Origin of the sequence: Nocardia sp. 2TAF39 (assembly GCF_052114905.1) — a bacterium.
Lineage (GTDB): Bacteria > Actinomycetota > Actinomycetes > Mycobacteriales > Mycobacteriaceae > Nocardia.
Window position 1 is genome coordinate 1 of record NZ_JBFRFQ010000016.1, and the last position, 57,671, is coordinate 57,671.

Genomic DNA, 57,671 nt, shown 5'->3' on the forward strand with positions numbered 1-57,671 from the left:
GTGTTTGTGCGGGACACCCGCACCCGGTCGGGATCGCGAGCGCTGCGCCATGGTGGCTCACGATGCCCTCCTCCGTGTTTGTGCGGGACACCCGCACCCGGTCGGGATCGCGAGCGCTGCGCCATGGTGGCTCACGATGCCCTCCTAGTGGTGGTATTCGCCGGCGTTGACGTCCAGACACGCGCCGGTGATCGCGCGCGCCATGGCGGACGCGAAGAACACGACCGCGTCGGCGATCTCGTCGGGTTCGGGCAGCTTGCGCAGGTCGGTGGTCTTCGCGGTCTCGGTGTAGACCTCTTCGGAGGTGATACCGCGCTGCTCGGCCAGGTATTTGAAGTACCACTTGAGGTTGTCGGCCCAGATGTAGCCCGGCGCAACCGAATTCACCCGGATACCCTTGGGGCCGAGCTCGGTGGCCAGGCTCTGCGCCAGCGCCAGAAGGCTCGCCTTGGCCATTTTGTAGGGGCCGAAGGTGCGCCGCGAGTGCCGCAGGACCGCCGAGTTGATCATCACCACCGAGCCTTCGGTCTCGGTGAGCGCGGGCACGAACAGCCGGGTCAGCCGCAGCGCGGCCAGCACGTTGGTTTCGAAGCCGGCACGCACCTGATCCAGGTCGACATCGGCGAGATCGACGATGGGCGGGATCGCGAATGCGTTGTTCACCAGTGTGTCGACCTTGCCGAACGCACTCAGGGCGGCCTCCACCAGGTTCGCGGCCGCGGCCTCGTCGTTGATGTCGGTCGGCACGACAACAGCACGCCTGCCCAGTTCGGTGATCTCCTCGGCCACCTCGGTCAGCCGCGACTCGGTCCGCGAGGCGAGCACCACGTCGGCGCCCGCCTTCGCGCTCTGCACCGCGATGGCGCGGCCGAGTCCGGGCCCCACACCGGAGACCACGACTACCTTGTCCTGCAACAACATCAGCCGAGCATCCTTTCCGCGACGGCGACCTGCCGTGCCGCGATCCGTGCGCGCCATTGTTCCGGCGTGACGCGCGCCTGGTCGTAGAACGGCAATCTCTCCGGCAGGTCGGCGACCGGAACCACCTCCACGGTCGGGCCGTCGTCGGGCTTCATGTCCCTGGACAACCGCTGCCAGCGGAACTGCAGGTACCCGCGCGCGTGCCCGGTGCGTTCGATCCAGTTGGCCACGCCAGGGTCACGCTCGGCGACCACGAGGCGGATCATCCCGTCCGGGTCTACCTGCGCCTGGTCGGCGGTGAGGCTGGTCTGGTGGTTGATGTAGTCCAGCGACAGGTACCACATGCTGCCGAGTTGGAAGCCCTGGTACGGCGCGTCGGATTTCGGCACCGTGATGATCATCGCCTGGTCATCGTCCAACTCGTAGTGACCCACCGAGGAGAACTGCGTGGTGAGCCCGCCCGGGGTCGATCTCGGCTCGGTCAATGTGTTCACCGGCAGGTTCAGATAGAACCATTCCGGGAAGGCCAGGAAGGTCTTCAGCCGCGACACCAGCATCTTGCCCGCCACGCCGTACCGTTTGGTGAGCACGTCCTTGGTCAGCGGCGGCGGGGCGTCGCCGATCCGGTCGACCCGCTGGATGCGCAGGGTGCCCGCCTTCTCGGTGGCCCAGTCACTGTGCACCTCACGCACGACCAGCATCTCCGAGTCGGGACTCAGATGCACGTACCCGGGGCGCGGTGCACCGGGACCGAAACGGATCTCGAAGCTCCCGTCCGGGCCGATCTCCAGCTCACGGTCGTCGAAGGCGGTGACGCTGTCGGGGACATCGACCGGCGAGTAATTGCCGTTGAGCACCTGAAAGCTGAGGTCGCGGGTGGTCCCACGCTTGCCGGTCACCACATATTCCGCGTCCGACCGCAGGTAGGAGTGGAAATAGAGGGTGTCGGGGTTGTCCAGGCCCATCTTCGTGTACGGCCCGGTGGATTGCACGAAGAACGGGAAGTCTCGCTCGTAGGCCCACGCCATCTGCAGCGAGGCACGGATGCTGCCCGCGAGATAGTCGTATCCCTCCACGAGGTCCTGTTCGGTGCGGATGTGCGCGGCTCCGGTGATGATCTGCTCGGCGGCGGCGATGGCGTCCGCGAACGGCTGTGTCAACAAGAGGCTCTCCGTGTTCCAAATACGTACCACTCTGGTACATTTCGACAAGAGAAAGATTAGAACGTGTTCTAGGAGTGGTCAATGGTCTGCCGTCGGTCCGCGCCCACCGTGCGGGTGGTTCAGGTACTGGATTTCTTCGTCGAGCAGCGCGGCAAACGCTTCGGGCTCTCCGAGATCGCCCGCGCGCTCGACCTGGCCAAGCCGACCTGCCTCGGCATTTTGACCGAGCTGAGCGCGGCCGGGTACCTGGTGCGCGATGCCGACTCACTCACCTACGGCCTCGGACCCGCGCTGATCGCGGCGGGCCGAGTGGCGCAGGACAGCTTCGCCATTTCCGCGCTCGCCCGCGTCGAGTTGGAGAAACTCACCGCGCACTACCGCACGACCTGCACCGCGTCGGCCGTGGTCGGCGAGCAGATCATGGTGCTGGAAAGCACCGGCCCCGGTCTGGTCAAGGTCGGCGCGGCGTATCCCTTCGCACCGCCGGTCGGCCTGATGTACGTGCTCTGGGACACCGACGCGGCCTTCGACGCGTGGCTGGCCAAGCCGCCGACGGTGCCGTTGCGACAGGACGAGGCCCGGTTGCGTCAGGTCGTCGCCGAATGCCGCGAGCGCGGTTTCCTGGTGGAGAGCATGACCACCGCTGGTCGCAGGCTGTACTCGCTGCTGGCCGGCGTCGCCGACCGCGATCTACCCGACGGGCTGCGCGAACTGGTCGGCGAGCTGGTCACCAGCCTCGGCGAACGGGTCTACCTGGGATCGGATCTGCGTCCACGCAAGGAGCACGCGGTGAGCCTGCTCGCCGCACCGACCTACAGCGGTGACGGCAGACAGAACATGGTGCTCACCATGTACATCGGCGCCTCGATCACCGGTGCCGAGATCGCGAGACGGGGCGCGGCGCTGATTGCCGCCGCCGACGCCGTGACGGCGAGTTCGGCCGGACACAAACCATTGACCAACAACCGAAACGTGTTCTAATTTTGCGGGGTGAGCCAGTACACGAAGTCGACGGCGAGCACCTACGAGCTGCCTCATCTGGTCGCACTCGAGGCCGAGTCGGCGCATATATTCCGTGAAGTCGCAGCGACGTTCGAACGCCCGGTGTTGCTGTTCTCCGGCGGCAAGGATTCGGTGGTGATGCTGCATCTGGCGGCCAAGGCCTTCTGGCCTGCACCGCTGCCGTTTCCGGTGCTGCATATCGACACCGGCCACAACTTCGACGAGGTGATCACCTACCGCGACGAGACCGTGGCGCGGCTGGGACTGCGCGTGGTGGTCGGGCGAGTGCAGGACGACATCGACGCGGGACGGGTGGTCGAGGAGACCGGCCCGCGCGCCTCCCGCAATCGGCTGCAGACCACGACATTGCTGCGCTCGATCCAGGAGGGATCGTTCGACGCGGTGTTCGGCGGTGCGCGACGCGACGAGGAGAAAGCCCGCGCCAAGGAGCGGGTGTTCAGCTTCCGCGACGAATACGGCCAATGGGAACCACGCAGCCAGCGCCCCGAGCTGTGGAACCTGTACAACGGCAGGCACCGGACGGGCGAGCACATCCGGGTGTTCCCGCTGTCGAACTGGACCGAGCTGGACATCTGGAGCTACATCAGCGCCGAAGGCATCGGACTCCCTCCGCTCTACTACGCGCACCGCAGGCCGGTGGTGCAACGTGACGGAATGCTGTTGGCGCACACCCGTTTTCTCGAACTCCTCGACGGCGAGCAGCCCTACGACGCCACCGTTCGGTTCCGCACCCTCGGGGACGCGACGTGCACCGGCTGCGTCGAATCCACCGCGGTCACCCCTGAGGAGGTGGTGGCCGAGGTCGCCGCGGCACGCGTCACCGAGCGCGGCGCCACCCGCGCCGACGACCGCATTTCCGAAGCAGGCATGGAAGACCGCAAGCGAGAAGGCTACTTCTGATGACGACCACACTGTTGCGCCTGGCTACCGCGGGCAGCGTCGACGACGGCAAGTCCACCCTGATCGGTCGTCTGCTCTTCGACTCCAAGACCATCTTCACCGATCAGCTCGCTGCGGTGGAACGCACCAGCCGCGACCGCGGCGACGACTACCCGAACCTGGCCCTGCTCACCGACGGCCTGCGCGCCGAACGTGAACAGGGCATCACCATCGACGTGGCGCATCGCTATTTCGCCACGCCGAGACGGAAATTCATCATCGCCGACACCCCGGGGCACATCCAGTACACCCGCAACATGGTGACCGGCGCGTCCACAGCAGATCTGGCGTTGATCCTGGTGGATGCCCGCAAGGGCGTCGTCGAACAGACCCGCCGCCACGCGTTCCTCGCGAGCTTGCTCGGCATCCCGCACCTGGTGCTGTGCGTGAACAAGATGGATCTGGTCGACTGGTCGCAGGACCGGTACGAGGAGATCCGGGAGGAATTCGCGCGGTTCGCCTCCAAACTCGACGTTTCCGACCTGACTTTCGTGCCGGTGTCGGCGTTGCACGGCGACAACATCGTGCATCACGGCGCGAGCATGCCGTGGTACGAGGGCACTCCCCTGCTGCACCATCTCGAAGAGGTGCACATCGCCTCGGACCGCAACCTGATCGACGCCCGATTCCCGGTGCAGTACGTGACGCGCAGGCATGCCCAGGATTTTCGCGGTTATGCCGGAACCGTGGCCGGCGGAGTGTTCAAGCCGGGCGACGAAGTGGCGGTACTGCCTTCGGGATTCACCACCACCGTCGAGGCGATCTGGGGGCCGGGCGGCACACCGGTCGCGGAAGCCTTTCCGCCGCAGGCGGTCACTATCCAGCTCGCCGACGAACTCGACATCTCCCGCGGCGACTTGATCTGCCGCCCGAACAACCGGCCGCACGTCGGCCGCGACCTCGACGCCATGGTGTGCTGGTTCGCCGAGGACGCGCAGCTGACCCCGGGCGCGACCTACACGATCCGGCACACCACCCGTACGGCCACCGTCGAGATCCGCACCCTGGACTACCGGCTCGACGTCAACACGCTGCATCGCAACGAGGGTGCGGAGTCGTTGTCACTCAACGAGATCGGGCGCATCCAGCTGCGAATGCGTCAACCGCTGCTGTTCGACCCGTACCGCCGCAACCGCACCACCGGCAGCTTCATCCTGGTCGACGACGCCACCAACAACACTGTCGCCGCGGGCATGATCACCGGTCCGAGCCTGCCGTCTTCCCGGGTGGTCTGGCACTCCACGGCGGTCGAGCGCGACGAGCGCGCCACGCGGGGCCTCACGGTCTGGTTGACCGGCCTGTCGGGCTCCGGAAAGTCCACGGTTGCAGTGGAATTGGAGCGACGTTTGGTGGCGGCGGGCCGTCCGGCGTTCCTTCTCGACGGAGACAACCTGCGCCACGGGCTCAACTCGGATCTCGGGTTCAGCGCGGCCGATCGGATGGAAAACGTCCGGCGTGTCGGCGAAGTCGCCAGACTGTTCGCCGAAGCCGGTGTGGTGGCGGTAGTTTCGCTGATCAGCCCCTACCGGACTGATCGCGACCGCGCTCGGGCGGCGCATCAGGCAGCAGGCATCCCGTTCGTCGAGGTATTCGTCGACACCCCACTCGAGGTCTGTGAAGCCCGCGACCCCAAGGGCATGTACGCCAAGGCGCGTGCAGGCGAGATCCGTGGCTTCACCGGCATCGACGATCCCTATGAAGCGCCGACGGATGCCGAACTCGTCCTGCGTCCCGACCACGGCGATCCCGCGGCGATGGCCGCGACGATCCTCGCAAGGCTGGCCCGGCTGGATTGAACCTGCGCACGCCGAACGGGGCGGGCGATGCGGCTACGTCCTGGCGTTCATACTGGTGACCGCAAATCTCGTACCATAGCTGATGGTTCGCCACTCAGCCGCAATAGCTTGCCCGGCATTCCCACTATTGGAGTCGGTCGCTGCGGTGGTGGTGAGACAATCTGCCGGTGAACGAGGAACTCGACGCCGAAATGTCCGGCAGCACATTTGATTACGACGAGCAATTGCCGCGGCTCCCCATCCCGACGTTGGAGGAAACGTGCGAGCGGTTCCTCGAGCGATGTTCGCCGTTGCTGACCGACGAGGAACTGACTGCCACGGCAGCGACCGTGGAGCAGTTCCTCGCGCTGGACAGTCGGGCACGGACGTGGCAGGGCGAGATCGAGCGATTCGATCGGACACCCGGCGTCCACAGTTGGCTCGACGCATTCTGGACGTCTCGCCATCTCGGCTATCGGGACAGTATCGCGTTCAACGCGAATTCCTTCTTCTTGTTCACGGACTCGGAGCACGGGCAACTCGAACGTGCCGCCGAACTGATCGCGCGCACCGCCGCGTACAAACTCGAACTCGACGCCGAGATGGTATCGCCCGTGATGCTTCGCGGCCGGCGGGTGTCCATGCATCAGAACAGGTGCCTGTTCTCCACCACCAGGATCCCCGGCATCGAATGCGACGTTGTGCGCTCCGCCTACAGCGCCGCGGAACCCGGCCCGTCAACGGCCCGGCACATCGTCGTCCATTTCCGTCGTCATGCGTTCCGAATGGACATCCTCGCAGCTGACGGTACCCCGCATCCCGTCGAGGACCTGATCGCCGGGCTGGACGCGATCAGGGGAGCCGATCCGGCCGCGGAGCCGTCGTCGGGAGCGCTGACAACACAACCGCGCGCGGCATGGGCGACGGCCCGCCAGGCCCTCATCGAAGATCCGGACAACGCCACCGCACTCGAGACGATCGAAACGGCACTGTTTTGCGTCGCACTCGAGGACTTCGCGCCCCGAGACGAACTCTCGGCCTGTAACCAGCTCATGCATGGTGACGGCGGGAACCGCTGGTACGACAAAGCGTTGACATTCATCGTGTTCGCCGATGGTCGCGCAGGCGTCAACATCGAGGAGTCCGGCCTGGACGGAACCACCGTGGCCAGCTTCTGCGACGCAATTCTGGCGAGTGCGACAGCCATCTCGGCGGACAAGCCCGGCCGAGCGCCCGCGGTATCACCGATCGAATTCCGTCTCAACGGGGACCTGCAGCAGGAAATTCGGCAAGCCTCAGCCGACTTCGACAAGAAAGCGCGCGAGACCGCCACGGAGGTTGTGACGTTCGACGACTTCGGCTCGGACACAGCCAAACGTCTCGGAATATCCCCGGATGCGTTGGTGCAAGTGGCTTACCAACTGGCTCATCAACGGTCCAGGGGATTGCTCGGCACCAGTTACGAATCCGTTGCCGTGAGGCATTACCGCCACGGCCGCACAGAAGCCCTCCGAGCGGTCACCCCCGAAGTCGTTCGCTTCGTGGCGTTGATGAACGACTCGACCGCCACAGCTACCGCTCGGGCCGCCGCGCTACGTGCCGCGGCGGGGGCACACGTCGCTAACATCAGAGACTGCCAGGCGGGGCGTGCTCCCGAACGGCACCTCGTGGAGCTACAGCGAATCCAGCGGCACCACGGTGATCAGCCGCTGGCGATTTACGAATCTCCTGGCTGGAGGATTCTGCGTGATGACTATCTCAGCACCAGTTCCGTGTCATCGGTCAATGTTCGATTCTTCGGTTTCGGGCCGCCGACAGCCCAATGCATAGGGATCGGCTACATCCTGCAGCCTGGCGGCCTCAACATCTACCTCAGTGCATTCGGGGGCATTGAACAGCACATGCGACAATTCGCACACGCTATCTCTGTCGCCATCCCAGAGTTGCGCGACCTGCTCGAGACGACATCCGTCGCCTAGGATTGCGTGTCGATGAACGACTTGTCGAATAGATGTCACTATGAGATGCGCGATGAGCTACGTGAGCAAGCGCCCCATACAGCCTGGCACTCATAATACGGCGGTTTTCGCATGACAGTCGAAGAAGTCGTGCGGTACAGGTTACGAAGGCATGGTGGCGAACATGGGAAGAAAAAAAGTATGCCTGATCAAAACAGCGCAACTCACCTTCCAGGAGTAAAAGTTCCACCCGAAAGGTGAGTGGGGGGTGAAAGCCTACCGAAAGCTTTTGGCAAATCCGACGGTATGTAATATGATCTTGCTCAGTCTACTGTTCCGGATTGTTCTCAACTCCCAATCCCTGTTGCTGGTAATGCATGTGCGGCACACGTTGCACCTCTCCTACGGTGATGTGGGCCTATTGAGTGCCGTGGTCTACCTGTGCATGGCCGGCGGCGAGCTACAGCGCGGCCCGCGGCTCGATCGATCGGGCTTGCGGGCCACCATGGCGCCATCGATCCTGATAAACGGGATCTGTTGGCTGATCGCACCTTTCGCCCCGTTTCCGCTGTTGCTGTTTCTCGTGGCGCTGGCGGGATGGTTCGAAATACCAGTCATCAACGTCGCAAAACAGGCCATTGCGATCGCCACGACCAAGCGCGAGCGGCGACCGGCGCTCGCCGCGTACGAGGTCACCGCGGATGTGTCGCTTTTGGTCGGACCGCCGCTGGGTGTCGCAGCAATGCATATTTGGAACACGGCGGCCGTGCTGCTCGTGGTCCGATTGGTGGCCGTGGGTTGCGGGGTCGCATTATTGAGACAGAACCCACCGCTGCGAACCGACAAGAGCCAAGTGTCACGGCGTGCCCCACGGCGATTCTGGAAACAGACCGGGTTCATGACAGCATGTTTCGGATATGCCGCAGCCGTTGCCGTCCTTTCTGCGGAGGAACTGAGTGTCGTCACGGTCATGCACGATTTCCACGCCACGAAGGCAGTTGGACTGATGCTAGCCATTGGCGCAGCCGGTGCAGTGGCCGGCGGGTACGGTTATGGCGCAATCTCCACAACCATCTCGCCGTATCCTCTGCTGGTAGGACTCGGAATAAGCGTGTTGCCTTGCGCCTTCGCACCCGGTCCGTTTTCGCTGGCCATAGCAGTTTTCACAGTCGGCGCACTGGCTGGTGCTGTTTTCCCGGCCAGTTCCGATCGGATGAATGCTGCTGTATCCAAGCGTGCACTCAGTGAGGCCCTTGGCTTTCATTTCAGCCTGATGTGGGTTGGCGTAGCCATGGGAAGCATAGTGGCGAGTAAGGCCATCGACGTCGCCGGTTCGTCAGGAGGATTTCTATTCTCGGCTGCAATCGGTATCGGCGCGGGAGTCGGGCTGGGAGGGATTGCGGCGCGTGCCGCCCCCACACCCGGTGCGCCCGACCGAGTGAGTCGAGCACTTATTGTCACCGTGGCGAGGCGGATACTGGCCAAGTTCGCGACCAGCGCGAAGACTGCCCTTGCCACGCTCAATATCGATATTTCACTCGATGCCCGGCCCGGCGGAAATGATACCTCCGCGGAAAAGGCGATCCCGCCGGTCCCCGAACAGCACAACCGAACGGGCTTCTCAGCCGGATCATTAATGGATTCCGAAGCCGTCGACCCCGGTCAGACCGCGGTACGACGCTTCTCGACACCTTGGACCGAAACTTCGCCACCACACGAGCGAAAAGGCTCACCATAGAGCCGACCGACCGGTTCAACTCTGCGGTTTCGCTAACTGCTGTGGCTGTCCGGCTATCGCCGAGTGAACGTCCGATACACCAGCAAAGCCACACGCACCAGCCTGTAACTACCACCTTGAAGGTACACCAACCGTGACACCGATCCGTACGCACAGTTCAAATCTTCCCAATCCGCTCGGGCGCACAACGAGTACCACATATGAGAGACGTAGCCTCGATCGAGCCGTGAACCTATCGGATGCCCATTGTCGTCAGCCGCTGACGTCCTCGCAGATAGAAATTGTCGAGCGATTTCCAGAGCTGTTCTGCGAGGCGCGAAAGCAATCGCAGTCCGAGCTGGAGGAGGCGTTCCTCACCGCTTTTCTGCGCCTGGCCGGCGAGCCGATGCATCAGGATGTGTCCAGGTATATGCTTTCGTATTCCGCATCGTCCGCAATAACAATGATGGTAAGCCACTGCGCTCGTACAGGCAAGCGAGTTGCCTTGATCGAGCCGGTTTTCGACAATATTTCATCGATCTTGCGCCGAGAGAATGTCGAGCTCGTGCCGCTGACGGAACAGGATTGCACCGTCGAACACCTGCCTGTGGCGATGGCTCGGCTCGAACCTGCGGTAGTCTGGCTGGTCTCACCGAACAACCCCACCGGATGGACGCTGTCCGAACCGGAGTTCAGAACGCTGGTTCAGTGTTGCGCCGACCGTCGCTGCACTCTGGTTCTGGACTCGTCTTTTCGCTTTTTTTCACCTCTGCCGATCGGTTGGTCGCAATACGAGGTTCTGGAGGAATCGGGAATCTCATATATCGTGCTCGAAGACACGGGCAAGACCTGGTCCACCAGTGAAATAAAGGTCGGATTGACGGTATGCAGTCCGGATATGTACGCAGATATGTACCGACTGCACGACGATCTGTTGCAGAGTGTCTCTCCTTTCCACCTGCGGGTGCTGACGGAATTCATCGAGGACAGTTCGAGAAATGGTATAGAGTGTAGCATCCTGCCTTCTGTGCTACAGAACCGTTCCATCCTCCGGTCGATTCTGTCGGATGGGGAATTAGAATTCATTACCGAGTTACAATCGCCTGTTTCGGTGGACTGGCTGCTTCTCCGGGGGGGACTCGATTGCGAGGATTTCGTCCACGAGGCGATTCGGGAGGGAGTGCATGTTCTGCCCGGAACAAACTTCTTCTGGAATCAGCCGGAGCGCGGGCGAAACTTCGTTCGCGTTGCCTTGGCCCGCGATCCGCAGCTGATGCTGGAGGGTGCGCGGTTGCTGCGAGACACCGCAATCCGGCTCGCCGCGAAGAATGCATGACCATGAGCGCTCAATTGAGCCGTTATCGCGCCTTGCTCACCGGGGCCGACGTGACGCCAGCCGATATCGAATGGCTGCGGCAGCAGAATCTCGAGGTCGAAGTTTGTCGCTACGACCTATCCGAAATCGAGTTGGCGCGCGCTCTGGTGAACAAGGACGCATACATTCTCGGTGGTGTAGAGCGTGTGACCGCTGCCGCGTTGTCCACTGCCGACGACCTCAAAGTCATAGCGTTCATGGGTGTCGGATATCACGCATACATCGATACTGCGGCAGCGACTGCGGCGGGAATTGCGGTGACCAACGCGCCCGGAGCCAACGCACGTGCGGTCGCGGAATTCACGATCGGTCTCATGCTCGATGCCTGGCGCAGGATCACGGACCTGACGACGGAAACGAAGGCCGGTCGATGGCACGAGATCAAGGGACGCAACCTTTATGCGAAGACGCTGGGCATCGTTGGAATGGGGACCATCGGCACTATCGTCGCCCGGATAGCGGCCAACGGGTTCGGGATGCGAGTGGTCTACGTGAGCCGAACAGCCAAGCCGGAACTGGAACGAGACATCGCCGCTCGCCGGGTCGAGCTACCTGAGCTGCTTGCCGAGTCCGATGTCATCAGTCTCCATGCTTCGTACGGCCCACAGACAGACCGGATAATCGGTGAAGCGCAACTCGCCACCGTCAAGCCCGGCGCAATTCTGATCAACACTTCCGAAGCGGAGCTCGTGGATCCAGCGCCGTTGCGAACCGCGCTGCGCGACGGTCGCCTCGCGGCCGCTGCCATGGACGGCTACTACGTCGTGCCCGCGCCTTCCGACCAGAACGATCTCCTTGGGTTGATGGCATTGGGCAACAACAAGCTTCTCGTCACGCCGCACGCGGCTGGCGCTACCGAAGAGTCGTTCCGTGCGATGCTCACGGCCAATGTCGAGTCCATCAAGAATGTCCTTGAAACAGGAGAAGATCCACGAGTTGTCAACCCTGGCTTCCGTGATCATGCCCGTTGGCTGCCAGCGCGCCCCAGACCCACATGTCGATGATGTTGAATCCGTAGCACCCGACGGCGTGCGACGCTGCTGGTCGAGCCTGACAACGATGGCGCCTGCCGGACCGCCCCAGGAACGAGGTCGAGCTACTGATCGCTACAGACGCGAACACCACGACTGTACGGACGGGCCCGGCACGTGCGGGCAGGCACCATTGCCGCCTCCCAGATGCCGCACGGCGAAGGGCAGACGGTGACCGACCTCCTGCCCTTTCCGTTCCACCGCGTCAATCGCCGAGCGTGCGGAAGAACTCGCGGACGTCGCCGACGAGCAGCTCCGGCACCTCCAGCGCCGGGAAGTGGCCACCGGAATAGAACTCCGACCAGTGCGTGATGGTGTGTGCCTTCTCGGCGAAGCGGCGGATGGCGTAATCGCCGTCCTTGAATACCGCGACACCGGTCGGCACCGTGCCCTTCGGTTTCGGCGCGAACATGCTCGCGTCGTGAAAGCGCTCGTACCCCGCGGTGCACACCGTGCTGGTCGGCGGTGAGGCAGGGCTCGGCAAGTCCCGGCTGGTCGCGGAGTGCTGCGCGGCGAGGTGCTCGCTGAGCTCGCCGCGGTGCGCGTGTTCTGCGGGGATGCGGCCGGAGCCGAACGCGACGCGCGCGCCGCCATCGAGGTGGCCGAACAGCTGGGCGCCAGATCGCTGACCGCGCGCACGTACGCATATCTCGGATTGGCCACCGCGGACCGATCCGAGGTCGCGATGGCGCATTTCGCGAAGGCACGCGCCGCCGCGACGGCCGCAGCCGATCCGGGACGCTGCTCGCGGTGGTGCTGTGGGAGTCGGCGGTGCTGGTCGCGGCCGGCGACAACGACACGGCCATCGAGGTGATTCAGCAGGGGCTGTGGGCCGCGCACGAGACCTTCCGCTTCGTCGAGGCCGGGCCGATACTGCTGGTCAAATGGGCTCAGGCGCTGACCGCGCTCGGCCGCTGGAACGAGGCGCTCGGCCTCGTCGACGAGCCGCTGACCGAGCAGCTGCCACCGCTGAACACCGCCGCACTGCTGCTGTGTCACGCGAGAATCGTGCTGGCGCGCGGTGATGTGAACGCGGCGGCGGCCAGCGTAGAAACCGCCGAGCCGTTACTCGGCGACAGCCTTTGGGCCATGCAATACCAGATCCAGCTTCGCACCGTGAAGTTCGAGATCGCGCATGTGGCGGGCCGACCGCAGCGCGCCGTGGACTTCCCCGCGGAGGCCGTGGCCGCACATCCGCATGAGGCGTGGGCGCTGGTCACGGCGGTGGCCCGATCCGGAGGCGTTGCGGCGGAGCTCGACGCCGTCGCGGCAGCGCTGCCGGTGACCACAGCCGTCGACATTGCCCACCGGGCCGTGTTCCGCGCCGCGCGCAGCGGTCGTCCCGCCGACTGGACGGAAGCGGCGTCCGCCTGGCGAGCCCTCCGGCAACCGCATGAACTGGCGCGCAGCCTGCTCGAAGCGGCGGAGGCTGAACTGGCCGTCGGCAATCGCACGGCGGCCGGGGAGCTACTGCGCGCCGTCCTCGCGGCGGCAGAAGAGCTGGCGGCAACACCGCTCACCGAACACGCCAGGCGGCTGGCCGACCGGGCCGGGGTCACCCTCGACGAAGCCGCTGGTCGCCCCGCCCAGCAAGCAGCCCCGAGCCCCTCCGGCCTGACGCCCCGGGAACTGGACGTGCTCCGACTGGTCGCCAAAGAATTGAGCAATCGTCAGATCGCAGCCGAGCTTTTCATCAGCGGCAACACCGCGGGCGTGCATGTCTCGCGCATCCTCACCAAACTCGGCGCGACTACTCGCACCGAGGCCGCCGCGACCGCACGGGCGCGCGGCCTACTGGATCTCGTGGGGTGAGACCGCCGGCGGCGATCCGATCCGGACGCCCTAAGATACAGTGAGTAGAAGATGTCTCGAAAGGACGGGCTGATGCGGTCGACCTTGCTGTCCCGGCGCGATCTCGATTTCCTGCTCTACGAGTGGCTGGACGTCGAGGAGCTCACCAATCGCGAGCGGTACAACGAGCACTCGCGGGAGACCTTCGACGCTGTGCTCGACCTCAGCGAACAGCTCGCCACCAAGTACTTCGCGCCGCACAACAAACTCAACGACGCCAACGAGCCGACCTTCGACGGCGAACGCGTAACCATCATCCCCGAGGTGGGGCAGGCACTCGCCGCGTTCGCCAAGTCCGGGATGCCCTCGGCCACAATGGATTACGAGCTCGGCGGCGCGCAACTGCCCGCGACCGTCGCACAGGCGGGCTACGCCTGGTTCCAAGCGGCCAACCCGGGCACCGCGGGCTACCCCTTCCTTACCGCGGCCAACGCGAATCTGCTTGTCGCACATGGTGGTCCGGAGTATGTCGAGAAGTTCGTCCGCCCCATGTTGGCCGGACGGTTCTTCGGCACGATGTGCCTGTCGGAGCCGCAGGCGGGTTCGTCGCTTGCCGACATCGTCACCCGTGCCGAGCCGCAGGGCGACGGCACCTATCGGCTGTTCGGCACCAAGATGTGGATCTCCGGCGGTGATCACGAACTCGGCGAGAACATCGTGCACCTGGTGCTCGCGAAGATCCCCGGCGGGCCCGCGGGGACCAAGGGGATCTCACTGTTCGTGGTACCCCGGTTCCTGGTCGGTGACGACGGCGCGATCGGCGAGCGAAACGATGTCGCACTGGCCGGACTCAACCACAAGATGGGCTTCCGCGGCACGGTGAACACCGTGCTGAACTTCGGCGAGGGCCGCTGGACACCCGGCGACGCGCCCGGCGCGATCGGCTACCTGGTCGGCGAGCCGCATTGCGGGCTGAGCTACATGTTCCACATGATGAACGAGGCGCGGATCGGTGTCGGCCTGGTCGCCACCGCGCTCGGCTACACCGGCTACCTCGAGTCGCTCGACTACGCGCGCACCCGCACGCAGGGACGGGCCAAACTGCCCGCCGATCCGGCCGCGCCGCAGCGGCCGATCATCGAGCACGCCGATGTGAAGCGAATGCTCTTGGCACAGAAGGCGTACACGGAAGGTGCGTTGGCGCTGGTGCTCTACTGTGCGCGGCTGGTCGATGAACAGCACACCGCGCACACCGAGGAGGAACGCCGCGCGGTCTCCCTCCTGCTGGACATCCTGACGCCGATCGCCAAGAGCTGGCCCTCGCAGTGGTGCCTGGAGGCCAACAGTCTCGCCATCCAGGTGCTCGGCGGCTACGGCTACACCCGCGAGTACAACGTCGAGCAGCACTACCGGGACAACCGGCTCAACCCGATCCATGAGGGCACGCACGGCATCCAGGGCTTGGATCTACTGGGGCGCAAGGTAACCCAGCAGGGCGGTGCGAGCCTGCTCGCACTCGGCGGGCGGGTCGGCGCCACTGTCGAAGCCGCCCGTGCCGCGGGCGGAGAGGCGGCCGAGCTTGCCACCCAGCTGGATTCGACGTGGCAGCGGCTGGTCGAGGTGACCGCGGGACTGTTCGCCTCCGGCGACATCGAGGCCGCGCTGGCCAACAGTTCGGTGTACCTGGAGGCGTTCGGACACATCGTGCTGGCCTGGATCTGGCTCGAGCAGTTCCTCGCCGCCGCCGACCGTTCCGGCGACTTCTACGAGGGGAAGCGACACGCGGCGCGTTTCTTCTACAGTTTCGAATTGCCCAAGACCGCACCGGCACTGGATCTACTCGCCCGCCTGGACACGACCACCCTGCGGATGCGGGATGAATGGTTCTGAGCACCGGTTCGATACAGAATTCGTAAGATGTACCATTCCTCGGTGACCGATTCCAGCCAGCCGACCACCCGACCTCCCGGCCGACCGGCCTCGGCGACCAGGGAACAGGTCATCGAGCTCGCCCGGCAGGCATTCCTGTCCGGCGAACGCGTGGATATCCAGGCGATCGCCGGACAACTCGGGGTCAGCCGTGCCTCGATCTACCGTTGGTTCGGCTCCCGCGACGGGGTGCTCGGCACGGTCCTCGCCGGTGAATTCGAGGCGCTGCTCACTCGCGCGGACGCGCGCCGCCGCTCCACCGGCGCCCGGCGCATCCTGGACGTGCTGTATCGGGTCAACCGCTGGATGACCGACAACGAACCGTTCCGCCGTTACTTCGAGAACGAGCCGCTGTCGGGGCTGCGCATCCTGACCGCGAGCGACGGACCGGTGCAGCCGTTGGTCGTCACCACCGTCCAGGCACTGATCACCCGCGCCGAGCGGGAGGACGGCTACCTTCCGCCGATCGAACCGGCACTGTTGGCCTATGCACTGGTCCGGCTCGGCGAGGCGTTCCTCTACAACGACAATGTCGCTGGCATTCGCGGCGACACCGATCGACTGCACGAGGTGCAGGCGGCCCTGCTCGGCATCCCCGAGGCCACCGCACCATGACCCGGCGGCCGCAGAGCCAGGTACCGGTTCACACCACCTACGATTCCCCCTAGTAGATCAGCCCGCCGCGGTCGCCGAATGCCCGCATTCGAATCGGCGTGATCGAAATCCGCCCACCCGCTTGCGGGGTGGCGCATTACCGGGTGCGCCGCGCGGTCGAAGACTCCGATGCCGACGTCCGCGCGTATGCCCTGCGGGCGCCGGCGCAGCTCCCGGCCTAGCGCCGCGTGGTTGCCGCCGGTCGGATCCCTGGTTAGATTGGCGGCTTGACCGTCGCCGCACGCGCTAGCTGGGCTATAGCCGCCCGGTACCCAGCGGCGAAGGTGGCCACCGACGACGAGCACCTGTCGGTGTTCTCGATGAGCAGCGACAGGAGTGTGGCGTTGACCTTGCCGAACTGGCTGGATCTCGCCGTGTTCGTCGCCATGGTGGTCGCCGCGTCGTTCGGGTGGCGCCGTGGCGCAATCGTGGCGCTGCTCGGGTTCGCCGGTGTACTAGCGGGCGCGGGCCTCGGTGCGACGATCGGGGGGACGACACTCGCCCACCTCGCCCCCGGTGCCGTCCGGCTGCTGCTCGTGTTGGTTCTGATCATCGGGTTGGTCGCGGTCGGAGCAACCGTCGGGCACCGGGCCGGGCACGCCGCCCGGACGACCATTTCTGGACCTGCTGCCCGGCGCGCCGACGCCGTGGGCGGGATCGTCGCCCATTCGATCGCGGTGCCGCTGGTGGTGTGGCTGTTCGCCGCACCATTGGGATCGCTGGCGGCCGTGCGTGGTTCGACGATCGTGCGGACCGTGGACGACGTAGCACCGTTCTGGCTGACCGGCCTGTCCACCGCGCTCACCACGCCCATCGTCGACGCGGGCCTCGCCCGTCCGCCAGCGCCGCCCGATCCGAGCATCCTCGATGGACCGGCGCCCACCGATCTGCGCGAGAGCGTATTTCGCGTCCGTGATCTCGCACCCACCTGCGGGTTGCGCCAATCCGGTTCCGGATTCGTGGTCGCGCCGGAACGGGTCCTGACCAATGCCCACGTCGTGGCGGGCTCCACCAGGGTTTCCGTCGACGCCTCCGCGGGGCCGCTCACGGCGACCGTCGTGCAGTTCGATCCGACGATGGACATCGCCGTTCTGGCCGTCCCCGGTCTCACCGCGCCCACTGTCACCGTCGCGCCCGAACCCGCCGAACCCGGCGCCGACGCGATCGCCCTCGGCTACCCGAAGGGCGGACCATACACCGCGGCCGCGACCCGCGTGCGGAGCACGGCCGTACGCCAGGTTCGCGACATCTACCGCACCGGACTGGGTGAGCGCCGGATCTACACCGTGGACGGCTCGATCCAGCACGGCAATTCGGGCGGTCCGCTCATCGATACCCGCGGCCGCGTGCTCGGGATCATCTTCGGCGTCGACGAGAACGACGACAACGTCGGATTCGCCACCAATCTGCCGGAGGTGCTCGATCGTCTCGACAACGGCCTGCGCTCCGATCGCCCCGTCGACACCGGTCCCTGCGCCGCGTAGTCGGCGCTCGTCGGTGTTTTCAGGACGCGTCGGCGATGATCACGACGCCACTGGACGCGTCGAGCAGAGGGATCGTTCGTTCGGCGGCGTCGTCGACGTGCACACGCGGATGCACGGGCAACTCGGCCTCGTAATAGGTTCCCGGACCGTAGAATTGGCCGTACTTCACCACCACACCGTCGATATTCAGCACGGCCGCTTCGTGCGCCTGGATCACCTCACCTCGCCCCGCGGGCGGTTCCCAGGCAATGCTCTGGGCGAGAAACCGTTTCGCTCCGGCAGCCCGCGCCGCGGCGATCAGGTTGCGGGTGCCTTCGGTGCGGATCCGCGCGTTAGCACCTGCTCGTTCCGGCAGCAGCGCGGCGTCGTCGGGCAGATCGGTGAGCTGATGCATCACCATCTCGGGCCGGAACGCGACCACAGCGGCGGTCAATGCGTCCGAGTCGTACACATCGCAGACGACCGGCTCGACCCCGGCAGCACGCAGCTGATCCGCCTTCGCGGCCGACCGGGTCATGCCCGCGACCTCGTGCCCGGCCTCGATCAGCAGCGGGAGCAGGCGGACTCCGATAACGCCGGTCGCACCGGCCAAGAAGATGCGCACCGATCCACCATAATCCGCGTCGCGATCGGATACTCGACACGGACCTACTCGCGCCGTTTCCCGAAGTTCGGGCCGAGGTGCCGAGCAAAGACGACGCAACACTCTACTCGAAGCTATCGCTCAGGAGGCCCGCGCTGGCCGATGCCGAGCATCGACAAGGCATCCGTGGCGCCGTATCAGCTCACTCCGGCGTTCGCTCTGCTGTCCACCACGCCGGTACCGATGGACACAGATGGATCGAGCATGTCCGCACCGGTCCAGACCAGAGCGGGCAGCCATCAGGTCGGCCTGTGCCTCGAACTGGAGCCGTCACCGTTGGCATCCAGGCACCGGGCGGTCGTCTCGGCGTCCTTGGCCGCGACGTTCATCAGCGCCTTGATCCACCGCTCGTGTTCGGCGCGAGTCAACCGGCCGTCGACATCGGCGATGTCCATGATGGCGTCGAGGAACGGCACGTATCCCGCGTCGAACGACTCGGGCCCGCCCGTGCCGGCCGCGCGGGTTCTGGTGGCGGGTCAGGCCGGGAATAGATCCACTCGACCGCCAGTTGGTGGATATGGAAACCAAATGGGTCGCGTTAAGCGGCTCAGAACTCTTCGAGGAGGGCACTCCCATGAGCACCGTCCAACTGACCCCCGAAATCGATGTCCGCCGCGCCGAGGATCGGATGAAATCCACTTTCGGCTGGTTGGATTCCAAGCACTCCTTCTCCTTCGGCCACCACTACGACCGGTCCAACACCCATCATGGGCTGCTGCTGGTCAACAATGACGACATCGTCGATCCCGGAACGGGTTTCGAGACCCATCCGCATCGCGACATGGAGATCGTCACCTGGGTGCTGCAGGGCTCGCTGGTGCACCAGGACTCAACCGGGCACAGCGGAGTGATCTACCCGGGCCTGGCCCAGCGCATGAGCGCCGGAAGCGGCATCCTGCACTCGGAGAAGAACGACTCCTGGCGCCTGGGCGGCGATGCGCACCGGGACCCGGTGCACTTCGTGCAGATGTGGGTGGTGCCCGACGAGTCCGGGATCACCCCGGGTTACGAGCAGCTGGAGATCGAATCGGAGGTGCTGGCCGGGGGCTTGGTGCCGGTCGCCTCCGGGATGCGCGAGCACGAGGACGACGCCGCGATTCGAATCCGGAACAGGCATGCGGCCCTGCACGCCGCGCGGCTGGCGTCGGGTGAGTCGGTCTGCCTGCCGGACGCGCCGTTCCTGCACCTGTTCCTGCCCCGCGGTGCGGTGGTGCTCGAAGGCACCGGCGCGCTGCATACCGGCGACGCGGTGCGGTTCACCGCAACGGGTGGCCAGCGGGTCACGGCGACCGAGCCGGCCGAGATCCTGGTGTGGGAAATGCATGCCACCATCCGGCCGTGACCTCGGCTTGTCGGGCAGCGGCACGACGGCGGCACGCCCCTACCACGGGAGGCGGAGATGACCGACACCACTGATACGCCCGCGGACCGGTGGCGCCTACGGACGATCCGGTTCAATCAGGAGTTGCTCGGCTTCTCGATCACCGAGCTGATCGAGAACCGCGATCGATCCCACTACGGCCAACTCATCCGCAATCGGACCGACCTCCGCTGGTCGCCACACAATAGCGACACACCGGAACAAAACAGACCTGACAATCCGGCTGGCAGGCCTGGTCAACGGTGGCGGACATCGCGCGGGCTGGCGTCGAACCGGCGACGGAAAGCCGAGCTGAAGGCGCTGGACGAGCTGAAGCCCAGTTCCATAGCAACGTCTGCGATGCTCCAGTCGCGATAGGCGGGACTGCGCAGACGCGAATAGGCGAGTTGCAGGCGTTCCTCTCTGATCAGTTCGCTCGGTGTGGTGCCGGCATGCTGGAACGCGAGCTGGATTTGCCGGAGGGACCAGCCGAGGGCGCGGGCGATCGTCGCGCCTGTGAGGTCGGGGTCTCCAGCGTGGGTGCGGACGTAGTGGCGGACAGCAGCTTCCACGTCGGCGAGATGACCGGGGCCGGTGGGCTGGTCGCCGATGATGTGCATGCACAACAGTTCCACCAGGTGGGAAGAGATGGTGTCGAATTGATGTCGAGTGAGGTCGCCGCCTTCGGCGAACAGCCCGGCGGCGAGGTCGGCGACCACCCTACCGAGTCCTGACGTGAGGTCGGCGGGAGTGGCGGGCAACTCCGGCGTGCGGCCCAAGCGATGGTCGATCTCTCGTCGGGGAATGGTCATCAGCAGCCCCTTGCTGCCATCACCCAGCGAGAATGCGAACGGTCGGTCGATGGTCACAAGGCAACCGACACCCGATGGCAGCCGCGCGTGCTGACCGGACTGGAAGAGGTCCACCTGCCCGGCGGTGGGTAGCAGCAGTCGAAAATCGTCGTCGGAGTCGCCGCGCACGAGTCCGGCGCTACGGTAGTAGGTCACCGCGTCGGATTCCCAGCCGACGAGCTGGTAGTCGGGGGTGCGTCGCAACGTCGTGCGACCCTCGAAGTCGCTTCCACGTGGGAAGGCATAGCCCAGACGCCGGTGGTATGAGTTGATCAGCTCGGACCAGTAGTCCGCGCGCTCATGCGGGGCGGCAATGCGCGTCGTGGCGTTTTGGACGAAGACGGCTCTGTCGCTCACCGTCACCACTTCCCTACTTCGTGATCGGTTCCCACACCCGAGCACGCCAGGCATCCGACGAGTCGGTGTTGCCCAGAGTAGTCCGCAGCAAGGCGATGATGTCATCGGGCACTGTTCGCCGACCAACTGCCCCGCCGCTAGCCGACCCAGTAGCAGCGGCGATCAGGATGTGCGTGTAGGGGCCGCCGCCACACGTCCACCTCCTCGGTTCACCCGCACCGGAACGTCTCCAGGTCCACACCATTGTGAACTGCCGCCAACCCCGTTGTCGGCGCAGCGAGGGTGTCGGACACCCTCACCTGGAGACGAATCCATCCGGGCTCCGGTGACGACGCTGTCACTCGATCTACGGCCAGGTGATCCGACGGCCTGCCGTGGAAACTGCGATTTCAAGGCATGGATCGCGTGCCGCGGCAATCGGGTCGGTCCGAGTTACTCGGCTCATCGCTGTGGTTCAGGGCTCCAGATACAGGCGTTCATTGGGTAAGCGCGGGTACCTGTGGGTGTCACCAGGGATCACTGCGACATGCTTCGGATAGCGGCGGGCGCGGCAATCTTGGATGAACAACAAAGCCGCAGTGGCGCAGGCCGTGAAATCGAAGCGCACATTACCGAGTTGCACTGCAAGGTGCACATCCGATTCCTCGGGATACGGCGACATCTGGTTGCCCATGTCCGGCGCGAGCCTCGTCGAGCACCGGACAGAAATCCTCGTGGCCATCGATGGCGAAGACACCGTCGAGCTCCAATCAGTTCGTTCCGGCGCGGTGCGCTGTACAGACGGCTCGATGGGCGAGGCAGAATACAGCTCGACGTAATCGGCTACCCGGCAATTGGGGCGAACGCGTGTTTCGCCGCGTTGGGCACTCCATGACTCCTCCTTGTACACTCGCTAGAGCTGCGCATATGAGGCAGACTATGAGCCGAACCGCGGAGCGGACTATATTCTGCGCGAAGGAAAGTTTGCACGGAGCGCACACGCGGCACCGCACGAACAGATCGGGCACGCCCCGGCATCCGGCCGGGCACCAGCGCTGCGGCAAGCAGCAAGCCACAGCCCATCTATTTCGACAGCGGCGCCGCGGCGGGTACCTCACGACCTCCGGCAGTGCGGAGGGTGAGCCGACTATCCGGTGCCGCGATAATTGCCATGAGCACGTTCCCACTCATCGAGCAGGTGATCGGCCGAGCCGTCACGCCGGTCCGGCATTGTGCACACTGATCATCGAAGACCTGGTCTGCCAGATCGGGATTCGCCGTGAAGGCACCCCGCTGTTCCGAGTTCTCCGCCGAGCGACGACCGCGTTCCCGGTGATGTCGACGGTGGTCCCGAAGCCGCCGATGCCCATCGTGGCCGAGGCGCCGAGCCGGCTTGCCATGTCCCGCAGCAGTTCCGGGACGCCGACCTCCATCTCCAGGCGGAGCGCCGACAGATCGCGGCCGGCGAAATCGGGTTGATTGAGCACCGGCAGTCAGATCGTTTCGAAGCCGGGTAGCGCGATCGTGCTGCGCTGGGATTCGAGAGGGTCGAGGGCGGTGTCCGGCTGGAAGAAGCCGACATGGCAGTAGCAGCAACCTGCGTAGATACTCGCTGTCGCGAACGCGATACCGCCGGTATGAAACAGTCGCAGCGCGGTCGGAGATCCGTCCTGCTCGGTAAGGAAGAACCGCGTGTCCCTGGTTGCCGCCTCCCCACATCGTTTCCGTGGACATACGGCAATGCCGGTCATAACGTCGGATGTACCGACATACTATCGGGTATGTGACCGTGGTGCAGATTCCGGATCCCGGGGGGGCGGAATTCACGTCATCGTGTAGCAGGCATGACCCGGAGGAACCCCATGCTCGAGTCGGTCGTCAAGCAGTCCGGCATGCCACTCGGTCAGGTCGTCGACGGCGCCATCGAGTACTTTCAGCGATGTCAGCAGCCCGACGGCTCCATCGCGGAGGACCCTGATATCCAAGTGTTCCGGGAGTGGGACTCGGTCAACGCATTGAAGGCAATCGCACTGTGGCGGAACCAGTCCGCAGTCGACACCACGGCCACTGTCACTTCAATACTCGAATTTCTTTCCACCCGCGAGAAACCGACGGGAATGCTCAGCTGGGGCGCGATCGAGGTGGGCCCGGCCGAGTACTGCACGGAGACCAGTAGCGAGTACATCAGCGCTCTGACCCTGCTCGGCCGCGTCGAACTGGCGTACGAGAGAGCGGAATTCCTGCGTCGCAAGCAGCTGGCAAGCGGGCCGTGGGAGGAGGTGCACAGCCATGTCCCGAAGGCGTTCCAGACCGAGCCATCGGTCACCGGGTTCGCCCTCATGGCTCTGGTCGGCCTGGACTTGGAACCGATCCATCTCGATGCGGCACTGGACTTCCTTGCCGAAAAGCAGCGCGGCGAAGGTCATTTCGGCATCAACTGGTACTACTACTGCACCCACTACTACCTGATGCGACCCGCGGTCGCGGCCTTGGCGAGCTTCGGCGACTATCCCGCTGTCGCCGCGGCCCGCGATTTCGTTCTCGCCCAGCAGCGCACCGACGGGAGTTGGTTCAGCGAGGTCGATGGCTTCGGCAACGTGGCAGCGCCTGAACAGCACACCGCGCTCGCCCTGGCCACTCTCGGACACGCGGGCATGACCGCCGAGGATCCGCCGGTACGGCTCGCGATCGGATGGCTGCTCGAACGGCGGCGGCCGGACGGTTCCTGGTTCGGCGGTCGCTACCCCTATCCGGAAACCGAGAGCTATTCCGCCTTCCGGGCGCCCCAGGACGTGTTCACCACCGCCCAAGTGCTTGCCGCGTTCAAAGAGCTGGAGATGGCATGACGTATTCGGACGACGAACCCGTTGCCGTCATCGGAATCGGCTGCAGGCTGCCAGGAGGCATCACCGACCGGCAGACCCTGTGGCAGTTCCTGGAACAGGGGGGCGACGCGATCGGCCCGATTCCGGAGGACCGCTGGGACGTCGAGCACTATTACTCGCCGAAACCGCAGCAACCGGGCAGGCTGATTTCCCGCACGGGCGGATTCCTCAGCGAAGTCGACACGTTCGACGCCGCGTTTTTCGGGATTTCCGGACGCGTCGCCGAGCAAATGGACCCGCAGCAGCGGCTGTTGCTCGAAGTGACCTGGGAGTCCCTCGAGGACGCCGGCATCGTGCCCGCCGACCTGGCAGGCGGCCGGACCGGCGTGTTCATCGGCGCCTGTAGTCAGGACTACGGCGGACTCCAGTCGGCGCCGAGCGAACTGGAGGGCCTCGGCCCGCATTCGGCTACCGGCACCTTCATGAGCATCGTGTCCAACCGGTTGTCCTACACGTTGGATTTGCGCGGGCCGAGTATGACACTCGACACGGCGTGCTCCTCCTCTCTCGTCGCTGTGCACCTCGCCGTGCAGAGCCTGCGGCAAGGGGAAAGCGAGTTGGCGTTGGCCGGTGGGGTGAACCTCATGCTGACCCCCCAGTTCGGGATCGCCTTGAGCCAGGCCGCGATGCTGTCGCCCGACGGCCGATCTCGGGCGTTCGACTCCGCCGCAAACGGGTACGTGCGCGGCGAGGGCGCCGGGGTGGTCGTGCTCAAACCGCTGACTCGCGCACAGGCCGACAGCGATCGCATCTACGCGGTGATCCGGGGCACCGCCGTCAACCAGGACGGTCGCACCCAGGGCATCACCGTGCCCAGCGGGGAGGCGCAGGAAGCCAATTTCCGGGCCGCGCTGGCGGCAGCCGGGGTCGCGCCCGCCGACATCGGCTATGTCGAAGCACATGGCACCGGCACGCCGGTCGGTGACCCGATCGAGGCCAACGCCCTCGGCCGGGTTCTCGCCACCGGTCGCGACCGTGGTCGGGATGCGCTGCTCGGGTCGATCAAAACCAATATCGGTCACCTCGAGGCAGGCGCGGGCATCGCCGGACTGATCAAAGCCGCACTGTGTGTATGGCATCGACGAATTCCGCCGAGCCTGCACTTCCAGGAGCCCAACCCGGGCATCGACTTCGCCGAGCTGCCTATGGCCGTGGCCACGTCTGCACAGCCCTGGCCCACCGGCTACGCCTACGCCGCTGCCAGCGTCAACTCGTTCGGTTTCGGCGGCACCAACGCCAACGTGGTACTCACCGAGCCGCCGACCGCGGACGCGGCTCGCGGCCAAGACAACTCGACCGACACACAGCGGCACACCACCGATTCCGTTTCGTTCGCGACGAACTCACCCACCGGGACGCCGACCGTACTGACCTTCAGCGCGCGCAGTGAACCAGCCCTCGACGCACTCGCCGCGTCCTACGCGGACCTACTCGACACGCGGGCCCTCGACCTGGAGTCCTTGGGTGCCACGCTCGCTCTGCGGCGGAGCCGGCACGAGTACCTGCTCGCCGTGGTCGCCTCGGACGCATCGGACGCGGCCGCGAAACTCCGCGCGGGCCAGGTGATCCGCGGCCACACCCAGCCGGGTCGCGCAGGCAAGGTCGCGTTCCTGTTCAACGGGCAGGGACCGCAGTGGTTTGCCATGGGCAGGCAGTTGCTGGAAACCTCGCCGGTATACCGGGCGAAGATCCTTGAATGTGACACCCTGACGGGGCAGTACATCGACTGGTCGATCCACGAGGAACTCACCGCCGACGAGGCGTCCTCCCGGATCACCGAAACCCAGTGCCTGCAACCGGCTATGTTCGCGCTACAGGTGGCGCTGGTCGAAGTGTGGAAGTCCTGGGGCATCGAACCGGACGCCGTACTCGGCCACAGCATGGGCGAGATAGCCGCTGCCCATGTCTCCGGTGCGCTGACCCTTTCCGACGCGCTGAAGGTGATCTGTCACCGCGCCCGCATCCAGGAGAAGGCCGACGCCACCGGCGCGATGATGTTCGTCGCGCTGCCGGAATCGCAGGCACGCGAGTTGTGTGCGCACAATCCGGACGAGTTGTGGGTGTCCGCCGTGAACAGCCCACGTGCCTGCACGCTGTCCGGCCGCAGGCCTGTACTGCAGGCGCTGGCAGCGGAACTGGGCGGCGATGGCGTCTTCGCCAGGATGCTGCGGGTGAACTGTGCCTGCCATAGCCCGGACATGGATCCGTTGCGCGATGAACTGCTGGACGTCCTGGCCGGCGTCGCAGGCGGCCCGGCGCACATCCCGATGTACTCGACAGCCACCGGCGCCGCGATCGACGGAACGGAGCTGGGCACCGACTACTGGTGGCGTAATTTCCGGCAACCGGTCCTGTTCGAACCGGCGGTCCGAGCTCTGCTCGCAGACGGCTACCACACCTTTGTCGAGCTGAGCCCGCATCCGGTTCTGGCCAACTCCCTCAACGAAATCACGGCCGACGCGATGGTAGTAGCCTCCCTGGTCCGGAAGAAGGACGACTGGGCCAGCTTCCTCGGTTCGTTCGCCACGCTCTACGCCGGCGGCAGCCCGGTGGCCTGGCCCCGGCGCTACCCCGCGGGCGCCCCCGTGCTCGACCTCCCCACCAATCCTTGGATACGCCAATCGTTTTGGAACGAAAGCGCCGTCTCCCTGCGGTATCGCACCGACAGTCAGGCGCATCCGATGCTCCGGCGGGTCGACGGCCCGCGCCCGACGTGGGAGATCAGCTGGGACGACCATCGGCTTTCCTGGGTACGCGAGCACGATGTGTTCGGCTCGGTGATCGTGCCCGGAGCAGCGTATGTCGAGGCTGCGCTGTACGCCGCCCAGGCGCTGACCGGCAAGCCGTGCGCACTGGAGTTCGTCGACTTCGAGCGCGCCTGCGTGCTGTCCGACGAGCCGCAACTGAGCAGGCTGGAACTAGATCCTGAGGCGGGTACCTTCGAGTTCCACCAGCGTGCGGTGCGCGGTGACACCTGGTTGCGCAACGCTCGCGGCCGATTCCATCAGGCGCCGTTGGAAGACCGGGAATCCTTCGACCTCGACGCCATCCGGGCCCGCTGCACGAACTCGTTCAAACCGGTCGACATCTACGGGAGGCTGGCAGCTGAAGGATATGCCTACGGACCGGCCTTCTGCGGGATCGGCAGGTTGCACGTCGGATCGGACGAGGCACTTGCGCTGATCGCGCCGCCCCGCGTGCTGCGCAATCGACTGTCGGGTTACCTGCTGCATCCTGCGGTGTTGGATGCCTGCTTCCAGAGCGCGATCCTGCACCCGTCCACCGATAACCCCGACGAGCTGCTGCCGACCAGCTACCTGCCGACCGGCATCGAGCGGGTGCGCCGCTACCAACCGGACGCACTGCCGGTGTGTTGCTATACCCGGCTCCGCAAACACGGCCGCGACGGCCTGCTCGTCGATATCTACCTGCTCGACGAGCAGGGTCAGCTGATCGCCGAGTTCGCCCAGTTGACGGGTAAGGCCGTTCGGCAACCTGCGCAGGCGGCGGACAGCCTCGCCGACCACATGTACCGCTTCAGCTGGCAGCCGAGCGACCGCGTGATCACACCGGAGCGCAGCGCTGTCACCCTCGCACCGGCCGATCTCGCCGCGGCGCTCGAACCACTCTGCCGCCAGTTGGCCTTGCGCCTCGACCGGCACGCCTATGCCACCGCCTATCAGCAGGATGTCCGCCGGCTCTGCGCCGCGTACGTGGCCGAATGCCTCTACGAGTTCGCGCCGGACATCGAGTTCGCGGTGACGGAGATCCCCGCGCTCCTTCCCCGATACCAGCGTGCGTTCCACGGCATGCTGCGGCTGCTGGTCGCCGACGGCACGGTACGCGAGCACGGCGACCGGTACCGGATCGAGCGGACCGACGACTTCGACCCGGAAGCACAGTGGGCCGAACTCTTCGCTCGACATCCCTCCTGCGCCTGGGAGCTGTTGCTGCTGCGCCGCACCGGTGCCCGACTGAACGACGTGCTGACCGGCGCGGTCGATCCGCTGGAGTTGTTGTTCCCCTCGGGTTCGCCGGCCGACACCGAGCCCATCTACCACACCTCACCGGTAGCACGCTTCTACAACCTGATCGCCAGACATGCCGTCCAGCGGGTCGCCGAGCATGCGGATCAGCGGCGAACGCTGCGTGTGCTGGAAGTCGGCGGCGGAACCGGCGGGTTGACCGCGAATCTGCTGCCTGCGCTTCCCGCGCGGCAGTGCGAATACGTGTTCACCGATGTGTCGCCCGCCTTTGTCGCGGCCGCGCGGGAACGGTTCCGGGACTATGCCTTCCTCGACTACCGTGTGCTCGACCTCGAACACGACCTGCAGTCCCAGAATTTCGCCCCGGGCTCGTTCGATGTGGTGGTAGCGGCGGACGTGGTGCATGCCACCGCCGATGCCGAGAAAACGCTGCGCTACCTCCAGGAAATGCTCTCACCCTGCGGTCTGTTGCTGCTGATCGAAGCCGCACCCGACTCCCCCTGGCTCGATCTCACCTTCGGTCTCACCGCAGGCTGGTGGTCCTTCCGCGACCTGCGCTTGCGTCCGGACGGTCCACTGCTGTCGGCCCAGGAATGGCAGGACCTGCTGCGCTCGGTGGGCTTCGACGACGTCGCCACGCTCGGCGATCCCGGTCACTCCGATTCCGGCTCGCAATCGGTTCTCCTGGCACGAGCTCCCGAAGCCGCGCCGCCGGCCGGTCGCGGCAGCGCGGATCCAGACCGTCTCGGCGACTGGCTTATCCTCGCCGATACCGACCCGCTAGGTCCGGACCTGGCGGCACGGATCGACGCGCACGGTGGTCGCGCCACGCTCGCGCACAACCTCGCGGACCACGACCTCGGCGCATTGGAGCCGGAAGGGATCGTCGATCTGCGCGGCGCGGGCGGCCTGCCGATGGACCAGGCGTTGACCGAATCGTCACTCGGTTTGCTCGATCTACTCAGACAGGTCTGCCGCAGGGAGTCGCAGCATTGGCCGCGGCTGTACACGCTCACACGCGGCGCACATACCTTCCGCAACAACGAGATCGACCTGTCCGCCTCGGCGGCGTGGGGTCTCGGCGCGGTGGTCGGACTCGAACTGCCACAGCTGCGCTACACCGTCATCGACCTCGACCCGGTACCCTCCCCCGGCGAGTTGGACGCCGTCTGGGCCGAGTTACGCACCGATGACAATGAACGGGAAATCGCGCTGCGCGCCGGGGAACGCTTCGTGCGCAGGCTTGTTCCGGTGTCGTCGGCCCCCGAAACCGTACCGGCCGTGGATCTTCCGACCGGTATCGGATTCGCGCTGACCACGGAAGTTCCCGGGACGTTGGACGAATTGCGTTACCACGCCGAGAAACGCGTTGCGCCGGCAGCGGGGCAGGTGGAGATCGAGGTCGCCGCCGCAGGATTGAATTACCTCGACGTGATGACCGCTCTCGGGCAGGTGCCGCCGCTGGAATCGGCGGGCGGGTACCGTTTCGGCGCCGAATGCACGGGCATCGTCACACGCGTCGGGCCCGGCGTCACCGGAATCGGTGTAGGCGACGCGGTGGTGGCGGTCACCGCGGCGCAGGGCACCCTGGCCAGCCATTTCACTGTGCCTGCCACCGGTGTTGTCGCCAAGCCCGCGAACCTGGGGTTCGAGGCGGCCGCCGCGCTGCCCATCGTTTTCCTCACCGCGTGGCACGCTCTGCACAAGCTCGCTCGGCTGGCCGCCGGTGAACGCGTGCTGATTCACGCCGGCGCGGGCGGAACCGGTTTGGCAGCCGTGCAGATCGCGCGCGCGGCGGGGGCGGAGGTATTCGCCACTGCTGGTAGTCCCGAAAAGAGGGCGCTGCTGCGCACGATCGGCGTGCAGCATGTGTTCGACTCCCGCGCACTGGACTTTGCGGAGAAAATTCTCACCGCCACCGACGGCGCGGGCGTCGACGTGGTGCTGAACTCGATCGCAGGCGAGACCGCGAGCCGCGGCATCTCCTGCCTCGCACCCTACGGTCGCTTCGTCGAACTCGGCAAACGTGATCTGTTGCAGGACAGCAAACTCGGCTTACGACCGTTCCTGCGCAACCTTGCCTACTTCAGCTTCGACCTACGCCAACTGCTGGTGGACCGACCCGCCGCCGTGCATGTCGAATTCCAGGCGCTGATGGCGCGCTTCGCATCGGGCGAGCTGCGACCACTGCCCTATCGGGTCTTCCACCCTGCCCAGACCGAAGCGGCCTTCCGGCATCTTGCCGCAGCTCGGCACATCGGCAAGCTGGTGCTGGCGATGGACGAGGGGGGAGTCCCTGTCGTTCGTGCACCAGCACCGCCGACGACCGACGGAACCTGGCTGATCACCGGCGGACTCGGCGGCGTAGGGCTCGCCATGGCCGACCGCCTGGCCGACGCCGGGGTACGCCATCTCGTGTTGATCGGGCGTTCGGGTGTGTCCACTGAGGTGGCCGCGGCCAGGGTGACGGACCTTCGCCTGCGCGGCGTGCAGGTCGTTGCCGAGGCGGTGGATGTCAGTTCCCGCACCGCGATGGCCGCGCTGCTCACCAGGATCGAGGGTGAGTTGCCGCCGCTGCGCGGGGTGCTGCACTGCGCCATGGTTCTCGATGACGCGTCGCTCACCTACCTGGACCGCGACCGCATGACGAAAGTCTTGGCGCCCAAGGCTTTCGGCGCATGGTATCTGCACGAGCTGACGGCACACCTGCCGCTGGACGCGTTCGTGCTGTTCTCCTCCGCGACCTCGATGGTCGGCAACCGAGGCCAGGCGAATTACGCTGTGGCCAACGCGTTCCTCGACCATCTCGCCCACGTGCGACGTGCCGCAGGACAGCCGGCGCTCACGGTGAACTGGGGCGCCATCTCGGACGTCGGATACGTGTCCCGCCACGACGATATCGGCCGCCTGGTGTCTACCACCGGCATGCGGTCCTTCACCTCCGCCCAGTCGTTCGAGGCACTGCGAACCCTCTGGGGTGGACCTCGTGCACAAGTCGGCGTGCTACCGATGGATTGGCCGCAATTCTTCCGACAGCACAACATCGAACCGGACACACAGCCGCGCTATGAACATCTGGTCACGGCCGGCACGCAGCAAGCGGATGCCGGGGGCTCCGGAACCCCACTGCGCCAACAACTGCGCACTCGATCCCGGGCGGCCCGCGGTGAACTGGTTGCCACGGCACTCCGAGTCCGCTTGGCAGGCGTGCTCGGCATTCCACTGAATTCCCTGGATGAGAACATGCCGCTGATGGACTATCTGGATTCGCTGCTCGCTGTCGAGATCAGCGCATGGCTGGAGCGGGAGCTGGGCATCAAGGTCACCATTATGGAGTTGATGAAGGGCCCGAGCGTGGTGCAACTGACCGACCAGATCCTCACGCAACCAGACGAGTGACGACATGGACGATGTCTCGTATCCGCTGCCCCGCGCCGGAATCCCTCTTTCGGTGGACAGGAGCGATCCGGAGCTCCACGCAAATCTTGGCCCCAGCAGCGGATGCGACCCGGGAACAGACCGCCTACGGCATGGCCGTGCTAACCCTTATGTGGGATGACCTGTTCGAGGATCCGCAGCTGAGGGACCCGGAAGCCGTGACCGCGCTGAGGCGTGGCCTGGTGGCGACGCTGCGCCAAGACCCGCAGACACCGTGGAGGTCCGATGCGATCCCGGCGGCGTGGGCGAGTTTGTGGCCGTGCCTGCGCGCGGGCCGGACCACTCGCTGACAGGAGCGGTTCCTCGACGGCATCGAGGAGTGGTTCGAAGCGGCCGAACGCGAAGCGCACCATCGCATCAATGGCTATATCCCCTCCATGGCCGACTACCTGCCGCTGCGAAGGTCGGTCAGTGGGATGGAAACCACACTCGCCTGCGTGGAGGGGTACCAGGACCGGGAACGGCCGTCGACGCTGCGCAACCACCCCGTGATCCGCCGTCCCGAGGAACTCGGCTTCTGGGTGACCTTCGTGGAGAACTACCTGGTGGGGTTGGATCAGGACGAGGCCGACCAAGTCCCTTACAACCTGGTCAGGGCGGTCCGTCACGAGACCGGGTGCACCCGCCGCGAAGCCGTCGAGCAGGTGCAGCGCCAGGTGGCAGATCTCTTCGCGGTCGTCGGGGTGGTTGGGCACTTCATGTACCTGGTGACTCCGGCGGCAGCGACGGATCGCCGCGGGGCCACAGCCGGGCTGCGGGACAGGTGAGGTGATCGACCACAAGGGCGTCGCCAAGATCGTGTATTTCGGCCGGGCGGCGAGTACACCGCCCATCCGACGGCGCAGGCGAGTTTCTGCAACTGGTTACGCCGTTCGATGGGACGCGACCGGAATCTGTTGGGACAACAGCCCTTCCGCGATGGCCTTGCCAGCAGTGGGCACAGCCTCGAGCCACCGTTGGCCTACGGTAGGAACCGCTCACGAGGCGGTGCTGCCGGCATCAACGAAGGGGAGCCCAGCATGGGTGAAGAATCTCAACACTGGCAGTACACGTCATCCGAAGAGTATCAAGTTGTCGTTCCAAGGAAGGCTCCTGTCATCGCCTTCTCGTTCGGGGAGATCGATGGAGCCGGAAGCATCATCCGGCGCTACGGATGCCGACCGCCGGCAATCGTGTCTCGGTGGCAGACCCCAGGATTGTGCATAGCCGAGCGCACGGTGACGAAAGGTTTTCGCGCTCGGCATGCTCACGTACAGCACGGGTCGCACCACCTGCTGTCGCGCATCCACGAGCCTGCCAGGTCGACAACCCGGTGTCATCTATAGCAAGTGCTCTGCATACCTCCACAGGAATACAGGGACACCGATTTAACCAGAATGGGCCACAATGTCTAGTCGCGCATTGCATGATTCTGTCCAAAAACCCTCGATCCAAGATCAAACGTTCGCTCCCGCGATTGTGGAGCGAACCGGCGAACCGCCTTTGGTGAGCGAGGACGACTTTCGCCGAATGGTCGAAATCGACGCGCTCGCCCGCGCGAGCGAGTTCATGACCGAGGAGACCGCCGTCGTGGCGGATGTCGTTGCCCGCCTGGCTATCCCGGCCGAATGCTCCATGGTTGTCGTGGGGGGAGCCGGTTCCACCCACCTGTCCGTGCCCGCGAAGGCGGTCAGCCGCTGCATCGTGGTCGACCCGCTCGGGCTGAGCTCATGGAAGCTCCCCACCAGGAGCGTCTCTACCGTTCATCTGCGCTCGCTGCACGAGGTCAGCAGATCGGAGCTGCCCGCGTCGCCGCTGCTGTGGGTATTCACCTTCAACGTCTTCCCATACCTCCATGAGCCGATCGAGGTATTGCGTCGGCTGGCGTCGCCTCGGGACACCGTCGTCGTCACCACGTGGGCCTCCACCGAGCGCGCTGAGGAGATCCGCGGTGGCTATCTCCGGTACGTGTTCGGTCCCGACCGACCCCGGATCGAGGCCGTGGCCGACGTCGGCCACATCGCTCGGGACCTCGCGATGGACTACCCCGGCGCCCGTGTCGAGTGCGTCCACGGTGAGGTGGTCAGTGCGGCCGTCGTGCACCTGGAGTCCGTCTGATGGCGCCGCTGCTCCATGAACCTGTCCTCGCGGCGATGGCGGCGTACAGCGAGCGCGAGGCGATCGTCGGGGAGGACGGCCGGTCCTGCACGTATCGAGAGCTGGAGCACAGCGTCCGTGCGTGGGCGAGCGTGCTCGCGGACCTCAAGCCCTCGCCGCGGCAGAACCCGTTCGTCGGCATCCTCGCTCCCGTGGCCGCGGCGAGCATCGCGGCGGTGCTCGGCACGCTCTGCACGGGCTGTGCGTATGTCCCGTTGGACGAGCTCGCACCGACGGAGCGTCTTCGAGGCATCATCGACCGCACGGGCCTGGACTTGATCGTGGCGGACCCCGCGTACCTGTCGCTGCACCCCGAACTCGCGGAAGCGCCCTCGGTCCGTCAGGTCCTGCTCACGAACGCGATCGCTGATTGTGCTCCGGTCCGCGAGGTGGCTCCGCAGCCGATCCTCGCCGACGACCTCGCGTACGTCCTGCACAGTTCCGGGTCGACCGGGGTCCCCAAGGGGATCATGCTGACCCATCGCAACGCGCGCACCTTCACCGACTGGATGCAGAAGGAGTTCCGGGTCACGAGCGATGACATCGTGATGTCGCGAGCGCCGTTCAAGTTCGACCTGTCGGTGTTCGATGTCTTCAACTCACTGTCCGCGGGCGCCAAGCTCGTCACGTTCGACTGGACGAGAGAGCGAAGCGCGGACGAGCGACACCGCGACTACGTGAGCCTGATGGCGAGAAACGGTGCCACCGTTCTCTATACGACGCCGTCGACGTTCATCGCGCTGATGAACCGCGGCGGGCTCGGGGAGGCCGCGCCACCGCTGCGCCAGATCATGTACGCCGGCGAGCCGTTCCCGACCGCGCAGCTGCGGCGGCTACGCGAGGCGCTGGGCGCGACAACGCGGATCGCCAACATCTACGGGCCTACCGAGACCAATATCATCACGTACCAGTGGGTCGATGAGCTGCCGGATGACGACGCTCCGGTTCCGCTCGGACGCGAGGTGGACGACACCGAGATCATTGTGGTCGCGGACGAGGGCCCGCCGCGGCTGTGCCGGCCCGGCGAACTCGGCGAGCTGTGGTGCCGTGGCGGGACCGTGACACTCGGCTACCTCGGGATGCCCGAGAAGACTGCCGAGCATCTCGTGCGCAGCCCCTTCCATCGGGCTCCGGCGTACTTCTGGCGGACCGGGGACTTCGGCTTCCGCGACAACGCCGGCGTTCTCCACTATCGCGGGCGCCGCGACCACATGGTCAAGGTGCGCGGCTACCGCGTGGAACTGGGCGAGATCGAAGCCGCGCTCGCCGGGCATGCCGACATCGACGAGAGCGTGATCGTCGCGGTGCCGGACACGCGCAACGGCACCGGCTGCACACTCGCCTGCTACTACACCCCGCTCGACGGGCGGCGGGTGACGAGCGGGGATGTGCGCCGACATCTCGAGCACACGCTGCTGCCGTACATGGTCCCGCAGCTGATCGAGCGACGGGACGCGCTACCGACCACCTCTTCGGGGAAGGTCGACCGCGTCCGGCTCGGCGAGCAGGCCGCACTGGCATCGGCGAAGACCATCCCCGCCCCGCCTGCGTCCCCCGATCTTTCCGGACATTCGATAACACAACTGGAAGGTGCGTCATGAGCCGCGCATTCGACAATATTGTGGCCTGCGCGCAGGCAGAGAGCCGCCGCAGCCTCATCAGCAGCATGTTCGACGATATCCAGCAGTACGACGTCACCGCGCGAGAGATCGACGGCCGTCGGATCCGGGTGCGGGATGACCACTGGGTGATCGACTTCGCGTCCTGCAACTACCTGGGGCTGGATCTCGACCCGGAGCTGACGAGCGGGGTCGCCGCGAGCATCGAGCGCTGGGGCGTGCATCCGAGCTGGTGCCGGCTCGTGGCCAGCCCCCAGATCTACGTCGATCTCGAGGAGCAGCTGGCCGCGCTGGTCGGCGCAGAGGCGTCGGTGATCATCCCGACGGTGACGCTGATCTCGATCGGGGTTATTCCCGCGCTGGTCGGCCGCACGGGGGTGCTCCTGCTCGACAAGTCCGGACACGAGACGATGTACGAGGGCGCGAAGATCGCGCGTGACAACGGTGCGACGCTCGCCAGCTACCCGCAGGGCGACCTGGCGACGCTGCGGGGTCTCCTGCACGCTCATCGCGACAACCCACGCAAGGTAATCCTCGTGGACGGCGTCTACAGCATGACCGGTGACCACGCCGACATCGAAGGACTCACGCGGCTCGCCGCGGAGTACGACGCAGTGGTCTACGTCGATGACGCGCACGGTTTCGGCGTCGTCGGCCAACATCCCAGCGCGGCTCGCCCATTCGGCGAGCGCGGCAACGGGATCGTCAAGCACTTCGCCGAGGGCTACGACAATGTGCTCTATGTAGGCGGCTGCTCGAAGGCCTACTCGTCGCTCGCGGCGTTCGTCGCGTGCTCGAGCAAGATGCAGCGTTTCGTCAAGACGTTCGCGACGCCGTACGACCTCTCCGGGCCGTCCCCGACCGCCTCACTGGCCACGCTGGCGCAGGGGCTGGCGATCAACGACGTCCGCGGCGACGCAATCCGTGACCGCCTGTGGGTGCTCACGCAGCGGGTGATCGTCGGACTGCGTGGCTTGGGTTTCGAGGTCGACAACCGGAGCGGGTTCCCGATCGTCTCGACGCGCATCGGCGACTCCGTCCTGCTGGAGGAGAGCGCGAACCTCCTGTTCGAGCGCGGCATCTTGGTCACCGTCTGCCCGTTCCCGATGGTCAAGCGCGGCGATGAGGTGCTCCGCATCACTGTCACCGCCGCCAACACGGATGACGAGGTCGATGAGCTGCTCGCCGCGTTCGCCGAGGTCCACGATCTCGTCAAGGCGCGGACCGGCAGCGAGCCGCAATCCCCGTGACGAGCGAGATCGAAGCGACGCGGTTGGATCCGGCCTTCCGCCGGATCCTCGGCGGCTACCTGGTGTCGCAGCTCGGCACCGCGGTTTCGCGCATCGCGATGATGGCGCAGCTCGTCCAGATATCAGGCTCGCCGCGCGACTGGGCGTACCTGGCGGCGGTGCAGGCGATCCCGTACGCGACGTTCGGGCTCATGGTCGGGTACATCACCGACCGGTTCGACCGGCGGCACGTCCTGATCGCCTGCGACGTCGCGAGGTGCCTGATCTTCGTGCTGATCCCCCACGCGCAGTCGCTGCCGCAGCTGTTCGCGCTGGCCTTCGCAGCAGGCACGTTCAACGCCGTCTATACGCCGACGTATCGGGCGCTGACCGCCGAGGTCGTGGACGCGCGACGGCTGCTGGCCGCGAACGCCCTCGAACAGACCGGCAACGGCGTGACCGTTGCGATCGGTATCGGCATTTCGGGCCTGCTCATTGCATCCGTGCCGATCGCGGTCTGCTTCTACATCGACGCTGCCACATACGCGATCTGTGCCGCCACGCTGGCGACACTGTCCGCGACAGCGTCGCCGCGGGGCCGCGCGGCGACGAGCGGGCTGCGCCGCGAGCTGCTGGCCGGGATTGCCGCTGTACGTGCGACGCCGGCCGTGCGATACCCCATGCTGGTGTCGGCGACGCTCACCGTGCTCGTCGCATTCCAAGGGCCGATGTTCTTCCCGCTCGTCGATGAGCGGGAGTGGGGCGGTGCCGCTCAGGTCGGATACATGACAGCGATCGCGGCCGCCGGGGCCGTGGTGACCGGCATCGCGCTCGCGCGGCGCGAGCGCGCCCCACTGTCGAGCCGGGCCGCACTCGGGGCGGTCCTGGCTTGCGACGCCGTCGCCGTTCTCGTGCTCGGTGGCACCGGCTGGTACGCCCTGGCAGCATCGCTCTGCCTGCTGCTCGGCGTCACCGAGACCCTGCTCACAACATTCGCCACGTCGGAGATCCAACGCCTGGCGCCCGTGGAGGCGTGCGGCCGGATCTTCGCCGCGCTCGGCATCGTCGCCGAACCGGCGCGTGTCGTCGCGATGCTGGCGTCTGGGTTGGTCGTCGGCGCGCTCGGCGTCCTACCGGGCTTCGCGCTCTCCGCCGCCGCTGAAGGACTGCTCGGCGTCGCGACGATCCTCCTCGCCATCAGGATCGCCCGCCGGCCCGCCTCCATCCCGGTGACCGTCACTCCAGAGCATCCAGAACCTCATGCCCTGAAAACCAACAACCTTATGGAGAATCCATGACCGATCTGAACCGCCTGCTCGCCGACTACGCGCGCAGCAACCCGGACGAGATCCGGGAGGACTACGAGTACAGCGCCGCCCGCGTCCGCGAACTCAACATCGACGTCGAAAGCCCAGACGACCTCGTCACGCACCTCGCCATCCCGTACTGCATCGACCGGCGCCGCTACGAGGCCCTGTGCGCCGACGCGTTGCTGGTGTTCGGCGCACTCAACCGCGTGGTCGCCGCCTACGGGACCGACCCTCAGGTGCGCGCATTCTTTCCGCACCTGAAACAATTCGAGCGGTTCCTGACCCTCCCGGTGCTGCCCGACCCGGCGATCGCGATCGCCCGCTATGACCTGGTCGAATCGCGGGGCGGCGAGTTCAAGATCGTCGAGCCCAACACCTGCTGCCCCGGCGGCACGATCTGGGGGGCGATGTTCAACGACATGTTCCGCGAGGGGAACACGTACCGGTTCCTGCGCGAGCACATCACCGAGGTCCCGCAGCGGATCCACAACGGGGACACGATCTACGATTTCCTGATCGAGCAGCATGCGCGCCACTTCGGCCCGCGCGACCGCTATGCGTTCGCAATCGCCGACACGCGCACCGCTCCGATGGAGGCCGAACTCCACGAACTTCGCGACGGGGCCCGCCAACGAGGGCACGAAGCGGAGAAGTGCCAGATCCAGGACTTCAAGCGGAAGTCGGACGGGCTCTATCTGAACGACCTGCGCATCGACATCGTTTATCAATTCCTCGACGTCCTCTACAAGGACGACATGGCCCAGATCGCGGCGAACTACGACGAGATCGCGGACTACCTGGAGGCGATGCAGCGCCGCGAGGTTCTCGTCGTCCAACCCTTCCCGCCGATCTTCCTCTCCGAGGACAAGTCGATACTCGCGCTACTGACCGACGAGGAATTCAAGGACTACTTCACGCAGGCCGAGCACGCGGCCATCGCCAGGCTCGTCCCGGAGACCTACCGCCTGGCGGAGGGAAAGGTTCCCTTCGAGGGTGACACCGTCGACCTCCGGCGCCTGCTACTCGAACGCAAGGACGACTTCCTTATCAAGGCACAGATGGAGAGCATGGGCCGCGACATCGTGATCGGCCGCGAGGTCAGCGATGACCACTGGCGGGCACATCTCGATGCGACGATCGGCGGACCGCACATCGCGCAGCGATTTATCGAGGAGACGCCGCTGGAGCTCCACGCCCCGGGCGAGGCTCCCGGTCCGATCGTCCCGCTGCACTACACGCTCGCACTCTTCATCCTCGGTGGCGAACCCGTCGGTATGGCCAACCGCGTGTCGCAGGAGCTCGTGACCAATGTGGCGCGCGGCGGCGCGTGGGGCGAAGTGATTGTCTACGAGTAGGTTTCGCGCAGGGCGCGGTGCGCTGACAACCATTCGCCGCTCAGCGACGGGCGGCCGGCACTCCACGTGAGGTTCTCCGCGCTCTCGATCTGGCCCAGCTGCGCGAGCAAGACGAGAACAACACACTGTTCCTGCGCCGGAAACGAAAGTCTCGTCGCGTAGCACGCTTTTGCATTGGTCGAGCATGGCAGTCACTTCCGAGGTCACGCCGTCGATTCCCGGACCGCCTGTGGCGAGACCGCGGGAACGGGAGTCGGTGGATCCGCAGTCCGGAATCGCGGCAGTGCGATGCAGAGAGCCGACAGATCTGCGCTGGTGCACTGTACGGTGCCATCGGGGCGGACCAGGGCGGTGTGCCCCCGGCGCACCCAGCGGCGCAGTTCGCTTCCGGCCTGGCGATCGCTAGGCCCCCGCCCCGTTCTCGGATCTGGGCGCGTTGCGCGGATGTCGGCTCGACCGTGATGACGATCGCGTAATGGCCCGCGGTGACGTCGTCGTAACGGCGGCCGCCGTCCAAGACCGCGTTGGGAACCAGCCTCCCCACCCGGCCGCGGAGCAGGCGCGACCGCAATACGAGGTCGGACCGATACCCCGAAAGGCGGCTGCAGCGATGCCGAGATGGCCGGCCCGGCTCCGCATCGGCTGGACTTCCAGTACTTTCGCCGTGCCGAGCAGCAGGAAAAGCACAACGAGCGTAACGGCCAGGGCGGTCGAAGCGTTTGTCATTGCCGCACCGCGAGCTTCCATTCGATCGCATAGCGGCCGAGGATCGCCGCTACGGCCTTCTCATCGCCGACCTGGTCGAGTTCGACGGTCGCGAAGATCGCGCCGTCTTCGACGATGGCGGCGACGCTGTGCACTCCGGCGATCTCGGCGAGGGCGTCGAGGAGTTCGCGACGGGTGGCGTCCGCGCGCAACCCGAGTTTGTAGGGTTTGCCCACGTCGGTGACCGGCAGAGTGTCGAGCACCGTGACGGTCTTGGGAGCCGCGGCGCGCTCGGGTACGTGCCGGCTCGCCCACCCGAGCAGTTCGGCTTCGGTGACGGCGGCGCCGGGCGTCAGGGTGACGTAGGCGACCGGCACCTCACCGGCACGGACGTCGGGGCGTCCGACCGCGCCGGCCGCGGCGACCTTCGGGTGCGAAAGCAGGGCGTCTTCGATGATCGCCGGGTCGATATTGTGCCCGCCGCGAATGATCAGATCCTTGGCACGACCGCGTAGATGGATGAACCCTTCCTCGTCGATGTGGGCGAGGTCGCCGGTGTCGAGCCAGCCGTCGACCAATTTGCCCATGCCGTTGAGCACGTGCCGGTGCTCAGTACGGCCGATCAGGTATCCCGCGAACACCGTGGGGCCGCCGATGACCAGCACTCCGACCTCGCCGATAGGCAGTTCCGCCCAGATTCCGTCCTCCCCGGCACGCACCACCTTCATTTGCTGATAAGGCATGCGCTGCCCCACCGTATGAGGTCGCGGCAGGTCGGGGAAGCTGCGCGCGCTGACGCAGGTCGCCTCGGTCAGTCCGTAACCCTCGACCAGAGTGATTCCGGTGTGCATCTCGAAGTTCTCCCGGACCGCGGGCGGCAGCGGCGAGGCACCCACCATCGCGTAGCGCAAACTGCTGATGTCGGCGTTGACCGGGCATTGCGCCAGCACCGCATACACGGTGGGCACCGCGCTCATCGCGGCGAGCCGATAATGTTCGACGATGTTCCAGAACTCGGCGTAGATCGCGAGGTCCCGATAACCGAGCGGTCCGGCCCACACCACCGACTGCCCCTTGAACAGGGGCGCGAGCAGGGTGACGACCAGCGCGTTGACGTCGAACAGCGGCAAGGCCGCGAACACTACGGAATCTTCGTCGAACAGGGAGTTCGCAGCAACCATCCACGCATTGGCGACCTCGCCCGCATGGGTGTGCGCGGCCAGCTTCGGCACGCCGGTGGTGCCCCCGGTATGGAACAGCGCGGCAAGATCCGACGCAACCGGGGCTTTCCCGGTGAAAGCGGCCGAATTGTGCCCTGCGGCCGACTCGTCGAGGTACCCGACGCGCACACCGTCGATCCGCTGCAGTGCCTGCGGTTCGCCCGCCGCCGCGGTCGGCCGCAGCACGAGTACCGCGTCCAGCAGGCCATCGCCAGCCAGCACACGCACGGAATCCCAGACGGCGTCGGACAATTCGGGCCCAGCCGCGATGAGTACCCGCGCACCGGTGAGCCGCAGTAGTTCGGCGATATGGCGCCGAGACAGCCCGCCATTGATCGGGGCGGCGATACCGGCCAGCTGGGCAGCGAGAGTCGCGGGAATCAGCTCAGCACAGTTGGGTGCGATCAAGGCCACGGCGTCATCGCGCCGCACACCGAGTTCGTACAGCAAGTTCGCATACCGGTGCACATCGGCCAACAGCTCGGCAAGGCCGCGCCGCAATGGTTCCCGCCACTGCGCCGCCTCCGGCAACACGGCGACGGCGGTGCGCTGCGGCCACAGTTCCGCGGCCCGCACCAGCAGGGCGTAGGTCGATTCCGGCAAACGGGGCTCGGCCAGCGGGACGGACTCGATCTCGGGCAGGTCGCTCGGCCCCGCGTAGCGCGGCCACAGCAGATCCGCGGTTATCAGATCGTCGGTCATCGGGTGTACCTCACCACCGTGCGCTGCCGGCCCAGCTCGATCGCACCGTCGTCGGTGGACACGGCGGCCTCGATGACGTCGCCGTCCTGCAGATACTTCGGATTCTTGGCTTGCCCCTTGAAGAAGAGCTTCCATTTCACCGCAGCAGGCAGCAGGGACCCGACGATCTCGACCGGCTTGGCTGGAGCGCTGATCGCCGTGCCCACCGGCGTCCCGGTCAGCAGTAGATCACCGGCATCCATGCGCTGGAAACGGGTCAGCGTCTGAAGCGTTTCGACGGGGCCGTAGATCATGTCGGCGACCGTCATGTCCTGGCGCGACTCGCCGTTGACCCACAACCGCAGCCGCAGATCGGTGAACCGCTTCAGCTCACCGGCGTCCAACAGCACGAGCGCCGGCCCGACCGGGGTGAACGTCGGATATGACTTCGCCTCGTAGAACTGGGTTTTCGGCAACTGCACGTCCCGGGCGGAAATGTCGTTGGTGACGACCAGTCCAACGATGTAGTCGGCGAGAGTGTCAGCGGTGATCTGCGAGCCGACCGGCATCTCGCGGCCGAACACCAGCCCGATCTCCACCTCGTAGTCCAGCAGCCGCACATGCGCGGGCCGGATCACGTCGGCGTACGGGCCGCTGATCGACCCGGAGGTTTTCCGGAAGAAGGTCAGCGGCACGGTCTCCGGGTCCATGCCCGAGTCCTTCACGTGCGAGGCGAAATTCGTCATCTGCGCGACCACCCGGCATGGTGCGGTCACCGGCGAGATCAGCGAAAGACTTTCGACGGGCACGATCTCGGTGCTCGCCGCCGCCGCGACGATCGCCTGCCGATCGGCCAGCAGCTGACCGGTGGTGGTCGCCGCGGTGTCGATCTCGGCGGCGCCGGAGGGTTCGGCCACCCACCAGGCATCGGCGGTACGAAGGACGGAGATGCTCATGAATTGGCTGCTTTCATCAGGCCACGTAGGCGGTCGAGGTCGAATTCGTTGTCCTCGCGCAGTGCGTCGACGATGGCGCGCAGCTCGCGAAGGGCTTCCCGGCCCGGCTCGAGGCCGAGGAAATCTTTGCTGGCGGGCGGCCCCCACTGGGCGAGTCCCGAAGCACTCATTGGTGCCCAGCCCGGTTCGAGCGTGCAGTCGAACATGTCACCGTCGCTGAAATGCTCGACCAGAAACCCGTCCGGATCACGCCAGTAGTCGAAGATCTGGCTGCCCTGGATATGGCGGCCGATCCCCCATGACCGGTAGTAGCCGTGGTCGAGCAGGTACTCCCCGCCCGCAGCCATCGCGTCCAGGTCGGCGACCTGATAGGCCGAATGCACATACCGGTTGGCGCCACCCAACACCAACGCCAGCGTGTGGTGGTCGGTCGGGGTGGAGCCGCGATCGCAGCGGATGAAGCTCATCACCGGTCCCCGTTCGCGCCGCCCCGCGTAGTAGAGGAAGTCGCTGACGATCAGACCGAAGTGCTGCAGATACCAATCGAGTGTTCGGCGGTACGTGGTGGTCTGCACCACGACATGCCCGAGACGCTGAACTCTCGCCGGCGCACGGGGCGGCCGCTGGGTCCGATTCGTACGGGCCACCTCATGCCCGAAGTTCAGTGTGCACGGAGCCTGCACGGGCAGGGCCCCGAGCTTGTGGGTGTCGGTGACCACCCGCACCCGCAAGCCACTCGGGTCGGTCAGGTCGACGGTCGATCCGCCCAGGCTCTCGGGCAGGTTCACCACCTTGCTTCCGCCGGCCTCGGCAAGCCGGAGCAGGTCGGCGGTGTCCGCCGCCCGAAAGGCCGGACCGACGAACCTCGATCGCCGCCCTCGGCGTATCACCACGCACGGCTCACCCGGGTCCATACCCCGCAACTGCAGTTCGTCCGGAGTGCGCAGGGATGTCGCGAATCCGAAAGCATGCGCGAAGGTTTCGGCGCGGTCCAGGTCCGGCTTCTCGAACTCCAGCCACGCCAGATCGTGCACCTTGACGATCGGATCCCGCGCCCGACCCGGGTGTTCACCGCCTGATGCGCCGCGCTCGCTGTGCAAGCCGGCGTGCGGGTCGTGATGGTCAGTCATAGACCACTCCCTCCAAGAGATTGACGATATCGTCACATAAGACTCTTTAGTCAGTCAAGGAGTTCTGACTAATTCGTCACTATTGATACAACGCGATACATGGCGGCCGGATCGTCGCAGTCGACGCCGCACCACACGCGGCCGATTGCCGCAATGATCACGGCCGCGCACGCCTACACGGCCGAGAGGTCTGTCCCCGCAATCCGGATGGCCGCATCATCTGTCGATTTCCGTCGGCCGGGTCGAGTTCGACGTGCGAATTCCGGCTGATCATTCTGCAACGGTCTGCCGCACTTCGGCTTCGGCTCCCTGCGCGTACCGGTGTTCCAGTTCGGCGCCTTCGATGTCGAGGTCGGGGACGTAGCGGGCGAACCAGCGCGGGTGGTACCACATGCGGTTTCCGATCAGGGCCATGACGGCGGGCACCAGCGTCAGGCGGACGATGAAAGCGTCGAGAAGGACGCCGATGGCGAGGGTGAAGGCCAGCGGTTTGACGATCGGGTTGTCGACGGTGGTGAAAGCGACAAAGACCGCGAACATGATCAGCGCCGCGGCGGTCACGACGCGCGCCGACTGTGCGACGCCGTTCTGCACCGAGGCGATCGCGTCGGAGGTGCGGCTGTGTTCCTCCTTGATCCGGGAGACGACGAAAATCTGGTAGTCGCTGGAGAGCCCGAAGATGATGGCCAGGATGATGATCGGCAGGAAGCTCAGCGTCTGCGTCTTGACGACGCCGAAAAGATTTGCTCCCCAGCCCCATTGGAACACCGCGACTTGGGCGCCGAGGGCGGCGAAGACCGACAGGATGAATCCGACGATCGACGACAGCGGTACCAGCACGGTACGGAACGCGATCGTCAACAGCACCAGCGCCAGACCCACGACGACCGCGAGGAAGATCGGCAGCGCCTGGGCCAGCCGGCTCGAGGTATCGATGTTCGCGGCGGTGGTGCCGCCGATCAGATAGGTTGCCCCGGTGCCGTTTACGATATCGGCACGGTCGTCACGCAACCGGGTCACCAGATCGGCGGTCGCGGTGTCGTCGGGACCGGTCTTCGGAACCACCTGGATCAGCAGCAGCCCGTTCGCAGTGCCAGCGGGCTGCACCGCGGCGACGTTCGGCTGCTGCTGCAGCCGGCTCATCACCCTCTGCGCCGCGTCCGGGCCGGTCGCTCGGGACAGGTCGGTCACCACCAGCAGCGGCCCGTTGAACCCGGGACCGAATGAGCGGCTGACCAGCTCGTAGGCCTTGTGTGCAGTGCTCGATTCCGGTTGCGACTCGCCACTGGGCAGCCCGAGGTGGATCCGCGCGACCGGGGCCGCCAGGACGACCAGCACCGCGATGCCGAGCACCAGCAACGGGATCCGGAACCGGGTGACGAACCGTCCCCACGCGTGCCCCACCGTGCGCTCGGGCTCGTACGCGGCGATCCGCGCCGCCTCCTCTGGCCGCCCCGGATGCAGCGGCGGCGAGATGAACCGGGCGACGGCGCCCCCGGCGAAACCGAGCAGCGCAGGCAGAAGCGTCAGCGCGACAAGCATCGCCACGAGCACAGCACCAGCCGCCGTCAAACCCATCACGGTCAGGAACGGGATCCCCGCGACCGACAATCCGCACAGCGCGATGATCACTGTTACCGCGGCGAACACCACCGAACTGCCCGCGGTCCCGACCGCCAGCGGTATCGACTCCGCCGCCGGGATCTCCAGCACGATGTTGTGCCTGTGCCGCGACAGGATGAACAGCGCGTAGTCGATCCCGCACGACAAGCCGAGCATCAGCGCGAGTGACGTGGCCGCCGCGGGCACGTCGACGAAGGACGCGACGCCCAGGATTCCGGTGAGCCCGATGCCCACGCCGACCAACGCGGTGACAATGGGTAGCCCCGCTGCGATCACGGCGCCGAAGGTGATCAACAGGATGACGAATGCCGCGGCGATGCCGAAAATCTCCGGCGTCTCGGGGACTTCGGCCGTGAACCCCGGGTACACGGCGCCGGAGAATTCCACTTCCAGGCCCGCGTCTCGTGCCGGTTCGGCGATGCGTTCCACCTCGTCCAGAGTTTCCTCGGTGACTTCTCCAGCCGACACCGAGAACTGCACGCTGCCCAACGCGACACGCTGGTCCGGCGACACGGCCTTGGCCTGGAACGGGTCGACCACGGCGGCGACCTGTGACAACCCCTTGAATCCTGCTATCACCTGCTCGATCTGGACACTCGGCTGCGAGTCGGTCACCTCGGCCATACCGGGCGTGGCGAACACGACCTGCATCTGGGCACCGCTGAACGCTGGCATTCGCTGCCGCAGCAATGACACAGCATCCTGCGACTCGGTGCCGGGAACGGTGAAGTTGTCGGACGTCTTACCGCCGGTCCCCACAGCGAACCCGATCGCGCCGGCCAGCAGCACCACCCACGCCGCCAGCACCCACCAGCGACGATGTGCCACCAACCGACCAAGACCGAACAGATACCGAGACATGCGGGTCCTCTCGTCGAGCCACCGACCGACACACCACCGAAGCGATCGCACGTAACTTCGGTACGATAACACGCCTTATGATGATTTCCTCATAAACGTAGCAATGGTCAGCAACCTCCTCCTCTCGGGCGGCCGCTGACGGCACTCGCAGGGCAGCCCGCTGCCGTCGGACCGACTCGGGCAATCAGTCAAGCGATTCTGACTGAATCGTCACTGCTGACCGGTGAGGCTAGGATGGCGACCGAGTTGCGTCAGGGAGAGGTGGACAGCGATGGCCGTGCAGACCGGTTCGGAACCCAACCGCCTGGAGCGCCGCAAAGCGCGCACCCGCGCCGCACTGGTGAGTGCGGCCCAGTCGCTCATCGCGGCGGGAAAACTCAACGTGCCGATCCTGGAGATAACCCAGGCCGCCGACGTCGGGATGGGGTCGTTCTACAACCACTTCCACAGCCGAGAAGAGCTGTTCGAGGCCGCGGTCGAGGAAGCGCTCGACCGGCATGGCGCCGTACTCGACCTCCTGTGCGAGGACGTGGACGATCCCGCTCACGTGTTCGCACAAAGTTTCCGGCTCACCGGTCGCCTGCACCGCCGCAACCCGACACTCAGCAAGGTCCTGCTCAACAACGGACTCACTCTCGCCGGCTCCGACAAGGGCCTTGCACCCCGCGCTCACCGCGACATCGAGGCCGCCGCGCACGCCGGCCGGTTCCAGGTCCGCGACCCGGAACTGGCCATGACCATCGTCGCCGGCGCCGCCCTCTGCCTAGGACGACTCCTGCACGACCACCCCGAACGCGACGACACCGAGGCCACCGACCAAGTCGCCGAGGACCTGTTGCGCATGTTCGGCCTACCCGCCGAAGAAGCCCACGAGATCTGCCGGCGCCCATTACCGTCCCTCGACATACCACCACGAGACGACACCGCCGCCTGAACCACCGGCCTGCGCACATCGGCAGATGCTCGCATTGCGACGGCCCAACTCGTCACCTCGGATGAGACCATCCGCAGCTCAGCGGAGGTCGGCTGCGACTCGGAGTCGGACTGGGCTGGAACGCTCACTGACGCCACGCCTTCCTCGTAGCAGGGCGGAGCCCTGTGGTGAGGATCAGATCTTCGGCGGAGCAGGAAGCGAGCTGGTAGCGAGCTGCCGGGCATCCTCGCGAGGCGACCCCAGGGCGCATAGGACGAGTTCCGCGGCGCCTGCTCCCGCCTCGCGCCAGGCTTGGCGTCTGACAGGTGGACAACGGGTCGGCACAGTATTCGACGGTCGCGGGCAGGACCCCACGATGGGACGGGTGAGCTCGTTCAGCGGTCGAGTCCGGTATCTCGTTGCGGCGGAAGTAGAGCGGCCGCGTCGGATCGTCCCGTCCGACACGGCCCGTACGGAGCGCGGCGTCACGCGGTGAGGGCGCGGATCGGCTCGGCGGCGGTGATGTGACGGCGGCGGGACGGGAGCATCGATGTCGGGTGCGAGACGCTCCAAGCCGCGCTCTTGCAGATGAACTCCTCGAGTCGCGCGGCCGCCCAGCCGGTGAGGGCGGAAGGCTCGGGCTGATCGTTGGGGGTGACCCACTGTACGACGGCGTCGCGGCGGCCGAGGCTGATGCACTGGCCGGTGTAGCCGATCGAATTGCGGGGAATCTTTCGGCCGGTCAGGCGTGCGGCGATGGCGTCAGCGGCCTGATAGGCCGTAGGGACACCCGAGGCGCAGGACATGCGCAGCGGATCGCCGTTCGCCCCGGGGGCGAGCGCGGCGTCGCCGACGGCGTAGACGTCGGGGTGCGAGACCGACCGCATCGTGTCATCGACGACGATCTGCCCTGTCGCCGACACCTGCAGGGTGGTGGCCGCGGCGATCGGGTGAACGGCGAAACCGGCTGTCCACACGGTCATTTGGGCCGGGATCGTGCGGCCGTCGATGGTGCCCGCGCCGGTCCGCTCGACGCGGGCGATATCGGTGTGCTCGCGTACGGTGATGCCGAGCCGGCCGAACGCTTTGCGCAGATGCTGTTGAGCCTTCTCGCTCAGCCAGTCGCCGAGGCTGCCGCGAGCAACGAGGGCGACCTCGAGATCCGGTCGGGCTTCGGCGATTTCGGTGGCGGCTTCGATTCCGGTGAGACCACCACCAACGACCAGCACGGTCGCACCCGCGCCCAGGGTTGCCAGACGCTCGCGCATCCGCCGCGCGGACTGCTTGCCGGCGATGTCGTGGGCGTGCTCGGCCACTCCGGGCACACCGCAGTCGGCGGCGGCACTGCCGAGGGCGTAAACGAGAGTGTCGTAGGCGATTTCGCGGGAGCCATCGGCTGCGTCGATGGCGACCGCCTTGCGGTCGGCATCGACCGCGGTCACCCGCGCCAACACCACGCGAACGCCAGTGTCGGCGAAGACATCGGTCAGCTCGCGGCTCTTCAGCTCCTGACCTGCCGCCAGCTGGTGCATGCGGACCCGCTCGACGAACTCGGGATCGGCGTTGACGACGGTGATTTCGACATCGGCGGGGTGCAGCCGCTTGGCCAGGCGACCGGCGGCATTTGCTCCAGCGTATCCGGCGCCGAGAACGACGATGCGGTGCTTCATAGTCTCACTCCTGTCTGGTGGTGTTCGCTTCCTGAACCGGACAGCGGCGCGAAACCTGACAGAAGCGGACTGTGATCTAGGTCACCACCCCTTGAGGAGGGGGTTTACATGCTCGGATGCGGCCCAGTGGCGTGTGGCCCGTTCGAGCTTGCCCGGATTGGCTTGGGTGTGAATGGCCGCGATACCGTTGGTTGTCACCTCCAGGGTGATGACACCGACGATCCGATCGCCGACCACGATCACCAGTGCGGGCACGCCATTGACCACCGCGGCGAACAGGTCGGCACGACCACCGATCGTCGCCCACTTGTCCGCAGTGGGCTCGAACAGGCGGCGCAGGAACCGCGCCACCCGCAGCGCGCCGGTGATCGGATGCGGCAGAGACGTCACCACGCCACCACCATCACCCGCGCTGACCGCGTCGTCAGCCAGCAGCCGCACCAGCGAGTCGGTGTTGCCGCTGAGCGCCGCGGCCAGGAACTCCTCGACGACCCTGCGGGCGGCGGCCTCATCGACTTCCACGCGGGTCCGGTCGTTGGCCAGGTGTTGTTTGGCGCGCCGATAGATCTGATAGCAGTTGGACTCGGTGAGATCGAGGATTGCGGCGATCTCGCTGTGCGCGTAGCCGAATGCCTCGCGCAGCACATACACGACGCGTTCCTTGGCTGACAGCCGTTCCATCAGGGTGAGCATTGCGATCGACACCGATTCGCGCTGCTCGACGGTGTCGGCCGGGCCGAACATACGGTCCCCGGCAAGGATCGGCTCGGGCAGCCACTGGCCCACCTATGACTCTCGCCGTGCCCGTGCCGAAGCGAGCTGGTTGAGGCAGATATTGGTGAGCACCTTCGTCAGCCACGCCTCGGGCGTCTCGACGAACTCACGGTCGGCAGCGTGCCAGCGCACAAACGTATCCTGCACCATGTCCTCGGCATCGCTCGCCGAACCCAACAGGCGATACGCGATCGCCTCCAATCGCGCCCTGGAGTTCTCGAACACCTCAACCTCACGCACACCAGCCGACATGGCTCGAAGTTAAACCGCCGCTGGTCGCTTCCGCTAGCCGCTACGCCGCCCGCACCGACCTTTATGCCCGGCGAGAGATATTGTGTCGGAGGTCACAGCATGGATTGTCACGTTCTCCGGCTCGCCGCGACCACTCCAGCGCTGTGTACGGTGCTCGATTCCAACTGCTGCAGCTGACCGTTCCGGCCGAACACCGGTGACGTCGCCCAGAGCGTGGAAGATCCGCACGCGATGGCCGCTCAGCACGATGTGCGGGTCGGGGCGAGGGCGAGCAGCGCTGGACCGGCGGGTACGAGCCAGAGCAGGTGGCCACCGCGGCCGGCGCATCGAACCTGCCATACCCGTATTCGGCGCCGCGCCCCTCCGTGCGCAGCCGCCGCCATGCGGATCGATCGTGCCGCAGCAGCCTTTCAGTGCGGCGAAAGTCGAGATCGGTTGTGGCGCAGGATGTTGTCACACTGATGCAGTACCTTGCCGACCGAACGGATCTCGGTCGGCGCGTTGGCATCGTCGGCGCGGCAGCGGAGACCAGGAATCGCGTTGACTACGCTATTGCGGGTGTCCGAACCTGTGCCACTGACGAGGCTGCTCGATGACGCGGGGTTGCTGTCGCTCGAGCACCGACTCCACCTCGAAGAAGTGCTGGGCGCACACGTCTGGCAAGCCGATCTGGATGGACGCCGACTCGAATTCGTCGGTGAAGAGCACTCATTCGTGTGCACCAAAGTCCACCTGCTCGGCACGGCCGGCGCCGAGTCGTGGTTGTGGGGATGGGCAAATCCATGGGGCTACCCGCCCGCGCTGATCAAGGCCGCGCAGACGGTGCGCGAGTTCGGCTTTCGGTACGGCGTGACCGAACTATGCGCAGCAGAACTACCCGTTACCCTCGCGGGTGCGGCACCCGAGCCGCACCAGGTGGCCGGGCTGATGGCCGACGCCGCGAAGGTCGTCTGTGGGCGCTGGAGTTCCTACTGCGGTGTCACCGACGGTACGTGCGTGGCATTTCTCGTCGAACATCCGGCGTTCCTGCTACCGCCGCCCACCGCGTCCGGCCTTGCGCGCGTGCTGGCCTACGGCGTCGGTGCGCTGCCGCTGACGGATCATCGACGCGCCATCCACAGCTACCTGACCAGGAGGGGCCTGTTCAGCGAATTTCTCGACGACTACCGGTGGCTCGAATTCAGCGGCCACGGTCTCGCGGGCGACATCGACTTCGATGCTTCCGGACATGTCGCACACTTCGATATCCACGTGGTCATGGATCGGATCGAGCCGCCGTCCGGGCCGAGAAAGCGGTCGGCCCACGCACGCCGAGCACCGGTCACCTGACTGCCATCTTTCCATCGACGACGCGTCCGGACGCTCATCGAGACGGCCGAAGCCGAGGAGACATCGGACGCGGTGACAAGGGCAGCGGGCTCACACGGACGGTGGTCAGCCCATGGCGCTGCCTGTACAGCACGCCATCGATGACAAGATCATCGCTCTTCGCTGCTCGGACTGGCCGAATCCCGTGCGCAGGAATGGAATCGGCGTGGGCTGTCCAACGAGCAGCTGCTCGCCATCGACACGGTCGAGGCGAGCACGAGGCTGCCGCCGGCGGCGGGGTGGGTTTACTGTCGGAGCATGCCGAGCGAACAGGCGACACCCCGCCCTTCACTGTCCTTCCATGTGGACGCGATTCCCGCCGATCACACCGACAACGTGCGAGACGATGCGCCCACCGACGACCCGATGGCCGCGCTGATCGGCATCCTCGACCTTCAGGCAGCAATACCGGGCATTCGACGGATGCGCCGCTGGGGACACGACGCCTTGGCCGTCGGGCCCGGCGAGTACGCGCTGGACATAGGCACTGGAACAGGTAGTGAGGTGTTGGAATTCGCCCACCGAGTCGGCCCCGACGGCGACGCGGTCGGCGTCGATCCGAATCCCGCGATGCTCGCCACTGCCCGGGCACGAGCCGAGGCCGCGGGCTCGCGGGCCCGCTTCGTCGATGGCACCGCCTATCACCTACCGTTCCCGGACGACTCCTTCGACGCGGTGCGTTGCGAGCGCGTCTACCAGCACCTCGACGACCCGGCCGCGGCCACCGCCGAGATCGCGCGGGTTCTGCGGCCGGGCGGGCGGGTGCTGCTCATCGACAGCGACTGGCACACCGCGATCGCCCATCCTGGCGACGCCGACGTGATCACCCGCCTGACGACGACGATGCTCGCGACCACCCCGAACCCCACATCGGGCCGCCGCCTGCGCGGTCTGCTCACGGCCGCCGGGTTCTCGATCGACGACATCGGATCGGAGGCGGTGATCTGGGATCCGGACACCGTTCGCCCCCTGTTCGCGCGGATGACCGAACGCGCCCTCGCCGACGATGTGATCACCGAGGAGCAGCGCCTCGATCTGATCTCTGGGATGGAGGCGGGCATCGCCGCAGGCGACTACCACCTCTCGGTGACCATGTTCGCGGTGCTCGGCCACCGACCACCAGGCGGTGGAGCGGCCGCCGGGATCGGCACCGCAATGCTCGACACGTAGAAGCGGCCCGGCAGAGATAACTCCGCCGAGCCGGTGGCCACGAGTCTCCGCCGCGCGTCAGCCGAGGACGGCGTTCATGATGGTGCCCGCGCTGGTCGCCACAACACCACCGGTCATGGCGCTGGCGACCATCTTGGGCGACTGCAAGGTGCCGCCATTCCACTTCTCCCACGCGAACCTGCCACCGCCGTAGGTGATCGCGGTGACGCCGGACAGCTGGACCAGCCAGGTGAAGTACTGGCCCATCTGCATCAATTTGTCCGCCAGCGGCGGCGCTTCCGGGGTCGGATTGTCAATCTCCGCAAGAACGGTGTCGTGTAGCGCGGCGAGAATCATGCTCACGTTCGTACTCCTTTTCCGCATGCTGAGGTGATGCCGGAGGTAGATTCGAGAGAAGATTTGCGCTCGTGGAATTCGGGGCGCCACGGGCACTGCGACGCTATGTACGGCCGCCGACTCGGGCGTTCCGTGTCATGGCTGTCTCCTGCTTTCCACGTGGTTGCTGGGAAGACTCGTGACAAGATCAATTGAACCCGATCGCGATGGGGTGATCCCGGCGACACACCGGTCCGCGCATGACTCAACTCACAGCCGCGGGCCGTGCCACCGCGGGCCGTCGCCTTTACGATTTCACTAGTGCAGGGACTGACGTCATGTCGGTGCATTGCGGCGCCGAATCTTCCGCTGACATCACCGTGACCGCGGGGAGGACACAATGCACACCGCGTTTTTGATTCCACTACTCATCACACTGCTGGTCGTCATGGCGACGGCTGTCGTGGCAGGCTACGCCACCGTTATCGCGGCATATTGGTTCGAGCTGCGCTCCACCGAACGACACGGCGGCCGCCCGAATCCTTCGCTGCGCTGAAAGGGCGATTACGCCGCGCTCCGCTACGACGAAGGCACCGAGCGTTCGGTGTCCGGTCCAACCGAGCTGCGCGCGGTGGTTACGCGGGGAGGGAACCGCCATGCCAGACAGCGATGCCCGCGCCGAGACCGATCTCTTTTCACTGGAATGGAAATCGTCGATCCCGGTGTCGTGCCGGTGGCCGCATGGCGACCGGACCCCGGCATCGCCGTCGATCCGGAGTCCGCCTGGTACTGGGTCGGCATCGGCCGCAGCCCTGATCCCAGCGCCGGCCGGTTGACGTTTGAGCCACGTTGGTTCGGCAATCACGTCGGATGGGCCCGAACGCCGAGTGACAAGGCAGTAAAAATGGTCAACGACGTCGAGAAACGCTGGCACGACCCGCGCACGTTCCGCCGCGCCGCAACCTATGTCTGCTCCGTCCTCGCCACGGCCGCGCTGGTCTTCGCGCTGGCCCTGCTCTGGGCCGCGGAACGGCAGAACTGCTCGGAAGCCGACACGCTGTTGTGCGATACCCCGGCCCAGGTCGCCATGCTGATCGGACCGTCGTCCGTCCTGCTGATCGGTGGCATCGGCGCCTTCGTCGAAACGTACGTGCAGTGGCGCCGCGGCCGAACCTGGCCGATCTGGCAGGGCGCGGGCTGGTTCCTGTTCATCCTGATGGTCGTCTATCTCGGGATCGGCGGCGGCTCGCTGACCGCCTGAACCGGGCCGCGAATGACGCGGTCACTCGGCGACTTTCACGACGAGCTTGCCGAAATTGCGGCCCTGGAGCATTCCGATGAACGCCTCGGGAGCGGCGGACAGGCCTTCCACGACATCCTCGAGATAGCGAACGCGGCCGTCGGCGACCCATTCGCCCATCTCGCGTAAGAAGTCCGGATAGAGTTCGCGGACGAACTCGGTCTGGATGAACCCGCGCACGGTGAGGCTCTTGGTCAGAATGCGGCCGTAGAAGGCGGGCAGCCGGTCCGGCCCTTCCAGGGTCCCTGGCGCGTTGTAGTTGGCGATCAGGCCGCAGACCGGAACGCGCGCGTACGTGTTCAGCAGCGGATAGACCGCGTCGGCCACCGCACCGCCGACATTCTCGAAGTAGACGTCGATGCCGTCGGGTACGGCCGCCTTCAACTGCTCCGCGAAGTCGGGGGCGCGGTGGTCGAGTGCGGCGGCGAAGCCGAGCTCGTTCAGGTAGGCGACCTTGCGCGGCCCGCCCGCGATGCCGACGGTGCGTGCGCCCTTGATCTTGGCGATCTGGCCGACGGCCGAACCCACCGGGCCGGTAGCGGCGGCGACCACGAGCGTCTCACCCGGCTGCGGTTTGCCGATCTTGCGCAGACCCGCGTACGCCGTGAATCCCGGCATGCCGAGCACACCCAGCGCCGTCGAGACCGGAGCCTTCTCGGGTTCGAGTCTGCGAACATCGCGGGCACGCGTGACGTCATGGGTCTGCCACCCCGAATAAGCCAGCACCACATCGCCTTTCGCGAGCGACGGGTCGCGGGACTCGAGCACTTCGGCCACCGTGGCGCCGACCATCACCTCGCCGACTTCGACCGGTTCGGCGTAGGACTTGGCGGAGCTCATCCGGCCGCGCATGTACGGATCGAGGGACAGGTACCGCGTGCGCAACAGCACCTGACCCTCGGCAGGTGCCGGGAGTTCAGCGGTCTCGATACGGAAATTCTCCGGGGTAGGGGCGCCCACCGGCCGGGAAGCAAGCACGATTCGCGTCGACTCGACCATGCGGCTCACCCTAGCCGGATGGCGCGGGCGCATCCCGTACCCGCGCTCGCTCGCGCGTCGGGCAATAAGCAGGACGGTGGCTTCGGTCCCAGGAAAAGGCCGCCGTTGACCTCCAGCGCAGCCCGACACCGAATCCCGTTGCACACCAGCGAGGTCGGCATGAGCGTTCGGGACATCGAGATGAGTCGCCGAGGCATTGGCATGGCCGCCAGAGGTTCGTAGCGTCGAGAATATGACCTTGGAAATCGGCACCATTCTGCCCACCTCGACAGCTGATCCCGCGCATCCCATCCTGGGAGATGTACGGGCAAGCGCCCGGTTCGCCGAGCAGATCGGGCTCGACTCGGTGTGGTCCACCGATCATCTGGTGGCCAGAGCCCCGATGCTGGACAGCACCGTCGTGCTGGCCACCGCCGCCGCGGCGACCGAACGCATCCGCGTCGGCTACGGCGTGATGCTGCTGACGTTGCGACCGGTGGCCTGGGCGGCCAAACAGATCGCCACGCTGCAGTACGTCTCCGGTAATCGCCTCGTCCTCGGCGTCGGCACCGGCAATCCGGCGCACGGCGATGTCGCATGGCGTGCCGCCGGGACGACGTTCGCCGACCGCGGGCGGCGCACCGACGAGGCGCTGCGAGTGCTGCCCGACCTGGTCGCCGGGCGACCGACCACGCTGCCCGACGGGACCGAGGTCACGCTGTCGCCGGGCGCAGTCATGCCGCCGGTTCTGGTGGCAGGCGACGCACCCAGGGCACGCCGCCGCGCGGCCGCCTACGGTGACGGCTGGGTCGCCATCGGACTCGAGCGACGTCAGGTGAGAGCGAGCGTGACCGAATTGGGCGCGCTCGCCGACGAATACGGCCGACGGCCTCCAGCCGTCACCGTCGTCGCACCTCCGCTGGCGACCGATCCCGGCCGAGCGGCCGAACAATTGACTGCCTACGCCGACGCGGGCGCCGAGCGGGTCGTCCTAGCCCTCTCCGGTCCGGAGTGGCGTGCCGACTACGAGTTCGCGGGAAAGATCAAGGAGCAGTTGTGAATTCACCGCTCACCCGGTGCACAGCAGGCCCAGGCCGAGTCCGAGCAGCACCACCGCGATCACCGAATCCAGCACCCGCCAGGCCACCGGGCGGGCAAACAACGGTGCGAGCAGTCGCGCGCCGAATCCCAGCGCGGTGAACCAGAGCACGCTGGCCAGCATCGCCCCCGCGCCGAGAAACCAGCGGTCCGGGCTCGCGTAGGTGCTCGCGAAGGAGCCGAGCAGCACCACGGTATCCAGGTAGACGTGCGGGTTGAGCCAGGTCAGCGCCAGACAGGTTGCCACCGTGGCGCCGAATGCGGCGGTGGCACTGGCGGATTCGACGCTCAGCGCGTCAGGCGACAGCGCCCGCCGGACGGTCGGCACGGCATACCCGATCAGGAACACCGCACCCGCGTAGCGCGCCACCGCCAGCACCTCCGGGGCAGATTCGACGATCACGCCGAAGCCGCCGACCCCGGCCGCGATCAGCACGATGTCCGACACCGTGCACACCGTGACCACCGCGGCCACATGCCTGCCGCTGATCCCCTGGCGCAGCACGAAGGCATTCTGCGCGCCGATCGCCACGATCAGGGAGAGGCCGAAGCCCAAACCGGATACGGCCGCCACCACCGCGGAAGAAACGTTCACGTCTGTCGACGCTAAACCCCGGCATCATAGCCAGACAAGCTAAAGATTCTTACCTATCATTATGATCTCTTAATATGGATCTCCAGCTCGATCAGCTTCGCGCACTCGACGCCGCAATCACCGAGGGAACGTTCGACGCGGCTGCGCGCCGACTGAGCGTCACACCGTCGGCGATCAGTCAGCGGATCAAGACGCTGGAGGACGCGGCGGGGCGGGTTCTCGTGCGGCGCACGAAACCGGTGCGTGCCACCGAATCCGGGCTCGCGGTGCTCCGGCTGGCCAGGCAGATCGAGTTGCTCGCCGGGGACACCGCGCGCGAACTCGGCGACGAGCCTGCCAAGGGTCCGCTCCGGGTGCCTATCGCAGTGAACGCCGATTCACTGGAGACCTGGGTGATCTCCGCGCTGGGGCGTGCGCCGTCCGGGGTGTGTTTCGAGATTCACCGCGAGGACGAGGAGCACACCACAGGGCTGCTCCGCGACGGTACCGTGATGGCCGCGATCACGGCCACCGCGCAACCGGTGCAGGGCTGCAAGGTCGATCGACTCGGTGCGATGCGGTACCGGCCGGTGGCCAGTCCGGAGTTCGCCAGGACCTGGTTCGGTGACGGCGCCACCGCGGGGGCCTACGCGGCGGCCCCGGTGGTGCTCTTCGACCGCAAAGACGACCTGCAGGACAGGCTCCTGCGTCGCCGCAGCCGCAAGCCACTCGATCCGCCGCGCCACTACGTCCCGTCGTCCACCGGATTCGCCGCGGCCGTTCGTCTCGGGCTCGGTTGGGGCATGCTGCCCGAGCTGCAAACCAAGGACGATCTCGCTGCCGGTCGGCTGGTCCCGATCGACCCCGGCGTCGTCATCGATGTCCCCTTGTACTGGCAGCAGTGGCGCGTGCACTCCCCCGCCCTCAGCGCCGTCGCCGCCACCATCACCGCCGCGGCAGCTGACGCGTTACGCTGATAACCCTGTCCGACAACACATTCGGTGCCCGTGACGCCGACGGTCCAGAGGTGCGGACACCCAGGCCCGGCGACGCCGCATCCGAGAAGGCGCGGCCGTGGGCACTGTAGCACCGCAAGGTATCGGAGTCGCGGACCGATCGGGTGGGGACCATTTTGCGCACCGGTCGAATTGCGCCGAACAGCGCCAACGCGGCAT

The 57,671-nt window shown here is 66.2% G+C and carries 46 protein-coding genes and 1 pseudogene; 28 read left to right on the forward strand and 19 right to left on the reverse strand.

The window, feature by feature from the left end:
- Positions 1–144 precede the first annotated feature (144 nt).
- Together AB4Z47_RS12795 and AB4Z47_RS12800 are read right to left on the reverse strand one after the other, a co-directional pair.
- Positions 145–921 carry an SDR family oxidoreductase gene (locus AB4Z47_RS12795; protein ID WP_441950569.1) on the reverse strand — a complete coding sequence of 259 codons (777 nt, stop codon included), beginning with the start codon at positions 919–921 and terminating at the stop codon, positions 145–147.
- Positions 921–2,084 carry a hypothetical protein gene (locus AB4Z47_RS12800; RefSeq protein ID WP_441950571.1) on the reverse strand — a complete coding sequence of 388 codons (1,164 nt, stop codon included), beginning with the start codon at positions 2,082–2,084 and terminating at the stop codon, positions 921–923. The genes AB4Z47_RS12795 and AB4Z47_RS12800 overlap by 1 nt, the downstream gene beginning before the upstream one ends.
- Positions 2,085–2,165: 81 nt before the next feature.
- On the opposite strand from AB4Z47_RS12800, the gene AB4Z47_RS12805 reads away from it, so the two are divergent.
- The 7 genes from AB4Z47_RS12805 (at position 2,166) to AB4Z47_RS12835 (ending at position 11,875) form a co-directional block, all read left to right on the forward strand.
- A complete protein-coding gene (locus AB4Z47_RS12805; protein WP_441950573.1) occupies positions 2,166–3,065 on the forward strand; it encodes a helix-turn-helix domain-containing protein in 900 nt (299 codons plus the stop codon).
- A 9-nt stretch (positions 3,066–3,074) separates the two neighbouring features.
- Positions 3,075–4,007: a sulfate adenylyltransferase subunit CysD gene (gene cysD, locus AB4Z47_RS12810; protein ID WP_441950574.1), complete on the forward strand. Its 933-nt coding sequence runs from the start codon at positions 3,075–3,077 to the stop codon at positions 4,005–4,007.
- Complete coding sequence (gene cysC / locus AB4Z47_RS12815) at positions 4,007–5,842, forward strand: adenylyl-sulfate kinase (RefSeq protein WP_441950576.1); 1,836 nt, start codon at positions 4,007–4,009, stop codon at positions 5,840–5,842. Before cysD ends, cysC begins: the two co-directional genes overlap by 1 nt.
- A gap of 167 nt (positions 5,843–6,009) precedes the next feature.
- Positions 6,010–7,800, forward strand: coding sequence for a choline/carnitine O-acyltransferase (locus tag AB4Z47_RS12820; RefSeq protein WP_441950578.1), 1,791 nt, complete (start codon positions 6,010–6,012; stop codon positions 7,798–7,800).
- 247 nt (positions 7,801–8,047) lie between these two features.
- Positions 8,048–9,517 (forward strand): MFS transporter, encoded by a 1,470-nt coding sequence (locus AB4Z47_RS12825; protein WP_441950580.1) that lies wholly within the window; start codon positions 8,048–8,050, stop codon positions 9,515–9,517.
- Positions 9,518–9,743: 226 nt separating this feature from the next.
- Positions 9,744–10,832 carry a pyridoxal phosphate-dependent aminotransferase gene (locus tag AB4Z47_RS12830; protein ID WP_441950582.1) on the forward strand — a complete coding sequence of 363 codons (1,089 nt, stop codon included), beginning with the start codon at positions 9,744–9,746 and terminating at the stop codon, positions 10,830–10,832.
- 2 nt (positions 10,833–10,834) lie between these two features.
- The gene (locus AB4Z47_RS12835; RefSeq protein WP_441950584.1) at positions 10,835–11,875 is read left to right on the forward strand and encodes a 2-hydroxyacid dehydrogenase; all 1,041 of its coding nucleotides are present in this window, start codon (positions 10,835–10,837) and stop codon (positions 11,873–11,875) included.
- Positions 11,876–12,107: 232 nt separating this feature from the next.
- Here AB4Z47_RS12835 and AB4Z47_RS12840 read toward each other — a convergent pair whose 3' ends face one another.
- On the reverse strand, positions 12,108–12,596 hold the full coding sequence (locus AB4Z47_RS12840; protein WP_441950585.1) for a hypothetical protein: 489 nt from the start codon (positions 12,594–12,596) through the stop codon (positions 12,108–12,110).
- A 56-nt stretch (positions 12,597–12,652) separates the two neighbouring features.
- On the opposite strand from AB4Z47_RS12840, the gene AB4Z47_RS12845 reads away from it, so the two are divergent.
- From AB4Z47_RS12845 to AB4Z47_RS12860, 4 genes are all read left to right on the forward strand, one after another.
- Positions 12,653–13,714: a LuxR C-terminal-related transcriptional regulator gene (locus tag AB4Z47_RS12845; protein WP_441950587.1), complete on the forward strand. Its 1,062-nt coding sequence runs from the start codon at positions 12,653–12,655 to the stop codon at positions 13,712–13,714.
- Between the two features lie 72 nt (positions 13,715–13,786).
- Positions 13,787–15,583, forward strand: a complete 1,797-nt coding sequence (locus AB4Z47_RS12850) for an acyl-CoA dehydrogenase (protein WP_441950589.1) — start codon at positions 13,787–13,789, stop codon at positions 15,581–15,583.
- Positions 15,584–15,625: 42 nt separating this feature from the next.
- Positions 15,626–16,237, forward strand: coding sequence for a QsdR family transcriptional regulator (locus tag AB4Z47_RS12855; RefSeq protein WP_441950591.1), 612 nt, complete (start codon positions 15,626–15,628; stop codon positions 16,235–16,237).
- Positions 16,238–16,503: 266 nt separating this feature from the next.
- Positions 16,504–17,760, forward strand: a complete 1,257-nt coding sequence (locus AB4Z47_RS12860; RefSeq protein ID WP_441950592.1) for a MarP family serine protease — start codon at positions 16,504–16,506, stop codon at positions 17,758–17,760.
- Positions 17,761–17,779: 19 nt separating this feature from the next.
- Here AB4Z47_RS12860 and AB4Z47_RS12865 read toward each other — a convergent pair whose 3' ends face one another.
- Positions 17,780–18,364 carry an NAD-dependent epimerase/dehydratase family protein gene (locus AB4Z47_RS12865; protein ID WP_441950594.1) on the reverse strand — a complete coding sequence of 195 codons (585 nt, stop codon included), beginning with the start codon at positions 18,362–18,364 and terminating at the stop codon, positions 17,780–17,782.
- 278 nt (positions 18,365–18,642) lie between these two features.
- A complete protein-coding gene (locus AB4Z47_RS12870) occupies positions 18,643–18,819 on the reverse strand; it encodes a hypothetical protein (protein ID WP_441950595.1) in 177 nt (58 codons plus the stop codon).
- Between the two features lie 158 nt (positions 18,820–18,977).
- Between AB4Z47_RS12870 and AB4Z47_RS12875 the strand changes: the two genes are divergently transcribed.
- Positions 18,978–19,745, forward strand: coding sequence for a pirin family protein (locus tag AB4Z47_RS12875; protein ID WP_441950597.1), 768 nt, complete (start codon positions 18,978–18,980; stop codon positions 19,743–19,745).
- Between the two features lie 275 nt (positions 19,746–20,020).
- On the opposite strand, the gene AB4Z47_RS12880 is transcribed toward AB4Z47_RS12875, so the two are convergent.
- The 4 genes from AB4Z47_RS12880 to AB4Z47_RS12895 all read right to left on the reverse strand — a co-directional run bounded on the left by AB4Z47_RS12880 (position 20,021) and on the right by AB4Z47_RS12895 (position 22,701).
- On the reverse strand, positions 20,021–20,971 hold the full coding sequence (locus AB4Z47_RS12880; RefSeq protein WP_441950598.1) for an AraC family transcriptional regulator: 951 nt from the start codon (positions 20,969–20,971) through the stop codon (positions 20,021–20,023).
- A gap of 454 nt (positions 20,972–21,425) precedes the next feature.
- Positions 21,426–21,644 carry a hypothetical protein gene (locus AB4Z47_RS12885; protein ID WP_441950600.1) on the reverse strand — a complete coding sequence of 73 codons (219 nt, stop codon included), beginning with the start codon at positions 21,642–21,644 and terminating at the stop codon, positions 21,426–21,428.
- A gap of 520 nt (positions 21,645–22,164) precedes the next feature.
- The gene (locus AB4Z47_RS12890) at positions 22,165–22,437 is read right to left on the reverse strand and encodes a hypothetical protein (protein ID WP_441950602.1); all 273 of its coding nucleotides are present in this window, start codon (positions 22,435–22,437) and stop codon (positions 22,165–22,167) included.
- A 6-nt stretch (positions 22,438–22,443) separates the two neighbouring features.
- Complete coding sequence (locus AB4Z47_RS12895) at positions 22,444–22,701, reverse strand: hypothetical protein (protein ID WP_441950603.1); 258 nt, start codon at positions 22,699–22,701, stop codon at positions 22,444–22,446.
- Positions 22,702–22,812: 111 nt separating this feature from the next.
- Here AB4Z47_RS12895 and AB4Z47_RS12900 point away from each other — a divergent pair, with 111 nt between their 5' ends.
- The 9 genes and pseudogenes from AB4Z47_RS12900 (at position 22,813) to AB4Z47_RS12940 (ending at position 38,908) form a co-directional block, all read left to right on the forward strand.
- On the forward strand, positions 22,813–23,796 hold the full coding sequence (locus AB4Z47_RS12900; protein ID WP_441950604.1) for a prenyltransferase/squalene oxidase repeat-containing protein: 984 nt from the start codon (positions 22,813–22,815) through the stop codon (positions 23,794–23,796).
- Positions 23,793–31,220, forward strand: a complete 7,428-nt coding sequence (locus AB4Z47_RS12905) for an SDR family NAD(P)-dependent oxidoreductase (RefSeq protein WP_441950606.1) — start codon at positions 23,793–23,795, stop codon at positions 31,218–31,220. The genes AB4Z47_RS12900 and AB4Z47_RS12905 overlap by 4 nt, the downstream gene beginning before the upstream one ends.
- A 131-nt stretch (positions 31,221–31,351) precedes the next feature.
- The gene (locus tag AB4Z47_RS12910; RefSeq protein ID WP_441950608.1) at positions 31,352–31,549 is read left to right on the forward strand and encodes a hypothetical protein; all 198 of its coding nucleotides are present in this window, start codon (positions 31,352–31,354) and stop codon (positions 31,547–31,549) included.
- 12 nt (positions 31,550–31,561) lie between these two features.
- Positions 31,562–32,026, forward strand: a pseudogene (locus AB4Z47_RS12915) (terpene synthase family protein); the annotation flags it as partial.
- Between the two features lie 742 nt (positions 32,027–32,768).
- Positions 32,769–33,356, forward strand: coding sequence for a hypothetical protein (locus tag AB4Z47_RS12920; RefSeq protein ID WP_441950610.1), 588 nt, complete (start codon positions 32,769–32,771; stop codon positions 33,354–33,356).
- The gene (locus AB4Z47_RS12925; protein WP_441950612.1) at positions 33,356–34,996 is read left to right on the forward strand and encodes an amino acid adenylation domain-containing protein; all 1,641 of its coding nucleotides are present in this window, start codon (positions 33,356–33,358) and stop codon (positions 34,994–34,996) included. Before AB4Z47_RS12920 ends, AB4Z47_RS12925 begins: the two co-directional genes overlap by 1 nt.
- Positions 34,993–36,264, forward strand: a complete 1,272-nt coding sequence (locus tag AB4Z47_RS12930; RefSeq protein ID WP_441950613.1) for an aminotransferase class I/II-fold pyridoxal phosphate-dependent enzyme — start codon at positions 34,993–34,995, stop codon at positions 36,262–36,264. Before AB4Z47_RS12925 ends, AB4Z47_RS12930 begins: the two co-directional genes overlap by 4 nt.
- Positions 36,261–37,541, forward strand: coding sequence for an MFS transporter (locus tag AB4Z47_RS12935; protein ID WP_441950614.1), 1,281 nt, complete (start codon positions 36,261–36,263; stop codon positions 37,539–37,541). The genes AB4Z47_RS12930 and AB4Z47_RS12935 overlap by 4 nt, the downstream gene beginning before the upstream one ends.
- Complete coding sequence (locus tag AB4Z47_RS12940) at positions 37,538–38,908, forward strand: hypothetical protein (protein WP_441950615.1); 1,371 nt, start codon at positions 37,538–37,540, stop codon at positions 38,906–38,908. The genes AB4Z47_RS12935 and AB4Z47_RS12940 overlap by 4 nt, the downstream gene beginning before the upstream one ends.
- A 722-nt stretch (positions 38,909–39,630) precedes the next feature.
- Here AB4Z47_RS12940 and AB4Z47_RS12945 read toward each other — a convergent pair.
- From AB4Z47_RS12945 to AB4Z47_RS12960, 4 genes are all read right to left on the reverse strand, one after another.
- Positions 39,631–41,535 (reverse strand): acyl-CoA synthetase, encoded by a 1,905-nt coding sequence (locus AB4Z47_RS12945; protein ID WP_441950617.1) that lies wholly within the window; start codon positions 41,533–41,535, stop codon positions 39,631–39,633.
- Entirely contained in the window at positions 41,532–42,470 is a 939-nt protein-coding gene (locus AB4Z47_RS12950; RefSeq protein WP_441950618.1) for a fumarylacetoacetate hydrolase family protein, read from the reverse strand. The genes AB4Z47_RS12945 and AB4Z47_RS12950 overlap by 4 nt, the downstream gene beginning before the upstream one ends.
- A complete protein-coding gene (locus tag AB4Z47_RS12955; RefSeq protein ID WP_441950620.1) occupies positions 42,467–43,600 on the reverse strand; it encodes a VOC family protein in 1,134 nt (377 codons plus the stop codon). The genes AB4Z47_RS12950 and AB4Z47_RS12955 overlap by 4 nt, the downstream gene beginning before the upstream one ends.
- Positions 43,601–43,870: 270 nt before the next feature.
- On the reverse strand, positions 43,871–46,084 hold the full coding sequence (locus AB4Z47_RS12960; protein WP_441950622.1) for an MMPL family transporter: 2,214 nt from the start codon (positions 46,082–46,084) through the stop codon (positions 43,871–43,873).
- A gap of 271 nt (positions 46,085–46,355) precedes the next feature.
- On the opposite strand from AB4Z47_RS12960, the gene AB4Z47_RS12965 reads away from it, so the two are divergent.
- Entirely contained in the window at positions 46,356–47,018 is a 663-nt protein-coding gene (locus AB4Z47_RS12965) for a TetR/AcrR family transcriptional regulator (RefSeq protein WP_441950624.1), read from the forward strand.
- A gap of 464 nt (positions 47,019–47,482) precedes the next feature.
- On the opposite strand, the gene AB4Z47_RS12970 is transcribed toward AB4Z47_RS12965, so the two are convergent.
- From AB4Z47_RS12970 to AB4Z47_RS12980, 3 genes are all read right to left on the reverse strand, one after another.
- Positions 47,483–48,667, reverse strand: coding sequence for an NAD(P)/FAD-dependent oxidoreductase (locus AB4Z47_RS12970; RefSeq protein ID WP_441950626.1), 1,185 nt, complete (start codon positions 48,665–48,667; stop codon positions 47,483–47,485).
- Between the two features lie 81 nt (positions 48,668–48,748).
- A complete protein-coding gene (locus tag AB4Z47_RS12975) occupies positions 48,749–49,453 on the reverse strand; it encodes a sigma factor-like helix-turn-helix DNA-binding protein (protein WP_441950627.1) in 705 nt (234 codons plus the stop codon).
- Positions 49,454–49,693: a sigma factor gene (locus AB4Z47_RS12980; protein ID WP_441950628.1), complete on the reverse strand. Its 240-nt coding sequence runs from the start codon at positions 49,691–49,693 to the stop codon at positions 49,454–49,456.
- A gap of 558 nt (positions 49,694–50,251) precedes the next feature.
- Between AB4Z47_RS12980 and AB4Z47_RS12985 the strand changes: the two genes are divergently transcribed.
- Both AB4Z47_RS12985 and AB4Z47_RS12990 read left to right on the forward strand, forming a co-directional pair.
- Entirely contained in the window at positions 50,252–51,022 is a 771-nt protein-coding gene (locus AB4Z47_RS12985) for a DUF6882 domain-containing protein (RefSeq protein ID WP_441950629.1), read from the forward strand.
- 297 nt (positions 51,023–51,319) lie between these two features.
- Positions 51,320–52,231 (forward strand): methyltransferase domain-containing protein, encoded by a 912-nt coding sequence (locus AB4Z47_RS12990; protein ID WP_441950630.1) that lies wholly within the window; start codon positions 51,320–51,322, stop codon positions 52,229–52,231.
- A gap of 57 nt (positions 52,232–52,288) precedes the next feature.
- Here AB4Z47_RS12990 and AB4Z47_RS12995 read toward each other — a convergent pair whose 3' ends face one another.
- Positions 52,289–52,567, reverse strand: coding sequence for a hypothetical protein (locus AB4Z47_RS12995; RefSeq protein ID WP_327120818.1), 279 nt, complete (start codon positions 52,565–52,567; stop codon positions 52,289–52,291).
- A 379-nt stretch (positions 52,568–52,946) separates the two neighbouring features.
- Between AB4Z47_RS12995 and AB4Z47_RS13000 the strand changes: the two genes are divergently transcribed.
- A complete protein-coding gene (locus tag AB4Z47_RS13000) occupies positions 52,947–53,102 on the forward strand; it encodes a hypothetical protein (protein WP_441950631.1) in 156 nt (51 codons plus the stop codon).
- A 75-nt stretch (positions 53,103–53,177) separates the two neighbouring features.
- Positions 53,178–53,807 carry an SAM-dependent methyltransferase gene (locus tag AB4Z47_RS13005; RefSeq protein ID WP_441950735.1) on the forward strand — a complete coding sequence of 210 codons (630 nt, stop codon included), beginning with the start codon at positions 53,178–53,180 and terminating at the stop codon, positions 53,805–53,807.
- A 21-nt stretch (positions 53,808–53,828) separates the two neighbouring features.
- On the opposite strand, the gene AB4Z47_RS13010 is transcribed toward AB4Z47_RS13005, so the two are convergent.
- Complete coding sequence (locus AB4Z47_RS13010; RefSeq protein WP_441950633.1) at positions 53,829–54,845, reverse strand: NADP-dependent oxidoreductase; 1,017 nt, start codon at positions 54,843–54,845, stop codon at positions 53,829–53,831.
- Between the two features lie 232 nt (positions 54,846–55,077).
- Between AB4Z47_RS13010 and AB4Z47_RS13015 the strand changes: the two genes are divergently transcribed.
- Positions 55,078–55,884: an LLM class flavin-dependent oxidoreductase gene (locus AB4Z47_RS13015; protein WP_441950635.1), complete on the forward strand. Its 807-nt coding sequence runs from the start codon at positions 55,078–55,080 to the stop codon at positions 55,882–55,884.
- A 9-nt stretch (positions 55,885–55,893) separates the two neighbouring features.
- On the opposite strand, the gene AB4Z47_RS13020 is transcribed toward AB4Z47_RS13015, so the two are convergent.
- Positions 55,894–56,517: a LysE/ArgO family amino acid transporter gene (locus tag AB4Z47_RS13020; RefSeq protein WP_441950637.1), complete on the reverse strand. Its 624-nt coding sequence runs from the start codon at positions 56,515–56,517 to the stop codon at positions 55,894–55,896.
- A 74-nt stretch (positions 56,518–56,591) separates the two neighbouring features.
- Between AB4Z47_RS13020 and AB4Z47_RS13025 the strand changes: the two genes are divergently transcribed.
- Entirely contained in the window at positions 56,592–57,473 is an 882-nt protein-coding gene (locus AB4Z47_RS13025) for a LysR family transcriptional regulator ArgP (protein WP_441950639.1), read from the forward strand.
- Positions 57,474–57,671: the final 198 nt, after the last annotated feature.

Excerpts from the sequence above, each read along its gene's own strand:
- AB4Z47_RS12795 (WP_441950569.1), bottom strand. The coding sequence starts at position 921 with ATGTTGTTGCAGGACAAGGTAGTCGTGGTCTCCGGTGTGGGGCCCGGA.
- AB4Z47_RS12805 (WP_441950573.1), top strand. The coding sequence starts at position 2,166 with ATGGTCTGCCGTCGGTCCGCGCCCACCGTGCGGGTGGTTCAGGTACTG.
- cysC (WP_441950576.1), top strand. The coding sequence starts at position 4,007 with ATGACGACCACACTGTTGCGCCTGGCTACCGCGGGCAGCGTCGACGAC.
- AB4Z47_RS12835 (WP_441950584.1), top strand. The coding sequence starts at position 10,835 with ATGAGCGCTCAATTGAGCCGTTATCGCGCCTTGCTCACCGGGGCCGAC.
- AB4Z47_RS12840 (WP_441950585.1), bottom strand. The coding sequence starts at position 12,596 with ATGCGCCATCGCGACCTCGGATCGGTCCGCGGTGGCCAATCCGAGATA.
- AB4Z47_RS12850 (WP_441950589.1), top strand. The coding sequence starts at position 13,787 with ATGCGGTCGACCTTGCTGTCCCGGCGCGATCTCGATTTCCTGCTCTAC.
- AB4Z47_RS12875 (WP_441950597.1), top strand. The coding sequence starts at position 18,978 with ATGAGCACCGTCCAACTGACCCCCGAAATCGATGTCCGCCGCGCCGAG.
- AB4Z47_RS12885 (WP_441950600.1), bottom strand. The coding sequence starts at position 21,644 with ATGGGCAACCAGATGTCGCCGTATCCCGAGGAATCGGATGTGCACCTT.
- AB4Z47_RS12895 (WP_441950603.1), bottom strand. The coding sequence starts at position 22,701 with ATGACCGGCATTGCCGTATGTCCACGGAAACGATGTGGGGAGGCGGCA.
- AB4Z47_RS12900 (WP_441950604.1), top strand. The coding sequence starts at position 22,813 with ATGCTCGAGTCGGTCGTCAAGCAGTCCGGCATGCCACTCGGTCAGGTC.
- AB4Z47_RS12905 (WP_441950606.1), top strand. The coding sequence starts at position 23,793 with ATGACGTATTCGGACGACGAACCCGTTGCCGTCATCGGAATCGGCTGC.
- AB4Z47_RS12910 (WP_441950608.1), top strand. The coding sequence starts at position 31,352 with ATGGCCGTGCTAACCCTTATGTGGGATGACCTGTTCGAGGATCCGCAG.
- AB4Z47_RS12920 (WP_441950610.1), top strand. The coding sequence starts at position 32,769 with ATGGTCGAAATCGACGCGCTCGCCCGCGCGAGCGAGTTCATGACCGAG.
- AB4Z47_RS12925 (WP_441950612.1), top strand. The coding sequence starts at position 33,356 with ATGGCGCCGCTGCTCCATGAACCTGTCCTCGCGGCGATGGCGGCGTAC.
- AB4Z47_RS12930 (WP_441950613.1), top strand. The coding sequence starts at position 34,993 with ATGAGCCGCGCATTCGACAATATTGTGGCCTGCGCGCAGGCAGAGAGC.
- AB4Z47_RS12940 (WP_441950615.1), top strand. The coding sequence starts at position 37,538 with ATGACCGATCTGAACCGCCTGCTCGCCGACTACGCGCGCAGCAACCCG.
- AB4Z47_RS12945 (WP_441950617.1), bottom strand. The coding sequence starts at position 41,535 with ATGACCGACGATCTGATAACCGCGGATCTGCTGTGGCCGCGCTACGCG.
- AB4Z47_RS12950 (WP_441950618.1), bottom strand. The coding sequence starts at position 42,470 with ATGAGCATCTCCGTCCTTCGTACCGCCGATGCCTGGTGGGTGGCCGAA.
- AB4Z47_RS12955 (WP_441950620.1), bottom strand. The coding sequence starts at position 43,600 with ATGACTGACCATCACGACCCGCACGCCGGCTTGCACAGCGAGCGCGGC.
- AB4Z47_RS12960 (WP_441950622.1), bottom strand. The coding sequence starts at position 46,084 with ATGTCTCGGTATCTGTTCGGTCTTGGTCGGTTGGTGGCACATCGTCGC.
- AB4Z47_RS12965 (WP_441950624.1), top strand. The coding sequence starts at position 46,356 with ATGGCCGTGCAGACCGGTTCGGAACCCAACCGCCTGGAGCGCCGCAAA.
- AB4Z47_RS12970 (WP_441950626.1), bottom strand. The coding sequence starts at position 48,667 with ATGAAGCACCGCATCGTCGTTCTCGGCGCCGGATACGCTGGAGCAAAT.
- AB4Z47_RS12980 (WP_441950628.1), bottom strand. The coding sequence starts at position 49,693 with ATGTCGGCTGGTGTGCGTGAGGTTGAGGTGTTCGAGAACTCCAGGGCG.
- AB4Z47_RS12990 (WP_441950630.1), top strand. The coding sequence starts at position 51,320 with ATGCCGAGCGAACAGGCGACACCCCGCCCTTCACTGTCCTTCCATGTG.
- AB4Z47_RS12995 (WP_327120818.1), bottom strand. The coding sequence starts at position 52,567 with ATGATTCTCGCCGCGCTACACGACACCGTTCTTGCGGAGATTGACAAT.
- AB4Z47_RS13000 (WP_441950631.1), top strand. The coding sequence starts at position 52,947 with ATGCACACCGCGTTTTTGATTCCACTACTCATCACACTGCTGGTCGTC.
- AB4Z47_RS13010 (WP_441950633.1), bottom strand. The coding sequence starts at position 54,845 with ATGGTCGAGTCGACGCGAATCGTGCTTGCTTCCCGGCCGGTGGGCGCC.
- AB4Z47_RS13015 (WP_441950635.1), top strand. The coding sequence starts at position 55,078 with ATGACCTTGGAAATCGGCACCATTCTGCCCACCTCGACAGCTGATCCC.
- AB4Z47_RS13025 (WP_441950639.1), top strand. The coding sequence starts at position 56,592 with ATGGATCTCCAGCTCGATCAGCTTCGCGCACTCGACGCCGCAATCACC.